This is a genomic window from Paenibacillus sp. FSL L8-0663 (assembly GCF_038008125.1).
In the GTDB taxonomy this organism is placed as follows: domain Bacteria; phylum Bacillota; class Bacilli; order Paenibacillales; family Paenibacillaceae; genus Paenibacillus; species Paenibacillus polymyxa_D.
In genome coordinates this window covers 531,029-588,699 of sequence record NZ_JBBOYM010000001.1, presented here as the reverse complement: position 1 = coordinate 588,699, position 57,671 = coordinate 531,029, and the positions used below count along the sequence as shown (strand labels likewise).

General features: G+C 46.4%; 53 protein-coding genes, 1 tRNA gene and 3 pseudogenes (2 of these 57 running past the window's edge). 20 read left to right on the top strand and 37 right to left on the bottom strand.

Going from position 1 to position 57,671, the window contains the following annotated elements; all coding sequences use genetic code 11:
- Positions 1–41 carry the 3' end of a TetR/AcrR family transcriptional regulator gene (locus MKY75_RS02620; RefSeq protein WP_029515974.1) on the top strand. Its footprint begins 538 nt before the window's first position, so only the last 41 of its 579 coding nucleotides appear in the window; its start codon lies off the left edge, out of view; its stop codon occupies positions 39–41.
- 94 nt (positions 42–135) lie between these two features.
- Here the strand turns inward: MKY75_RS02620 and MKY75_RS02615 are convergent, their stop codons facing one another.
- A complete protein-coding gene (locus MKY75_RS02615) occupies positions 136–561 on the bottom strand; it encodes a MarR family winged helix-turn-helix transcriptional regulator (RefSeq protein WP_029515975.1) in 426 nt (141 codons plus the stop codon).
- Positions 562–725: 164 nt separating this feature from the next.
- Here MKY75_RS02615 and MKY75_RS02610 point away from each other — a divergent pair, with 164 nt between their 5' ends.
- Positions 726–2,195, top strand: a complete 1,470-nt coding sequence (locus MKY75_RS02610; protein ID WP_029515976.1) for an MFS transporter — start codon at positions 726–728, stop codon at positions 2,193–2,195.
- Between the two features lie 215 nt (positions 2,196–2,410).
- Here MKY75_RS02610 and MKY75_RS02605 read toward each other — a convergent pair whose 3' ends face one another.
- From MKY75_RS02605 to MKY75_RS02565, 9 genes are all read right to left on the bottom strand, one after another.
- On the bottom strand, positions 2,411–3,487 hold the full coding sequence (locus tag MKY75_RS02605; protein ID WP_340884216.1) for a Gfo/Idh/MocA family protein: 1,077 nt from the start codon (positions 3,485–3,487) through the stop codon (positions 2,411–2,413).
- A gap of 226 nt (positions 3,488–3,713) precedes the next feature.
- On the bottom strand, positions 3,714–4,127 hold the full coding sequence (locus MKY75_RS02600; protein WP_029515979.1) for a DUF350 domain-containing protein: 414 nt from the start codon (positions 4,125–4,127) through the stop codon (positions 3,714–3,716).
- A gap of 96 nt (positions 4,128–4,223) precedes the next feature.
- On the bottom strand, positions 4,224–5,657 hold the full coding sequence (locus MKY75_RS02595) for a glutathionylspermidine synthase family protein (RefSeq protein WP_340884214.1): 1,434 nt from the start codon (positions 5,655–5,657) through the stop codon (positions 4,224–4,226).
- Position 5,658: 1 nt separating this feature from the next.
- A complete protein-coding gene (locus MKY75_RS02590; RefSeq protein WP_069010810.1) occupies positions 5,659–5,997 on the bottom strand; it encodes a hypothetical protein in 339 nt (112 codons plus the stop codon).
- Positions 5,997–6,554, bottom strand: a complete 558-nt coding sequence (locus MKY75_RS02585; RefSeq protein WP_238794842.1) for a hypothetical protein — start codon at positions 6,552–6,554, stop codon at positions 5,997–5,999. The genes MKY75_RS02590 and MKY75_RS02585 overlap by 1 nt, the downstream gene beginning before the upstream one ends.
- A 90-nt stretch (positions 6,555–6,644) precedes the next feature.
- On the bottom strand, positions 6,645–7,550 hold the full coding sequence (locus MKY75_RS02580; protein ID WP_029515983.1) for a M15 family metallopeptidase: 906 nt from the start codon (positions 7,548–7,550) through the stop codon (positions 6,645–6,647).
- A 151-nt stretch (positions 7,551–7,701) separates the two neighbouring features.
- Positions 7,702–8,427, bottom strand: coding sequence for a hypothetical protein (locus tag MKY75_RS02575; protein ID WP_029515984.1), 726 nt, complete (start codon positions 8,425–8,427; stop codon positions 7,702–7,704).
- 20 nt (positions 8,428–8,447) lie between these two features.
- Positions 8,448–11,573 carry a DEAD/DEAH box helicase gene (locus tag MKY75_RS02570; protein WP_069010809.1) on the bottom strand — a complete coding sequence of 1,042 codons (3,126 nt, stop codon included), beginning with the start codon at positions 11,571–11,573 and terminating at the stop codon, positions 8,448–8,450.
- A 157-nt stretch (positions 11,574–11,730) separates the two neighbouring features.
- Complete coding sequence (locus MKY75_RS02565; protein WP_340884212.1) at positions 11,731–12,684, bottom strand: helix-turn-helix transcriptional regulator; 954 nt, start codon at positions 12,682–12,684, stop codon at positions 11,731–11,733.
- Between the two features lie 108 nt (positions 12,685–12,792).
- Here MKY75_RS02565 and MKY75_RS02560 point away from each other — a divergent pair, with 108 nt between their 5' ends.
- Positions 12,793–13,332 carry a dihydrofolate reductase family protein gene (locus MKY75_RS02560; RefSeq protein ID WP_340884209.1) on the top strand — a complete coding sequence of 180 codons (540 nt, stop codon included), beginning with the start codon at positions 12,793–12,795 and terminating at the stop codon, positions 13,330–13,332.
- An 82-nt stretch (positions 13,333–13,414) separates the two neighbouring features.
- On the opposite strand, the gene MKY75_RS02555 is transcribed toward MKY75_RS02560, so the two are convergent.
- The 3 genes from MKY75_RS02555 to MKY75_RS02545 all read right to left on the bottom strand — a co-directional run bounded on the left by MKY75_RS02555 (position 13,415) and on the right by MKY75_RS02545 (position 16,650).
- On the bottom strand, positions 13,415–14,710 hold the full coding sequence (locus MKY75_RS02555) for an ABC transporter substrate-binding protein (protein ID WP_165148071.1): 1,296 nt from the start codon (positions 14,708–14,710) through the stop codon (positions 13,415–13,417).
- 221 nt (positions 14,711–14,931) lie between these two features.
- Positions 14,932–15,768 (bottom strand): carbohydrate ABC transporter permease, encoded by an 837-nt coding sequence (locus MKY75_RS02550; protein ID WP_029515989.1) that lies wholly within the window; start codon positions 15,766–15,768, stop codon positions 14,932–14,934.
- Positions 15,769–16,650, bottom strand: a complete 882-nt coding sequence (locus MKY75_RS02545; RefSeq protein ID WP_029515990.1) for a carbohydrate ABC transporter permease — start codon at positions 16,648–16,650, stop codon at positions 15,769–15,771.
- Between the two features lie 207 nt (positions 16,651–16,857).
- Here MKY75_RS02545 and MKY75_RS02540 point away from each other — a divergent pair, with 207 nt between their 5' ends.
- Both MKY75_RS02540 and MKY75_RS02535 read left to right on the top strand, forming a co-directional pair.
- Complete coding sequence (locus tag MKY75_RS02540; RefSeq protein ID WP_340884208.1) at positions 16,858–18,672, top strand: sensor histidine kinase; 1,815 nt, start codon at positions 16,858–16,860, stop codon at positions 18,670–18,672.
- 7 nt (positions 18,673–18,679) lie between these two features.
- Positions 18,680–20,338, top strand: a complete 1,659-nt coding sequence (locus tag MKY75_RS02535; RefSeq protein WP_039270352.1) for a response regulator — start codon at positions 18,680–18,682, stop codon at positions 20,336–20,338.
- Here the strand turns inward: MKY75_RS02535 and MKY75_RS02530 are convergent.
- The 3 genes from MKY75_RS02530 to MKY75_RS02520 form a co-directional block, all read right to left on the bottom strand.
- The gene (locus MKY75_RS02530) at positions 20,268–20,855 is read right to left on the bottom strand and encodes a GNAT family N-acetyltransferase (RefSeq protein WP_029515993.1); all 588 of its coding nucleotides are present in this window, start codon (positions 20,853–20,855) and stop codon (positions 20,268–20,270) included. The genes MKY75_RS02535 and MKY75_RS02530 overlap by 71 nt on opposite strands.
- Positions 20,856–20,967: 112 nt before the next feature.
- Complete coding sequence (locus tag MKY75_RS02525; RefSeq protein WP_029515994.1) at positions 20,968–22,092, bottom strand: NADH-dependent flavin oxidoreductase; 1,125 nt, start codon at positions 22,090–22,092, stop codon at positions 20,968–20,970.
- A gap of 247 nt (positions 22,093–22,339) precedes the next feature.
- Positions 22,340–23,290 (bottom strand): bile acid:sodium symporter family protein, encoded by a 951-nt coding sequence (locus tag MKY75_RS02520; protein WP_029515995.1) that lies wholly within the window; start codon positions 23,288–23,290, stop codon positions 22,340–22,342.
- 242 nt (positions 23,291–23,532) lie between these two features.
- Here MKY75_RS02520 and MKY75_RS02515 point away from each other — a divergent pair, with 242 nt between their 5' ends.
- Entirely contained in the window at positions 23,533–24,288 is a 756-nt protein-coding gene (locus MKY75_RS02515; protein WP_029515996.1) for a tryptophan-rich sensory protein, read from the top strand.
- Positions 24,289–24,449: 161 nt separating this feature from the next.
- Here the strand turns inward: MKY75_RS02515 and MKY75_RS02510 are convergent, their stop codons facing one another.
- From MKY75_RS02510 to MKY75_RS02480, 7 genes are all read right to left on the bottom strand, one after another.
- Positions 24,450–24,830 carry a RidA family protein gene (locus MKY75_RS02510; RefSeq protein ID WP_013308546.1) on the bottom strand — a complete coding sequence of 127 codons (381 nt, stop codon included), beginning with the start codon at positions 24,828–24,830 and terminating at the stop codon, positions 24,450–24,452.
- 219 nt (positions 24,831–25,049) lie between these two features.
- The gene (locus MKY75_RS02505; protein ID WP_340884207.1) at positions 25,050–25,769 is read right to left on the bottom strand and encodes an NAD(P)H-binding protein; all 720 of its coding nucleotides are present in this window, start codon (positions 25,767–25,769) and stop codon (positions 25,050–25,052) included.
- A gap of 46 nt (positions 25,770–25,815) precedes the next feature.
- Positions 25,816–27,261, bottom strand: a complete 1,446-nt coding sequence (locus MKY75_RS02500) for an ATP-binding protein (RefSeq protein WP_029516000.1) — start codon at positions 27,259–27,261, stop codon at positions 25,816–25,818.
- 175 nt (positions 27,262–27,436) lie between these two features.
- Positions 27,437–28,939, bottom strand: coding sequence for an HD-GYP domain-containing protein (locus tag MKY75_RS02495; protein WP_340887054.1), 1,503 nt, complete (start codon positions 28,937–28,939; stop codon positions 27,437–27,439).
- 729 nt (positions 28,940–29,668) lie between these two features.
- A complete protein-coding gene (locus MKY75_RS02490; protein WP_029516002.1) occupies positions 29,669–29,977 on the bottom strand; it encodes a hypothetical protein in 309 nt (102 codons plus the stop codon).
- A gap of 98 nt (positions 29,978–30,075) precedes the next feature.
- Complete coding sequence (locus MKY75_RS02485; RefSeq protein ID WP_274386362.1) at positions 30,076–30,198, bottom strand: hypothetical protein; 123 nt, start codon at positions 30,196–30,198, stop codon at positions 30,076–30,078.
- 340 nt (positions 30,199–30,538) lie between these two features.
- Positions 30,539–30,844, bottom strand: coding sequence for a hypothetical protein (locus MKY75_RS02480; RefSeq protein WP_238794843.1), 306 nt, complete (start codon positions 30,842–30,844; stop codon positions 30,539–30,541).
- A 164-nt stretch (positions 30,845–31,008) separates the two neighbouring features.
- Here MKY75_RS02480 and MKY75_RS02475 point away from each other — a divergent pair, with 164 nt between their 5' ends.
- Positions 31,009–31,377 carry a VOC family protein gene (locus tag MKY75_RS02475; protein WP_029516003.1) on the top strand — a complete coding sequence of 123 codons (369 nt, stop codon included), beginning with the start codon at positions 31,009–31,011 and terminating at the stop codon, positions 31,375–31,377.
- On the opposite strand, the gene MKY75_RS02470 is transcribed toward MKY75_RS02475, so the two are convergent.
- The 3 genes from MKY75_RS02470 to MKY75_RS02460 all read right to left on the bottom strand — a co-directional run bounded on the left by MKY75_RS02470 (position 31,362) and on the right by MKY75_RS02460 (position 35,301).
- Positions 31,362–33,026 carry a CoA-disulfide reductase gene (locus MKY75_RS02470; protein ID WP_029516004.1) on the bottom strand — a complete coding sequence of 555 codons (1,665 nt, stop codon included), beginning with the start codon at positions 33,024–33,026 and terminating at the stop codon, positions 31,362–31,364. The two genes, MKY75_RS02475 and MKY75_RS02470, sit on opposite strands and share 16 nt — an antisense overlap.
- Before the next feature lie 190 nt (positions 33,027–33,216).
- Positions 33,217–34,509, bottom strand: a complete 1,293-nt coding sequence (locus MKY75_RS02465) for a homocysteine synthase (protein WP_340884206.1) — start codon at positions 34,507–34,509, stop codon at positions 33,217–33,219.
- Positions 34,510–34,662: 153 nt separating this feature from the next.
- Positions 34,663–35,301, bottom strand: coding sequence for a flavin reductase family protein (locus tag MKY75_RS02460; RefSeq protein ID WP_165148038.1), 639 nt, complete (start codon positions 35,299–35,301; stop codon positions 34,663–34,665).
- Positions 35,302–35,399: 98 nt separating this feature from the next.
- On the opposite strand from MKY75_RS02460, the gene MKY75_RS02455 reads away from it, so the two are divergent.
- Complete coding sequence (locus tag MKY75_RS02455) at positions 35,400–36,089, top strand: ArsR/SmtB family transcription factor (RefSeq protein WP_029516008.1); 690 nt, start codon at positions 35,400–35,402, stop codon at positions 36,087–36,089.
- 322 nt (positions 36,090–36,411) lie between these two features.
- On the opposite strand, the gene MKY75_RS02450 is transcribed toward MKY75_RS02455, so the two are convergent.
- Together MKY75_RS02450 and MKY75_RS02445 are read right to left on the bottom strand one after the other, a co-directional pair.
- Entirely contained in the window at positions 36,412–37,005 is a 594-nt protein-coding gene (locus tag MKY75_RS02450; RefSeq protein WP_318627639.1) for a dienelactone hydrolase family protein, read from the bottom strand.
- Complete coding sequence (locus tag MKY75_RS02445; protein WP_029516010.1) at positions 36,989–37,843, bottom strand: aminoglycoside 6-adenylyltransferase; 855 nt, start codon at positions 37,841–37,843, stop codon at positions 36,989–36,991. The genes MKY75_RS02450 and MKY75_RS02445 overlap by 17 nt, the downstream gene beginning before the upstream one ends.
- A 176-nt stretch (positions 37,844–38,019) precedes the next feature.
- On the opposite strand from MKY75_RS02445, the gene MKY75_RS02440 reads away from it, so the two are divergent.
- The 3 genes and pseudogenes from MKY75_RS02440 to MKY75_RS02430 all read left to right on the top strand — a co-directional run bounded on the left by MKY75_RS02440 (position 38,020) and on the right by MKY75_RS02430 (position 40,084).
- Complete coding sequence (locus MKY75_RS02440) at positions 38,020–38,562, top strand: GNAT family N-acetyltransferase (protein ID WP_080658582.1); 543 nt, start codon at positions 38,020–38,022, stop codon at positions 38,560–38,562.
- 109 nt (positions 38,563–38,671) lie between these two features.
- Complete coding sequence (locus MKY75_RS02435) at positions 38,672–39,037, top strand: cupin domain-containing protein (RefSeq protein ID WP_039270324.1); 366 nt, start codon at positions 38,672–38,674, stop codon at positions 39,035–39,037.
- A gap of 147 nt (positions 39,038–39,184) precedes the next feature.
- A pseudogene (locus tag MKY75_RS02430) lies at positions 39,185–40,084 on the top strand (alpha/beta hydrolase family protein).
- A 134-nt stretch (positions 40,085–40,218) separates the two neighbouring features.
- Here MKY75_RS02430 and MKY75_RS02425 read toward each other — a convergent pair.
- Complete coding sequence (locus MKY75_RS02425; RefSeq protein ID WP_039270320.1) at positions 40,219–41,034, bottom strand: DUF2935 domain-containing protein; 816 nt, start codon at positions 41,032–41,034, stop codon at positions 40,219–40,221.
- Positions 41,035–41,260: 226 nt separating this feature from the next.
- Here MKY75_RS02425 and MKY75_RS02420 point away from each other — a divergent pair, with 226 nt between their 5' ends.
- Entirely contained in the window at positions 41,261–42,262 is a 1,002-nt protein-coding gene (locus MKY75_RS02420; RefSeq protein WP_340884204.1) for an SPRY domain-containing protein, read from the top strand.
- A gap of 276 nt (positions 42,263–42,538) precedes the next feature.
- Entirely contained in the window at positions 42,539–43,180 is a 642-nt protein-coding gene (locus MKY75_RS02415) for a hypothetical protein (protein WP_069010792.1), read from the top strand.
- Positions 43,181–43,400: 220 nt separating this feature from the next.
- Here the strand turns inward: MKY75_RS02415 and MKY75_RS02410 are convergent, their stop codons facing one another.
- From MKY75_RS02410 to MKY75_RS02400, 3 genes are all read right to left on the bottom strand, one after another.
- Complete coding sequence (locus tag MKY75_RS02410; RefSeq protein ID WP_023986758.1) at positions 43,401–43,508, bottom strand: hypothetical protein; 108 nt, start codon at positions 43,506–43,508, stop codon at positions 43,401–43,403.
- A 147-nt stretch (positions 43,509–43,655) separates the two neighbouring features.
- Positions 43,656–44,537, bottom strand: coding sequence for a glycosyltransferase family 2 protein (locus tag MKY75_RS02405; protein ID WP_340884203.1), 882 nt, complete (start codon positions 44,535–44,537; stop codon positions 43,656–43,658).
- Positions 44,538–45,186: 649 nt separating this feature from the next.
- The gene (locus MKY75_RS02400) at positions 45,187–45,435 is read right to left on the bottom strand and encodes a WGxxGxxG family protein (RefSeq protein WP_029516020.1); all 249 of its coding nucleotides are present in this window, start codon (positions 45,433–45,435) and stop codon (positions 45,187–45,189) included.
- 154 nt (positions 45,436–45,589) lie between these two features.
- Here MKY75_RS02400 and MKY75_RS02395 point away from each other — a divergent pair, with 154 nt between their 5' ends.
- On the top strand, positions 45,590–46,108 hold the full coding sequence (locus tag MKY75_RS02395) for a DUF3231 family protein (RefSeq protein WP_340887053.1): 519 nt from the start codon (positions 45,590–45,592) through the stop codon (positions 46,106–46,108).
- A gap of 182 nt (positions 46,109–46,290) precedes the next feature.
- Here MKY75_RS02395 and MKY75_RS02390 read toward each other — a convergent pair.
- Positions 46,291–46,776 (bottom strand): annotated as a pseudogene (locus MKY75_RS02390) (transcriptional regulator); the annotation flags it as partial.
- Between the two features lie 262 nt (positions 46,777–47,038).
- On the opposite strand from MKY75_RS02390, the gene MKY75_RS02385 reads away from it, so the two are divergent.
- A complete protein-coding gene (locus MKY75_RS02385; protein ID WP_340884201.1) occupies positions 47,039–48,031 on the top strand; it encodes a YiiG family protein in 993 nt (330 codons plus the stop codon).
- Between the two features lie 225 nt (positions 48,032–48,256).
- Positions 48,257–48,445 (top strand): annotated as a pseudogene (locus MKY75_RS02380) (tyrosine-type recombinase/integrase); the annotation flags it as partial.
- Positions 48,446–48,538: 93 nt separating this feature from the next.
- Here the strand turns inward: MKY75_RS02380 and MKY75_RS02375 are convergent.
- Both MKY75_RS02375 and MKY75_RS02370 read right to left on the bottom strand, forming a co-directional pair.
- A tRNA-Thr gene (locus MKY75_RS02375) sits at positions 48,539–48,610 on the bottom strand.
- Between the two features lie 73 nt (positions 48,611–48,683).
- Complete coding sequence (locus tag MKY75_RS02370; protein ID WP_340884198.1) at positions 48,684–49,031, bottom strand: MTH1187 family thiamine-binding protein; 348 nt, start codon at positions 49,029–49,031, stop codon at positions 48,684–48,686.
- A 526-nt stretch (positions 49,032–49,557) separates the two neighbouring features.
- On the opposite strand from MKY75_RS02370, the gene MKY75_RS02365 reads away from it, so the two are divergent.
- The 3 genes from MKY75_RS02365 (at position 49,558) to MKY75_RS02355 (ending at position 54,839) form a co-directional block, all read left to right on the top strand.
- Entirely contained in the window at positions 49,558–51,891 is a 2,334-nt protein-coding gene (locus MKY75_RS02365) for a ribonucleoside-diphosphate reductase subunit alpha (RefSeq protein ID WP_029517884.1), read from the top strand.
- Between the two features lie 20 nt (positions 51,892–51,911).
- Positions 51,912–52,943: a ribonucleotide-diphosphate reductase subunit beta gene (locus MKY75_RS02360; RefSeq protein WP_029517885.1), complete on the top strand. Its 1,032-nt coding sequence runs from the start codon at positions 51,912–51,914 to the stop codon at positions 52,941–52,943.
- A gap of 168 nt (positions 52,944–53,111) precedes the next feature.
- Positions 53,112–54,839: a methyl-accepting chemotaxis protein gene (locus MKY75_RS02355; protein WP_445671520.1), complete on the top strand. Its 1,728-nt coding sequence runs from the start codon at positions 53,112–53,114 to the stop codon at positions 54,837–54,839.
- 184 nt (positions 54,840–55,023) lie between these two features.
- Here MKY75_RS02355 and MKY75_RS02350 read toward each other — a convergent pair whose 3' ends face one another.
- The gene (locus MKY75_RS02350; protein WP_029517887.1) at positions 55,024–55,860 is read right to left on the bottom strand and encodes an HAD hydrolase-like protein; all 837 of its coding nucleotides are present in this window, start codon (positions 55,858–55,860) and stop codon (positions 55,024–55,026) included.
- Between the two features lie 170 nt (positions 55,861–56,030).
- Here MKY75_RS02350 and MKY75_RS02345 point away from each other — a divergent pair, with 170 nt between their 5' ends.
- Complete coding sequence (locus MKY75_RS02345; RefSeq protein WP_340884195.1) at positions 56,031–56,525, top strand: hypothetical protein; 495 nt, start codon at positions 56,031–56,033, stop codon at positions 56,523–56,525.
- Here MKY75_RS02345 and MKY75_RS02340 read toward each other — a convergent pair.
- Positions 56,509–57,671, bottom strand: the 3' portion of a protein-coding gene (locus MKY75_RS02340) for an NAD(P)H-hydrate dehydratase (RefSeq protein WP_340884192.1). 556 nt of this gene lie beyond the right edge of the window; only the last 1,163 of its 1,719 coding nucleotides appear in the window; its start codon lies off the right edge, out of view — the gene reads right to left on this strand; its stop codon occupies positions 56,509–56,511. The genes MKY75_RS02345 and MKY75_RS02340 overlap by 17 nt on opposite strands.

Sequence of the window (57,671 nt, the reverse complement as noted above, 5' to 3'; positions counted from 1 at the left end):
AATTAGTCATGAATGCGTTCAAAGGAATTGGCTTGGACTGAATGACGTGGCATCAAGCAGCCCTCACAGAGTATCCTCTGTGAGGGCTGCTTTTTCTTTTACCTGCCACGATCCTCTGGCTAGTTCCTGATTTGTTTATTCGTCAGGGTCTATACTAATTTTTTGCAGCAGGTCGATCAGAAGGTCCTCTTCCTCTTCGGATAGATTGTGGACAAGGCTGACATTGGACTCATCCAATATTCCTTGTAGGACAGGGGAAAATTCTAGCGCCTTGGCTGTAGGAGACAAAAGATGGGAACGGCGGTCATTTGGGTCTGTTTTCCGTTCAATATAGCCTGATTCCTCCAATTGTTTCACAGAGCGCGCCGTGGTTGCCTTGTCAAACTTAAGTTCATTCGTCAACTGCTCTTGTGTAATGCCCGGCCGCTGCAAAATGAGCTTTAAAAAGCTGTGTTGTCCTCCACTGCCGATTCCGTAAGGAGTCAGTTTTTTGGACAATATTTTTTGATTACGACGGTACAGGTGGGAAATTAGCTTTCCAATCGGTTGTTTTTTTCTCATCAAATACACCTCATTGGCTTAAAAATGACACATCCCCAGTTGGGACCAAAGCAAAGTTTACAATAATATTGTTGCACACGCAACTAATTTGCTGTACACTAGAACCGTTCATTTAGTTGCGCGTGCAACTAAATGAAAATTGTCAACGATAACGAGGTGTAATGATGAGTTCAACTGCTACAACGGCTACAACCTATCAAGAGAATATCGAAGTCCAGAAGAAACGTTGGCTGATTTTAATTGTTTTGAATCTGTTTACATTTATGTCCACATTGGATGGAAGCATCGTCAATATCGCTCTTCCTGTGTTGTCTCGCACATTACATTTACCCGTAGCACAGATTGAATGGGTGACAACCGCCTATTTAATGGCGATATGTACCGCTATTTTATTTTTTGGCAAGCTTGGAGATATCGTCGGTAAAATCAAAATATTTAAAATCGGCACAATCGTATTCATTCTTGGCTCCCTATTGTGCGGTCTTAGCTCTTCGCTCTCTATGCTGCTGATTTCCCGCATTATTCAGGCGATTGGGGCGTCCATGACCATGGCAAACAGCCAGGGGATTGTGACAGATGTCTTCCCCTCCAATGAACGGGGCAAAGCACTTGGCCTCATTGGAACCTTCGTTTCTCTAGGTAGTATCGCCGGGCCAAGCTTGGGCGGTATTATTGTCTCCTCGCTCGGCTGGCAGTACATTTTCTGGGTCAATGTACCGATAGGATTGGTCGCTGTCTTTCTTGGCTGGAAGCTTCTGCCGAAGGATTTGATCAAGGTGAAAGATAAAATTGACGTTCCCGGTAGCTTGGTATTTGCTATTTTTATTCTCACTTTGTTCGTCGGATTGTTGCTGGGACAACAGGTCGGGTATGGCGACAAACGTATCGTTGCTTCGCTGGTGATGGCTGTAGTTGCTTTTGCCATGTTTATTCGATTGGAACTTCGTCGTCCACAGCCACTGCTACAGCTCGCGCTATTCAAAAATCCGTTATTTTCGCTCAGTATTTTGTGTGCTTTTCTGGTGTTCGTCGCTAACTTTTGCTTTAACATCATTTCACCTTTTTATGCGCAGAATATGCTGAACTTGTCGCCTTTTCATGCCGGGTTCCTGCTGATGTTGTTCCCCATCTCTATGGTTATTGTGGCCCCACTCAGCGGTGCGCTTTCCGATAAAATCGGGTCTGAACTGCTCACATTCGCGGGGCTGGTCGTTATGGTCATTGCCCAGATTGGATTGGCCCAACTGCATGCAGGCAGCTCCATCCCGCTCGTGGGTCTGTGGATTGCCATGCTGGGCATTGGCAGTGGTTTATTCCAATCGCCGAACAACTCGCTGATTATGTCCACGGTACCCCGCACACAGCTCGGCTCAGCCGGTAGCGTCAATTCGCTGGTTCGCAACGTCGGTATGGTTGTGGGGATCACCTTGGCCACATCAATCCTCTTTTATATTATGAGTAAAGAGGCTGGTTATCGGGTCACCGGCTTGGTCCCGGGTCATCCAGAAATTTTTCTGGCAGGCATGCATGTAGTCTTTATGACGTCTGCGTCCATCTGTCTTGTGGCGGCATTGTTAACAGGCTGGCGGCTGATCGGGGCTAGACGGGTAAGAACGCAGCAAGAAAAGGGATAAAGAGTAACATTTACAATTTTAAAAATGGGATACAAGGGTGGAGCTCACATGAAACATTACTATGCATGCGGAACAAAATTGATGGTAAAGGAGTGTGAAGGCGAAGGCCCTATAAGCGTTGCGATGCGAAAATGATGAAAAAGATGTCTTTACAGGTAATTGAATTGCTAAACCGCAAGATGGCTGCTCTTTCCAAGGAACCCTCTTGCGGGTCCCTACACTTCTACTAAACGTCCATTCTCTTTCCATGATTGCAGTATTTTCTCAAGTACCCACTGGTTTTTGTAGCCGTCCTCGAATAAGGGGGCACGATCCACAGACTCTCCCCTTGCCAGCTCAACAAAATCTTCATAGGCCGTATGATTATAGATTGCAGGGACAGTCCAAGTCTCGTATTCGGCATCCGGGTGTTCTAGGTCACGCAGCACAATGCGGATACTTTCCGGATTACTGAGGCTGGCGTGCAGCGTACCCAGTTCTCCATAGATATCGACTTCGATATCGTGCCGTATGCCGATGGCATTTTTATGTGTGATAAAGGTTCCCACGGTATTGTCGCCTATGATGCCATGAAAGGCAGCGAGATCTTCCACATCCACTTTTACAGGCAGGCCCGTGATCCGATCGAGCCGCTCGGGTGTAATGGTATGTAGCAGCGCTGCGACACTTTTAAATTCACCCACCAAAAAACGGGCCAGATCAATGATATGTGAGGCTGTATCCCCCACTACTCCAGAACCAGCCTTGGCTAAATTGTGACGCCAAGTATACGGATGCTGACGATACGGCGCAAATGCATCCATTAGATAACGGAATTGAATGTTATAGATTTTACCCAGCTTTTGCTCATCCAGCAGTTGCTTGGTATATTGGAAAGCCGCGCCGTAGCGATGCTTATAGTGAACCAGCAAAGGCACCGGATTCGCTGTATATAGCTTTTTCAACCGATCCGCTTCCTCCCATGTGAGAGTCAATGGTTTTTCTGCCAGTACAGCTTTGTGTTTTTCCAGCGCAATACGAATAATGTCAAAATGCACATCATTGGGTGTCAGCGACAGAATCGCATCTACCTCTGGGTCACGGATTAATGCTTCATAATGGGCGTACCGCTTGGAAGTAGGCAGTTGCAATTGTTCTCCGATGGCTTGAAGGCGATGGGGATTCACATCACTAACGGCCACAATAGATACCCCCGAGATGGTGTGCAGTGATCTCATGTGATATTCAGCGATAAGACCCAGGCCAATGATACCCATCCGAATTTGTTTGGTTGGGAAGGTGGTGGTACTCATATGTTCAGAACTCCCTTCTCTTCAATTTGGTTTGAACTCTGTAGCAAATTCCTTTTGCTATGCAGTATCACCCGTTGCTTTGTAGAATAGTCCCCACAGGAAGTGATCGTTGCAACCCTTAATTCAACAGTCTGATGCCGGTAGTGAATACAATGTCTCATAAAAAAAGGATCTGCAGCTCCGTTGTCCGGTGTTGCAGATCCTTGGTATTCCTTCTCTATATCGACTACATCAAAAATGTACCTACCACAAAAGAAACCCCGACGATGATTGAACGCAGCAGCTGTGCCAGAGCCACATTGCCCTTGGCAATTTCCTCACACACCTTGGTACGCGGCGTCACCAGATCAAAAATCACATAGACGAGACACAGCACTACAATGCCCACAGCCGACCAGGCCAGCATATCGAGCCATGAATGACTGCTGTACGACACCATCCCCACGATGATACACAGACCTAGCAGCTTTGCCCCCATATAGATGCCTGCCGCCTCATTGCCGTGTGCGATTTCTTGATTATCGTTATAACGTGTCAGTAAGCTGAACACAAAATAACCTACGATTAAGATGGCAAACAGGATAAGCAGGCCGATACCTACATTGCCCAGTGCGTTGCCCAAACTGATATGAGAGTCCAATTTTTTTCCTCCTTATGATACTTCAGGATTTTGCAAAATCCTCACTTGTGAAAATGAAACAGATATGTTCGAATATTGTATATTTTTCAATTTAGCTTATACAACCGGCGGATTAGGATGTACGGTGGCAACGGCGGCGGCGCAATAGTAGGCCATATCACCTGTTACCTTTTCACCGATTCGCGGCAGGACACCCGCAAAACGCCCCCCAATTACAAATATGCCTGTTAACACATAGCCGTGAAATAGCCCTTCCTCGGTCTGTACCTCTGCGGTCTGCATCGGCCACAGCCGCTGATAAATCTTAGGCTGTCCTTCATAATAAGCGGCAACATGTGCGGCTTCCTCCTGCTCAGGCGTTCGTGGGGCATCAGCTTGGTGAAGCAGATCAGGATGGTCGGTCTTCGCATTTTGAACCTTTCCCAAGACACCTTCTAGTCTCTCCTCGTCTTCGGTATGTTCAATCAAGTGCGTCCCTTTACCCTCCCGACCCCATATACCTTTGGCCACATAGGGCTCTTTATTTTGCATAAACACCGAGGGTTCAAAATACGTAGGCAGCAGGTAGGTTCGTATCACCTCCAGCTCGCGATCGTCAAACAAACGAAAACCACAGAACTCTGGTGTCTGCTCATTGCGCTCATACAATGACCACACGGTTGCGGTGAACCCTTTGCTCTGGGTAATGATATGCTGCGGTGGGTTGATTAATCCTATTTTCCCGTCTGCCACCATATCCATTAGCGCCTGCCCCACCTCAAGCCCCGTATTCTCCTCCCGGTCATCAATTAGATACTCCAGCGGATACAGGCGATAGAGAATACGGATCTGCTCTCCCCGGTGATACAATCCTTCATTCGGGATAATCTCCAGTTCTTCCAAAGGAGCATAAACGACTTCGAATCCGGCTTGTTCACATAAACGCATAATATATTTGGTGTTCGTCTGATCCTCGATGTGCCAGTCATAGCAAGTGAAATACACCTTTGTCCCTAATCCCTTGCGGCTATAAAAATGGATGAGCTCCGTCAAGGCAGACTGAATCGCCTCGTCCATTCCAGTTGAGGGTCCATGTAGTGCATTGTCATCCTCCGACATTCCTCCCTTACTCAGCACCTCTAGCAGCTTTCCTTCGAGATAAGCCACCTCGGGAATTCCTGTTGGGGTATCGGTGTTATTCTCAATGCACTTGATACCCGCTTCCCCCACAATCCAGTCCTGGCGGGTTATCCCATCCGGCTCGGCCTCCATACGTGCAGCACGCAGCAAGCCCGGATGAATCCCCAACCGTTCCACCAGGTATTCATCCGGCATATAGCGCTGAACGAATTGCTGAACCTTGCGATAAATACGATGTACCACCTCAGAAGCAACCTGAAGCTCTGCCAGCTCGCTTTCCCGATATACCGTTAAGGCCGGCACGCAATAGGACTTGCCATACATGCGGTGATACGGGATGATACGGCTGATTTCACCCTTAAAAAGCTCATCATGTTCATAAGGCAATTGCCGAATCGTGCGCATGCTCATCTTAACCCCCAGAGAAAAAGCCGCTGCGTGAGCCGCTGCTGCCAAAACCGCTGTGTGAGCTGGAAGATGAGGATGAGCTTTTGCGGTATGAGCTGGAAGAAGAACGACTGCTATGGTATGAGGAGCCTCCACTATAATAAGTCGATCCGCCATAGTAATACCCACTGCTGCCTGAATCCCGACACGCCGTTTGTTCCGATATAGGAAGCTCATCGCAGTCATAATACTCGTCGTCACCGCAACCCGTCAGAGCGGCCGGGACAGCCAACATCAGGGCAAAGGCCGCCATCCGTGTACGAGAGCCGGGCTTGGATTTCATTTTTTCCCAAGAATGCTCCATCACAGATCGACCTCCTTCACAAACAGATGTACCTTTTTCAGCTGAGGGTCCAGTACCGAATATATAAATTCATATGTTTTGCCACCCAGTACTGTATAGTGATCTAATAGCCGTTGGGCCAACTCCAAAGTAAATACCGAACCTTCCCGCTGATCCATACTACGGAATGCAGGTTCATGCCATATCCAGTACATTGCACTGTATGTGGAAGTGTAACCTCCCTCACTGGCAAGCACGAGGTCTGTGATAGACGCACCGTAAGGCTTTGCACGTTCCCCTGTAAATTCAGTCACATAGACGGAATGATCCGTATGTTCCTCACTTTCATTCGAGATATGCGACCATAGTTTGTCATGGAGACGCGTAGCGTCTACAAGCTTGCGTAGAAACAGCTCATCTCCCGATACGGATTCCCGTGTCAGGCTGCGCAGTTCCTTTTGAGTGTCTTCCGACCATTCGCGATACGTTAATGAATAATAAATGATGATTCCCTTCCCTTCCTGTACGCTTCTGTCATGAGGTTTGCAACAAATCAAAGCGCTTCTGTCGTTGATCACTATACGAGATTCTACCCTGAAAAGGTTCAATTTGGAAGAAAAACACGACAAAAAGCCGCAATCCCTAGGATTACGGCTTGATTTTAGCTGCTACAGCTTGATATTGTTCTCGTCGAAATATTCCTCCAGCGTCATCCCCTGCTTGGCTACATCCTCCGCAATGTCTATTCCCACATAACGGATATGCCAAGGCTCGTACACGTAGCCGGTCACATCTTCCTTACCCTTCATATAACGAATAATAAATCCGTATTCCGGTGCATGTTGTTCCAACCATTCGCCTTCCTTGGAAGCTCCGAAGGATTGCTCCAGCGCATTACCTACGCTTGGGCTGGATACATCAATGGACAATCCCGTCTGATGCTCACTCGTACCCGGTACAGCGCTGACTTTAGAGGCATATTCCTGTCCCTTTGTCTTTACATTGTTGTCGAAAATAGACACCTGACGCTTATAGGAACGGTATCCCGATACCGCACGCAGCTCGATGCCGTCCTTTTTCGCACCGTCGAACAGCTTCTCCAGTGCCTCTGCCGCTTCCTTACGCAAATGCCGCTTTTCGTGCGGTCCCTCGAAGGAAAATTGCACCTGCGGCTCCACCAGGTCGTCTGGGACATAGCCCACAGGCAAGCTGCGCTTTTTGTTCACAACGACTGTATCCGAAGTCGCATTGGTGACAATCGCGGTTCCATCCTCTTCCTTAACCGTGGCTTGCAGCGCACTCTGGCTCCGCAACGCCATCACTGGGTCGGCTTGTCCACTTTCTGTACCCGCAGAGGCTTGTCCAGCACTAGTGCTACCATTGCCCGCATCCGGCTGGGTGGAAGGCTGCACATTCTCCTGTACCGCTGTAGATGACTTTAACGGCTCGCTTTCCTGTCCACCTGATCCTCCCTGCTGGCAGGCTGCCAGTAATAGCCCTGGCAGGATCAGCCCTGGAATGAGCGCTTTGGTCCATCGCTGAGATGTGCGCGTCTGTTGTATATGTCGTTTCATGCTGGTATCTCCTCCAATATTGCAATTGATACATGACTTGCAGTGACTTTTCCGTTCCCCCATTGTAACTGAACTTTGGACACTCTTCGAAGCCGTTATCCCGTTCGATGAAGGCGAATAGACTCGAAAAAGGAAGTATATACCCGAATTGTTACGGAGTATGACGTTTTTGCGGAATTGCAGCTCGGGCCCGCTCGGCTACCCGTTCACGTATGAGTTTCAATGCCTCTTCCGCACGGGGTAAACCCGGCAGCAAAGCCGTAATATCCGCTTCCTTCTTAGGAACAAGCTTCTGCGGCAGATGAATCTCAATCGCATGAAAACCTGCACCGGGACGATGTAATGCTCCTTCTGCCGCTGACTCGGCAATCCATTCGCTAATCGCAGCCGATCCACTGCGTCCGCCTTCCGGCCGCGAGGTAGACTCAAGCGCGGGGGATGTCCCCTGCACATGAGATAACTCTCCGGCCCAAGCACTGAATACGTACTCCAGCAGCTCTTCCCGCGTCATTCCGATCAATTCCAGACAGGTCTGCGGCTCGCTTTCCATCCCGGTCTGAAGAGCCTTCTTCACATCGTCGACTACACCCACGCCATCCTCCATGCTGGAAGTGGCTGTCTCAGCTGCTAGCTGAACGATCTCATCCAGCGATAGACAGGTTTTCCCTTGCAAAAAGCGGTAGATGTCCAAAGGATCTGCTTTTAGCTGCTCCAGCCATGCCTTTCGCTGTTCGGGGTTTAGTACAGGCGCTGGACCCATCCATTGGACAGCATGTGCGGAAGGTACACCCGTTGATTCGCCTTCCAAGCCATTTCTGTCTAATTCCGCTATCCATTGACCGTCAGTTACTTTCAGCTTCACTCGCGGCCTCGTCATCGCCTTCATCCTTTCTCTGCTCACTCAATCCATACATCATTTTGCAACGCTATCAGACCGCGCAATTCATCATCAGACATTTCGGTGAGCCAATGTTCACCGGAGCCGACAACCTGCTCGGAAAGTGCCTTTTTGCTCTCGATCAGCTCGTCGATTCGCTCCTCCAGTGTACCTTGACAAATCAGCTTGTGCACTTGTACATTGCGGCTTTGACCAATACGGAATACGCGGTCTGTCGCCTGATTTTCCACTGCAGGATTCCACCAGCGGTCATAGTGAATGACATGGCTGGCACGTGTCAGGTTCAGGCCCACACCACCTGCACGCAGGGAAAGTACGAATATATTCGGCCCTTCTCCCTGCTGGAAGTTGTGAACCATTTCATCCCGTCTGGTTTTCGCCAGTCCTCCATGTAGAAAATACGGCTCTTCCCCGAAGATTTTGGCCAAACGGGAGACCAGCAATTCTCCCATCGACACATATTGGGTGAATATCAGCGCCGATTCGCCGTTCTCGCGAATCGTCTCTACCAATTCCAGCAGTCGCTCCATTTTGCCCGAGTTTTGCGTTTTACCACTATCAGCCCGACCCGGAATGATCAGACCCGGATGGTCACAAATCTGCTTCAACTTGGTCAGTGAAGACAGAACAAGCCCTTTGCGAGCTATACCGATCTGCCCATCCAGTGTTCCCAATAATTGATCCACTACGCCCCGATACAATCCGGCCTGCTCTGGTGTCAGTACACAGTAGGATTTCAACTCCAGCTTCTCCGGCAAATCCTTGCGTATATCTGGGTCGCTTTTGAGTCGACGCAGCATGAACGGGGAGACGAGGCGATGAAGCTCACGCAACGCAGACCCCCGCTCCTCTCCCGCCAGACTGTACCGTTGGCGGAATGAAGACGCCGTACCGAGGTAACCTGGGTTCAGGAATTGAAAAATAGACCACAGCTCGCTCAGCCGATTCTCTACCGGGGTACCCGTCATGGCAATCCGATGTGGAGCAGACAGCTTCATGACGCTTTGTGCTTGCTTTGTTCGTGCATTTTTTATATATTGCGCTTCATCCAACACGATGGAGGACCAGTATACCGCAGATAAATCGCTACCGTCCCGTCCCGCCAAATGATAGGTAGTGAGGACGATATCATACTCACGTACACTTTCCTGAAACAGCTCGCCGTGGAGTCGCTGGTTTCCATGGTGAATATACAGTGACAAATCCGGTGAAAAGCGTTTCAACTCGCGCTGCCAGTTGCCGAGCAAGGACGTTGGACAGATGATCAACGCCGGACGTTGATCATCTGCGCCGATGCCACCGTCGAGTAGGCAGGTGATGACCTGAATCGTTTTACCAAGCCCCATATCGTCCGCAAGGCAGACGCCAAAACCTAATCCACGCATCGCGGCCAGCCATTGAAAGCCGCGCTCTTGATAGGGCCGTAATGCGCCGTGCAGCGTCTCTGGCACAGGTCGCGGCTCTACCGAACGAAGTACGCCGCCCTCAGCCAAAGACGCAAGCAATCCGGCGGATTCCGCGCCAAAGATGGACAAGCCTTTCCATGAGGCCTCGCCTGCACTTTCATTTTCTGCGGCCAGATGCATCCATTCGGACAAGCTCATCTCACCGTTCTCACCGCGCTTGATAAAGCGCAGCACCTGACGAATTTCCTTAGGATCGACCTCGATCCATTCCCCTCCGAGACGTACATACGGCAAATTAGCGGCGACAATGCTTTCCAGTTCCTCCATCGTCAAAGTTGTATCACCCAGCACAGCCTCGGCATCAAACGAAATCATGCGGTTAATGCCGACAGTCGATGTATCGGCAATCACACCATCCGGCTTGGCACCCTGCTCTGTCGAACGCATTTTGAGCCGCAAGCCTGCACGTCTTCGGCCCTCCCGGCTCCAGCGTGAAGGCATTTGCACGGTAATACCGTTCTTTTGTAATGCGGGAACGGCTTCCGTCAGGAAGCGGAAGAACATCTCCGGCTCCAGTGTCAGCCCTTCGGGATAAGGGCGGTTCAACGCTTCTTGCAATATAGGTGCCGCTTCAGCAGCCTGTCCGAGCCTCATTAGCAGTTGCGCCTGCACTTGACGATATACAATTCCGCCGCGAACCAGATCGCGTTCAGGATGCGCCCACAGTGCCAGAGCAGGCAGTCGCAACCCCGGCTCAGCATCGCTTTCTGCCCAAAAGGTAATGCGCCATTCCTTCACACTCTCTTCCAGCGAAGGCTCCAAACGAAGGCACAACCGCAGTTGCCCTTCTATCGGCTCCTTGTCTTCCCGCTCCGTGACAGGCATTGCGCTTCCCTTAAGAGAGGACGCTTGGAGAACCAGCTCCTCCATCTCCGCGGGCGTTCCCTGAATCGCCACCGGGCGGGAACCTGTCAGCAGACTGTTCCACCATAGCTCTGTCAGCGGCGATCCTCCGCGCCGATACTCTGCACGATATCGTCCCAGCTCACGGTCTGATGCTGCCAACACCGCGGTCGTTTCCGCATGGATGACCGCACACAAGAAGGAGTACAGCACGATTCCGGCTGCATCCTCGCGTGTTTCAGGCTCCTTACCCGCGAAAACGGCAGGAGCCGCCATACAAACAGCCGGCATTGCAGCAGCCAGCTCATGAAAGCGGCGTATGTCCTCCTCTTGATACAGACGAGGAATCCACACCCCGACAGCCGCTTCCGGACCGCGACGACGCGGTCCCGATGGACGCGCCTCTGTAAGCGATGGCGTAATTTCGCCCCGCTGCATCAGCTCTAGCGCAAAATAAGCGGCTTTTTGCCAATATTGCATTTCCTCGCCCAGCGTAATGCCCGATGCCGCACAGCCCTTCTCGTCCATGCGGGTCAGCAGTGCCATCGTCTCGCGCGGTTCCAGCGCCAAGCCCTCCAATGTACGCCCCAGCATGGAACGTCTTTTGCCACCTCTGCCCGCGGTTTCCACACGAGCAGTGTTCGGTATTCGTACCTCGGCAAGGCGCAACGCAGCCTGCCGAAACGGCCGAAGGTCTCCCTTTAGCGTCAGCCTGCGAATTACACTGCTCCACGCATCGATACGTGGTTCCGACGTCTCACCAGAAAAGCAAAAAAACACATCTCCGAGCCATATCCCATAAAGCGGTTGATTCATATCTGTCTCCCGTCCAGCCTTTTGAATTATTACTCTTCATCATATACGAAAACGGGCTCTTTTCAAAACTTTATCACAAAAATAAATGGAAAGTCATAAGTCAATAACCTTAAATATTCATGTGGTTAACTATAAATAAGAGAATCAATTTACAGGATTAATTGTCTTTTTCTTCATCATCCGCTTTTGCATCCTTCAGATAAGGGTTCAGGCTGTCTTGCAACAGTTGCTTGACCTGTACACGCAGTTCTTTGGGAAATACGACCTCGGCCTCTGGCCCGTATTTTAGCAAAAGTCGGGATACATATCTAAACTCTTCGACCGGAATATATCCCTGCCATTCCTGAGCCTCCCCTTCCTGATGGGAAACATTTTGGAAGAGGGCATCTGATCCGGCCAGCCTGACACCCAATGCGGTAAATTTTATTTTGGACGGAATTCCTATACGGGAATCCTCCGAAGCCAACCATTCTTGAAGTGTAGGAAGGGTGTCCAAGGTGTCGTCCAACATCGTTATTGTGATCACCCGATCTGAACGATACAAAATGATGCGGTCTCTGCTATACGCTGGCATGTACCAATATCCGTGATCAAAATACAGTCCAATCGGATATACCTGAGTCCACTTTGCCCCGGAAGCGGAGCGGTAATGCATGTTCACCCGGCGCTTATTCAGCGCAGCCTCCAAAATGATTGAGGTGTAGGGTGACTCTGCGTGAGTAGGTAGCATACGAAAAGAAATGTACTCCTTTAATTGATCGATGCTGTCCTGCACATCCTGTGGAAGTTCGGCATAATAGTGCTCGGATAAATGCTCACGAACTGAGCCAAAAGGGATATCTGGAATGTTCTCCAACAGTTGCAGCATGAGAAAAAGACCCAAGGCCTCGTCACGAGCAAGATGAAGGGGAGGAAGAAGCCGATTGGGAAGTGCCCGATACCCGCCATGAGGACCCATTTCGGTATAAAGGGGTAATCCGGTCTGCTGCAAATAGTCGAGATCTCTCTGTATCGTCCTGACGGAGACACCAAAACGTTCAGCCAGCTCACGCGCCGTATATTTTTTTCGGGAATCCAGTATCCTCATAAGAGCAATTCTGCGTTCGTTCATAAGGTACCCCTCTAATCAAAAATTAATTTAAAATGACCGTTTAACTACGACATACGATGTCATAAATACATTGTAACATTAGGATATAGAAAGGAGTGAATGAACACTATGAAGGATTTGAAATCAAACGCAGTTGTGCTGTATATTGCCATGAGTCTCGACGGGTATATCGCTTTGCCGGACGGTTCGGTGGACTGGCTGTATGATGTTAAAGGGGATGGTGGGGCCAATGAATATGCCGACTTTTACGATACCGTTGGTACGGTGCTGATGGGCAGACTGACGTATGAGGAAGTATTGAAGCTCTCAGATGATTTCCCTTATGCTGGAAAGCCATGCTATGTGCTCACACGAGCATTAACGGAGCAACAGCAGGCGCCACATATTACATTTACGGACGAAGCTCTGACTGAACTGGTTCCACGTCTACAAGGACAATCGGAAGGTGCGGTATGGCTAGTCGGTGGAGGCCAGTTAGTCCAGGCCTTCTTACAAGCTGGACTGCTGGAGAAAGCTATCATTGCGATCATTCCCAAAGTGCTTGGACAAGGAATACCGTTATTTCCAGAGGGAACACTACCAAGTACGTTTGAACTCCAAGAAATAGAACGCCGCGGGGATATTGTTCTTCTCCATTACCATATATAATTAATTTTGCAAAAAAGCCTTCGTATGTTCAGGATCATGCAATTTCCCTGACATACGAAGGCTTTATCGCGTGCTTTTGTTCTTATTTAGTCTTCAAATTTTCCCATGTTTTCTGGAAATCATCGAATAGCTTCCCAGCATCCGATTTACCTGCCACATAGGCTTGCATCTGACTTCCGAATTCTTGCTGTGCTCCTTCAGGATAGCGGCTAAAGAACCAGCCCAGCAGTTTGTTTTCCTTACTGTACTTCACCACTTCAGCACCCAATTGGCCCATATCAGCCTCTGCCCCTTCGATGCTCTTGAACGCTGGAATAAACTTGAATTCCTTGGTGATATACTTTTTACCCTGCTCGGATGTTACCATCCAGTTTAAGAACTCTTTCGCCTCGGGTTTGACAGACGAATTTTTATTAACCACCCAGTTGTTGGCGACACCTACAAACAGCTTATCTCCGGCTGTTGCGTCTTCACCAATCGGCATAGGCAAAATACCCAGATTCAGCTTCGGATTAATTCCATCAATTTGGACTTGAGTCCAGTTCCCCTGCTGCATCATGGCAGCCTTTCCAGTGGCGAAGTTCGTTACCTGCGTGTTGTAATCAGTCGTGAGCGGCTTCGTATTCCCATACTTCAGTGTCAGATCGAACAACTTAACCCACTCGGCAAATACAGCGTTGCCCGGAATCTTTGCAGTTCCATCATTCAGTCCCTTAACGAAGGCCGAAGGGTCTGGCTGATTGGCAAATGCCACGTTCAGCAAATGATTGCCCAGCACCCAAAACTCCTGATATCCATTAGAAAATGGAGTAATCCCAGCGGCTTGGAGCTTTTGTGCAGCTCCCTCCAGTTCGGACAATGTTTTAGGGGTCTCCGTAATCCCCGCCTTCTTGAACAGATCCTTGTTATAAATAAAGCCGTACCCTTCCAGATTCATCGGCTGGCCATACAGCTTGCCGTCTTTGGTCATCGGCTCTTTGGCGACATCGACCACATCCCCAACCCAAGGCTGGTCAGACAGGTCCTCCAAATATTCCAGCCACGTATCCAGCTCGCGGTAACCGCCGACGTTAAAAATATCCGGCTGCTCCCCGGAAGCAAACTTCGCCTTTAACGCAGCTCCGTAATCACTGCCCCCGCCCACGGTCTGAATATCGAGCTTGATCCCTGGGTGAGACGCTTCGTATTCCGCCTTCATGCGGTTCAGCGCTTCTGCAATCTCTACCTTGAACTGAAAAATGTGAATGGTTTTTTCCTTCACTTCCTCTTTGCCTGCGTTTTGTCCGCCACTGCTGTTACAACCTGCCAAAACCAGGGCAAAGGCCGCGAGAAGCAAGATTAATGCTTGAGCTTTCTTTTTAAAGGTATGCGTTTTCATTTTGATGTTCCTTTCTATTCTAAATTCATACCAGATGAACTCGAAAAATTCATGTGGAAACGGAGCTAACGGAATGGTGCTGAACAAGCGATAGCGCTCGCCTTTGTCTCTAGATTCCCACCTTTATTCGTTTATTCAGGGAAATCTGGAGGCTAACAGCGATGGTAAGCACCCTCGTTTGCGGAGTGGCACACCGTGTACATTTTCAGCTCATCCCACACTCAACCCTTGACCGAACCCGCCATAATACCTTGTATAATATATTTTTGCATAGCCAGAAAGAATGCGATGACTGGCAAGATGCCCAGCACCAGAGCAGGCAAAGCCAAATCCCACTGCTTTGTGTATTGTCCGAAAAAGGCATAGGTCGCAATCGGAATCGTGCGCAGCTCAGCCTTTTGCAGTACCAGAGAAGGCAGGAGATAATCATTCCAAATCCAGAGCGTATTTAAAATAATAACAGTTACCATCATCGGCAGCATCAACGGATACACAATTCGGAAAAACACTCCGTAAGGCGTACAGCCGTCCACCGTAGCTGCTTCTTCCACCTCGACTGGCACACCTTTGACGAATCCATGAAAGAGAAAGATCGACATTGGAGCTCCGAATCCCAGATAACAGATGACCAGACCACTTATACTGTTCATTAAATCCAGTGTACTTACAACCTTGACCAAAGGAATCATCACCGATTGAAAAGGAATAACCATAGCAGCTACGAACAGGCTGAACAACACTCGATTATAACGCGTCGGACGCCGGACCATTCGGTAAGCTGCCATTGAGCTGATCAGTACGAGCAGCAGATTACTAACTACCGTAACCACGAATGAATTCCATAAAGCTTCGGGAAAACGTGTGATGCTCCACGCTCTAGCGTAGTTGCTCCATACAAAGGTTTGTGGCCAGGCCGCAGAATCGGTGAGCAGGTCACCAAAGCTTTTGACCGAATTCACGAATAAAAAGTAAAACGGGACGAGGAATAACAATGCGACGAGGATCATCACTATCTCGGTCGCCCATGTTCCAAAGCGGTAGCGCTTGCTTGTTTCCATTTACGCTTCCACCTCCCGACTTTTCGTCAGTCGTACCTGAAGGCTCGTAACCAGAGCAACAATGATAAAGAAAATGAGTGCTTTAGCTGTTCCCAGCCCATAACGATTATTCACAAACGCTTCATTGTAAATATTGAGTGCAACCGACTCTGTGGACCCGAAGGGACCGCCTTTGGTCAGTGACAAATTAAGATCGAACATTTTGAATGACCATGATATCGCCAGGAAAAGACAAACCGTAACGGCAGGCATGATTAAAGGAAGTATAATCGACCGCAAAATTTGCATCCGACTAGCTCCGTCAATTTCGGCTGCTTCTAGCATATCGCGGGGCACATTGGTTAGGGAAGAGATATAAATCACCATCAAATACCCGGCAGTTTGCCAGATAAACACGATTACAATGCCCCAGAAGGCCGTGATCTCATCTCCCAACCAGGACAGATTGAAGAAGGACAAGTTCGTGCTCTCTCCGATTGCTGCAAATCCCTTGACGAAAATAAACTGCCAGATAAAGCCCAGCAACAGACCTCCGATCACATTGGGCATAAAAAAGATGGTCCTTAGTACATTTTTTGTTTTCAACGGTTTGGTTAGAAAATACGCCAGCAGAAAGCCAAAAATATTCGCAGCCACCACTCCTACCACCGTAAAACGGACCGTAAACCAGAACGCTGTCCCAAATTTGTCATCATTCCATAAAATGTGACTGAAATTATCCAGCCCGACCCACTTTGCCTGATTGGCTACTCCATTCCACTCTGTAAAAGAATAGTACATTCCGAGCATGAAAGGGATTACAATAATGATAACGAAAAATAACGTCGACGGCCCTACAAAAATCCATTGCTGTAGCCATTGCGACGACTTGGCGCGATTCAAACCGATCCCCCCTTATGTTGTCTATTGGTGTCTGGAACGCTCCTTTACGGCTTTCTTTCAGCAGTATGATGTTTGGGCCGTAAGGATATGCGATTCACATGTTCATTATGTCGAATAAGCGCTCTCGAGAACACGTAGGATCGTGAACCATTAAGGGGGAAAATATTGACCTCTGGCTCGCCTTGAATTGTGAAAGGAGCTCACTGCATGAAATTTTACAGTATTCGTTCTCGCCTAATCTGGTTTTTGCTCATTGCGGTCACCCTGCCGCTGCTGCTGTCGATGACCATGACCTTCGTTCTCACCAAGCAATCCTTGCGGGAGCAGGCCACACAAGAAAATGAACGGCTTATTTTTCAGGGAATTACGAATTTGGATAACTATTTACAGGGTTTGAATCGCGCGTCCATCGGAGTCTATAATGACCCTCATTTTCTGCGTAATCTGGCCAAAATCCCGGATGATTACCGGGCCGTCGCTGAAATATACACCACTCTGCAAACGATGATGAATGCTACGTCAGGCATTGACCAGGTGTATTTGCATTCTTTTGAGGCCGGGCAATCTACGCTGATTACCAGCACGGTTCCTCTACGGGAATTCCGGCTGGAGCCCTTTACCGGTTTTATTCATTACGGCCCTTCCGGACTGTTCATACAGCCCACGCATATGAAGCATTTGTACGGCTTTTCGGCGGTTTCCTATGCGGAGCACAGCACAGAGCAGCAGGTATTTACACTTCATCGGGCGATTCGGAACATTCCAGCCTCAGAGACGCTTGGGGTACTGGCTATAGATGTTGATCTGGAGCCGCTGCGCAGTATTTGCCGTCAATTGTATGATGCGGATACAGAGGAGCTGTTTTTGATCGATCGAAACGGAACGATCATATATAGCGGAAAAGAAGCATCAATTGGAACACACTGGAAGGAATCTGACCTGCTCAATCGAATTTCTAAAGAAGGCGAGCACGGAGTGATTGAGGATGATACAGCACTGCACGTGTACGGCAAGCTGGATGCCAACTTGTCAGGCTGGACACTCGTCAAGAAAATTCCACATCGTACGCTGTATTTACGGGCTACCCGCCTGACTCAGATCAATGCGGTCATTACAGGCGCAGCATTGCTACTTGCCATTGTTGCCACGTTATGGATTTCGATAAAAATCACGGCACCTATTAAGCGACTGACTCGTTACATAAACCAGATTCAGTCCGGTCAACTGGATGTAGACATTCGGGCCATGAGTAACGATGAAATCGGAGTACTGTCGCGCCGTTTCAGACAGATGATGGATACCATCAATAACCTCATTTTGCGGGAATACAAGCTGGAGCTGGCTAACAAGACACATCAATTGAAAGCGCTTCAGGCACAGATTAATCCTCACTTTTTATATAATACGCTACAGTCTATTGGAACCCTGGCTCTACAGCATGAGGTGCCGCGAATTTATTCGTTGCTCTCTTCCCTTGCCAAAATGCTGCGCTATAATATGAGGGACCATACGGTCGTTACTCTTAAGGAAGAAGCCGAACATGTAAAACAATATCTTGATTTACAAAAGGAACGCTTCGGTGAGCAATTAGAGGTCACTTACCAGTGGGAAGATGAAGTCCTGAATGATCGGGTGCCTAAAATGATTCTCCAACCGCTGGTGGAAAACTACTTTAAACACGGTGCCGATCCCCGGCTGGGTCCCGGTGAAATTCGCATTACAGGCAGCCGAATCCGGGAAGGTATTGTGAAAATAACAGTGGAAAATAATGGTATCAACATTCCACAAGCCGAGTTGGAGCAACTCCAGCATATGTTAAAACGTCCGCTAAAAGCCTACGAGGAGCCAGACACTAGCGAGCAGGACTCCATTGGCCTTCGTAATGTTCTATTGCGTATTCAGCTTCACTCGGAGGATGGTTCTAACACCCTGTGCGTAGACAACATTCTGCCTCATGGTGTCCGGTACACACTCGAAATTCGCACGGAAGCCCATACGGAGATTCATATTAAGGGAGAGTGATCTGTCAATGAAAGTCCTGATTGTGGATGATGAGAAGCATGTGCGCCATGCCATACGGATGCTCGTACATTGGGAAGCTTGCGGTGTGAGCGAGGTGATTGAAGCCGAGTCGGGCGATCAGGCGATTGAGGTCATTACCGCCCTATCCCCACCCGTTGTACTCACGGATATGCGGATGCCCGGCAAGGATGGGATAGCACTGATGGAGTGGATTCAAGTCAATTCCCCAGCAACCAGAGTCGTGGTGGTCAGTGGCTATGATGATTTTGACTTGGTTCGACAGGTCATCCGCCGGGGAGGCATGGACTATATTCTTAAGCCCGTGGATCCAGTGGAGATTAACGAGGCTGTAAAAAAAGCCACTCAAGCCTGGCGGACAGCAGAGCAAGACCGGAACAGGCAGACGATGCAGGCCATGGAGGTCAATCGGATGAGGCCACACTATGCTGATAAGCTCCTGACTGAAATCGTTTCCGGGATAGCGAATACCCCTCTTTCCATTACGCCCTTACGCGAGGAGCTACGTCTTCCCGCAGCTATTCAGATATGTAATGCAGCTGTGATGAGTACTACTCAGCTGGATGCCGATATACTGGACAAATATAAAACGCGGCGTGCGCTTTTGAGCTTTTCCCTCACTAACATCTGCAACGAATTTCTCGGAACTTCTCAAACCGGAGTTGCATTCCGTCATCTGGAGCGTATGGACGAAATTATTCTGCTATATTGGGGCGATCCATCTCGTTGGTCAAAGCTCTTGCAGGATATTCATACAGGAATCAAAACCGCTTTGCGGTGCTACATGCACATCGGGGTTGGCTCTTTTGGTGCCTTTCCCATAGCGGCAGCCACTGCCTACCAAGAGGCAAGGCAAGCGTTGTGGAAACGGGATGTGTTGCAAGCCGACTGGATGCACCAGAGTACCCAGACACGGCAGAGCATTCGTCTTCCCCAGTTACCTGACATGGAAGAGGAACTACGGCTTAGTGCGCTCAGCTGTAATGCCAGTCGTGTGTCTATAGCGGTAGGCCGCTGGATAGCAGCCGTAGCCGAGTTGCCTTCGGTTACAGCAGAGCAGCTAGCCAGTTGGAATCAAGAGCTGGACTGGATGCTGGCCCGCTGGTTGAATGACAGACCTGGAGATACCGATGGCGAGGAGATGGCAGATGAGTCCGGCTCCATTCATGCCTTGCCGGTCGACAACCGCGGCATGCTTTCGTTGCCCTTATGGCAAAGACAGGTCGAAAACCGACTGCTGGCAGCCGGTCAGGCACTTACACCAAGCCATAGTCCAAACAACCCGACCATCCGTGATATTGCCCGCTATCTGGATGCACACTACGACGAGGACATTTCTCTACAGGATATGGCGAGCCGCTTTTACCTCAGTCGGGAATATATTTCTCGTAAATTCAAGCAGGAGTACGGGGTTAATCTGTCGGACTATTTGTGCCAGATCAGGATGGGCAAGGCAAAGCTATTACTGCTGAATGACAAGCTGCGCCTTCATCATATTGCCGGTATGGTCGGTTATCAGGATGAAAAATATTTTGGCAAGGTGTTCAAAAAACTGGAGGGTGTCACGCCTGGCGAGTTCAGAAGACGCCATTCTGCAAATCCTCAGCCGTTATCGCATACAGCACGTGATCTTCCCACACACCATTAATCTTCAAGTAGTTGAGAGCTAGCCCTTCGCGGCGAAATCCTGCCTTTTCCATCACTCGATTGGAAGGCGTATTTCTTGGCATCACTCCAGCTTGAATACGGTGTAATTCCAACTCATTCAGGGCGTAGCGTACAATATCCTTCACTGCGGAAGTAGCATAGCCTTGTCCGTGGTAAGCAGGATCTACAAAGTAGCCCAGATTGGCGTTTTGAAAGGGGCCTCTAGCGACACCCGACAGCTCTATTCTGCCAATCAGCTTATTATTTTCCGGCAAAAAAAGTCCAAACGTATATCCCTGTCCGGCTTGTGCCGCTTCCAAACCGTTGGAAATCAGACGCGCCTGTTCTTCCAGGGTAAAGTAAACTTCAGGCCGTTCTGGCTCGAACGGTTTGAAAAAATCAAAATTTTCACGTCTGATCTCTAATAAACGTTCTGCATCATTTACTTGCAACAGTCGAATCTGTAGCCCCGGATGGGTTGACTCCATCAAAATCGCGCCATTAGCTCCATGTAACATTGTCAGTTTCCTTCTTTCTCAGTTATTCCTATATTATTGTGTTCACGGTCACAAGACAGGAAAATACCCCAGGTGCATGAGAGCAGCCTAGGGTATCTCCGTCATTCAAAATTTAGTCCGTAACAGGCATCCAGCCTGGAAGGGTCGTCAACGCACCCCACAGGTAGTCAGGAATGACTAGCTCCTGCTGGGCTTGCTTGGATAAGGTCGTGCGAATGGTATCTTCTGTGCCGTTTTGCACCTTCTGAACCCATTGCGGCTCCATCAAAAGTGGACGTCCCAGCGATACAAGCGGTACACCTGTCTCCAGTGCTGCAAGCGCCTCGTCCGGTGTATTCAGCGATCCGACTCCCATAATCGGCACACGGTTACCTACCTTCTCATGGATGAGAACGGTACGTGACCGTTCGTCACTACGGTCACGGAACGAACCACCGAAGAAATGATTTACGGAAATGTGCAGGTAATCCAGCCCTTGATCCGCCAGACGGTCTACAAGCACCATCGTATCATCCAGCGTGATGCCTGGCGTGTGTCCTTCCTCAGGAGACAAGCGGTATCCGAAAATGAATGGCCCCTTTGCATGTTCTGCGATCACTTTCTTCACTTCGTGAACAATCGCCAGCGGGAAGGTCATTCGTTTTTCAACACTTCCTCCCCATTCATCGGTACGAAGGTTGGAGTGCGGGGAGAAGAACTGCTGCACCAGGTAACCATTCGCTCCGTGCAGCTCCACACCATCATAGCCTGCTTCAATCGCGCGGCGAGTTGCTTCGCCATAGGCGCGAATGACGCGATGGATATCGTCGGATGTCATTTCACGCGGCACAGGTGCGCCTTCTTTTTCCTCAGCTACTGCGCTTGCACTAATCGGTTGTCCGTCTGGAATCTGATCCGGTGGACACAGGCGGCCACCATGATAAATTTGCAGGATCGCTTTCGCGCCCTCCTGATGAATCGTATCCGCCAGACGGCGCAGGCTAGGAATCATTTCATCCTTGTCCGCACCAAACTCATTAACAAATCCTTTACCATCTGGAGTTACATACACACAAGCGGTAATAACTGCGCCCACACCCCCTGAGCGTTCACGGTAGTATGCCAGTTCCTCGTCACTCACTTCACCATTTTCGTGGGAAGCAAAGTTAGTCATAGGTGCCATGGTAATACGGTTCTTCAACGTAACACCGGATGGCAGGGTAAAAGCTTCAAATAGAGAATTATATTTTGGGTTCATTCTTTCTCTCTCCTTCAGTTAAATCAGATCAGATAATATAAGGCTGTTGAGCATGAAGCCAAATACGAATTCGATGTAGTTTTCCTCCATAACGACTCAAACTACTGTTGCTTACTTAAATACAGTGGTTATAATAACCACAGTATAATGATCCGCAACTATAAAGTCAAATCTATCCTTTCTGACCATCCCTAAACTGTTCGAAAAAGCTGAACCGTAGCCACTTGGCACAAGCCACTAACAAAGCTTAATGCTTCCCGGTTGTGCTTTTCTTCTCCTCCCGGCGGGAAAACCAAGTCGCGAGCAACGAGCCGGAAATATTATGCCACACGCTAAAAATCGCACTCGGTACAGCAGCAATCGGGTTAAAATGAGCTGCTGCCAGCGCAGCACCCAGTCCGGAATTCTGCATTCCCGTTTCCAGCGTAACAGCTTTACGCTTGGAAAGATCCATGCCGAACAGCTTGGCAAACCAATATCCAAGCAGGAACCCGATTCCGTTATGCAAAATAACCACACCAAAAATAATCGGACCTGTCTCCAAAATCTTGCCTTTACTGCCTGCAATCACAATAGCCACGATGAGCATAATCACCAGTGTTGATATGAGCGGCAGCGCCTGGACACTGGCTTCTGCCTGCTTGCGAAATAGCGATTTGACGATAACACCCAGCACAATCGGGACAATAACCACGATCAGAATATCCATGATCAGCGACTTCGCATCAATATTCATCCAACGTCCCGCAAGCAGGTTAATCATGGCTGGGGTAGCCAGTGGAGCAATCAGCGTCGACACCGAAGCAATCGATACCCCCAACGCCACGTCGCCTTTGGATAAAAGCGTCATTACGTTGGACGCAGTTCCACTCGGGCAACAGCCTACCAAAATGACACCTACCGCAATATCCGGTGGCAGCTGCAATACTAATGCCAATCCAAAGGCCAGAAACGGCATAATCAGATAATGCCCGACCACACCAATAGCCACATCCACTGGACGCCGGAATACTTCGCGAAAGTCAGCCGCAGATAAAGTTAGCCCCATCCCGAACATGACAATGCCCAGAAATAACTGTATGTATCCTTTCAACCCTGTAAACGCCGCAGGAAAGAAAAATCCCAAGCATGCAAATAAAAGTACCCAGATGGAAAAGGTCCCTCCTACAAATTTCCCTACTTTCTCCAATCTATTCATTCAACTTATCTCCTTACTTCTATATAAGTTGAATTTGAGGAAATACAGCTTATATAGTGCTTAAAATTTTTATCATTGTACTACATATGACTGCATATACATACCACTTTTTATGATTATGCCGGGATCAAGAAACTTTTACCGTTCCGACATATTCGAAAGTAAAGTGGGTATATTCATAGTAGAAGATTGTGACCAGTCAGTCATTTTGGATCATCATTCGTTGAGGAGGAGATATCCCAATGTCACGAAGCCATCCGTATAAATGGTGGAATATTATTGTATTTATTGCTGTCGTTTTCATTAACTTTCTGGCTTCTACACTTCCTATCGGTGGCAGAAGTACTGCTGCTGTATCCAACATGTACCCTACCTTGATCACCCCAGCGGGTTACGCTTTTTCCATCTGGTCGGTCATCTACGTGCTGCTCGCCTGCTTTGTTGTGTATCAAGCTACACCTACAGGGCAAGCCAAGACAAGCGTTCAATCCATCGGTATTTTTTTTATTCTAGGCTGTCTTTTCAATATCATCTGGATTTTCCTCTGGCAGTATGTATACGTAGAACTGTGCGTCATCGTTATTATTTTATACTTGCTTTCCTTGGGCGTCGTGTATGTACGTACCCGCACACCTCAGCCAACCCGCGGAGAAATGTGGTTCGTCAAGCTACCGTTCAGCCTCAACCTCGGTTGGGTATCCGTTGCTACTATTATCAATATTGCAGTGGCACTGGAAAAGAATGAATGGAGTGGCTGGGGACTCAGCGATACGACATGGGCGATCATTATCCTGCTCATCGGCACCATATTGGCGATCATGGTCAGCTTTCCTTATCGTGACAGCATTTATCCTCTCGTATTTGTATGGGCCTATGTCGCCATCGCCGTCGAGCATCCGAACCATGAAAATGTACGGCTGGCTGCATTGATCTTGGCAGCAATCATTCTGGTGTACGCCCTATGGCTATTCTTTGCCCGTAATCGAGACCGGGATTAAAGAAACTATTGATATCTACTAGCAAAAACAAGCGAGTTCGGGTCTGAATCATCTAGCCCAAGCTCGCTTGCTTTGTTTATTCATTTTATCCAATATGATTAGGTATAGACTTTGATCAAATCTATAAGCTTGCTTGTTGAGTGATCTACACCGGGTACAGACTATTCGCCCTTCAATGCAATGACTTCAATCTCCACCAGTGCATCCTTAGGCAGACGGGCTACCTCCACCGCACTGCGTGCTGGATAGGGTTGCTCAAAGAAAGAACTGTACACCTCATTGACGCTGACAAAATCGTTCATGTCCTTCAGGAATACAGTCGCTTTCACAACCTGGTTCATGTTGCTGCCTGCCGCTTCCAGAATGGCTTGTACGTTGCTCAAGGACAGGCGTGCCTGCTCCTGTACATCCTTACCAAACTCACCTGTTGCCGGATTCAGTCCAAGCTGTCCCGAAGTGTAAATAAACCCGCCTGCCTCTACCGCTTGGCTATAAGGGCCGATAGCACCGGGTGCTTTTTCAGTAGCAATTGTTTTTTTCATATGGGTTGGATTCTCCTTCCTGATACTGGTTCACCGTATTATAGCATGTGAAGTCCAAAGCCACTATTCCGTGCGACGGATTAACGCACTTGATGAATTAGAGATTACGATCGATGTGCCGCAAAACATAAACTACCCATAAAACACAAATAACGCCGCTGCTGCCCGAATCATCGGGCAACAGCGGCGTTATTATCATTTTTAATCCTAGACGTGGTTTTACACGTTTACATCCGTACCCGTTCCTGAACCAGTTTCCTCAACATCGGATGTTAGTTCCGCACCGATGACCCGAATAATGTCGTTCGGATAAATATGTACACCGCTCGCCTGCGCAAGAGCGATCCGTACCATGGCTCGTGCGATGACCGAAGCCGGGATGGCACGGTAGGAAGCCAGCTTGCCTGTCATCAAGCCGTCCAGCGCCTTCATGACAACAGCGGCAGCGGCTTCGCCCAAACGTCGTTCAGGTCTCGCGCCCAAGATCAGCGACGGACGGAACAAATGCAGCGCAGACAGCCCGATAGCGGCAAGTGCCTCTTCAGCCTCACCCTTGGTGCGATTATAAAACACGCGTGAATCCGGATCGGCGCCCATCGCAGAGACCGCAAGCATCTGTACCGCTCCAGCTTCTTTGCCCAACTGAGCTGTCAGCACCGGGTAGTCCAGATCCACCTGACGGAACTGCTCCTTGGAGCCTGCCTTTTTCATCGTTGTCCCAAGGCAGCAAAAAACATCATCCACCCCTTCGAAGGCGAACGCCGCTTTCTGCGGCTGTTCCCAATCGATGAGCACCTGCTCCAGCTTGGGATGCTTGATGTCCAACGGACGTCTGCCCATAACCATGACGCGGTTGTATTCCTTTTGCACCAGCAGCTCTCGTACAACATAACCCCCGACAAGCCCTGTTGCACCCACAACGACCGCTTTACGTTCCATGATAGACCTCCTTTGTGCCATAACGCTCCTGCTCCTACAATTGCGATTAGGTTAATTTAAAGGGTTGTTCGTCCGCCTCCTTGCTTTTGGACGGACACATCGGTAGGTACAGGGAAAATGTACTTCCATTGCCCTCCTCACTCTCCAGACGGATAAACCCGCCCAACAAGCGGGAAAAATCACGGCTGATGGACAATCCCAACCCAGTTCCTCCATATTTACGATTAATGGAACCGTTCGCCTGCTGGAATGCCTCAAAAATAACGTGTTGCTGAAGCTTGGAAATGCCGATGCCCGTATCTTTTACAGCAAATACAACCCAATCTCCCTCCTGTCCCTTTCGATCCAGATGTTGTGTACTGATTTCCAGCAATACACGTCCTTCATGAGTGAACTTAAAGGCATTGGACAACAGATTACGCAAAATTTGCTGTACTCGTTTGGAATCGGACCGAATTTCATTCGGTATAGGCTCATGCTCCTTTAAGCTGAATTCCAGGTTTTTATCCTTCGCAGTGACTTCAAACTGCATCATCATCACCTGCGCAATTTCACGCACATTGACCGGCTCACTTACGATTTCCATGTGTCCAGCCTCGACCTTGGACAAGTCTAGAATGTCGTTGATCAGTTGGAGCAAATCATGCCCCGAGGCATAGATGAGATCGCTGTACTGGTATAACTCGTCCTCATCCAGTTCCTTTCCCTGCTCGTTGATAATCTGCGCCAGGTTAATAATGCTGTTAAGAGGTGTACGTAACTCATGCGACATCGTTGCCATAAAATCCGATTTATATTGGGAAGCCATCATCAGTTGCTTGGCACGTTCCTCTAGAATGACCTTTGTCTTCTGCAACTCATCTCGCTGCTCTGATAACAACTCATTCGCCTGCTTAATCTGATGATTCCGCTGTTGCTCCATCTGAAAGTCCCGTAAAATCAGAGCAAATAGAAAACTGAGGACGATGCCGATTGGCAGTGTCAGAGGAACAACCTCCGCTACATAATAGCGCCAGGGAATGACGCCCAGGCAGGCTATATTTAACGTATTTACGATATTAACCGCTAAAATGGTCACCGATGCCTTGATAATCAGACGCCAGGTGGAACGCCGCATCCAGTAGTTCAATCCGGCGCACAGGACGCCCAGAATGCTCATATTCAAAAAGCCGACCCACGCCGCCATATGCAAACCGAAGGTAAATCTCGTAAGTCCGATTGCGACCCCAATAATAATAAGCGTATAGGAGCGGGGATACACCAATGCCGCGATAATCAGCGGTACAAAACGCAGATCAAAAATAACCGTTTCACTAAAGTTAAAACCAAAGCAAGAGCTGACCCATCCGCCAAATATCACTAGCAGCACGGAGCTGACATATTTGAACCGCGAAGAGGTACGACTCAAACCATATTTATAAATCACGTTCGCCACATAGGCAACGGCAATCAGCATCCCTAAATTCATTAAAAACATCATTGAAAATTGCATGGACTCACACTCCCATAGCGCAAAAAATTGGATGCCAGGCCTATGTTAACCGCGTTTGCCTTTCTTGTACATCATAACATGAAGCCCCATCTTTCGACATGTCAAAAGATGCTTAGCTCCCTATATAAAAAAGCGAACCTCAATGGCTCGCTCTAATGTGCTGATACCTATAGAATCAGCTTGTGATGCCTTTGTTCCGGCGCCACTCCTTGACAAATAATTCGGCAAAATAAGGGTCCCATTGGGTTCCCTTTCCCTCCTCCAATATCATAACCGCCTTCTCTTCCTTCATACCTTGCCGATAGGGGCGATTAGACGTCATTGCATCATAAGCATCCGCTACAGCAATGATTCGCCCAAATAGGGGGATATCTTCCCCAGCGAGCTGATCAGGATATCCCTTGCCATCATAACGTTCATGGTGCGAGCGCACGCCAGGCAAATAAGGGGCCATAGCATAAGCCGGTTCAACTTGCCGAAGAATGCTCTCTCCCATAACCGGGTGCATTTTAATCTGATCAAACTCCTCGTCCGTCAACTTGCCGTCCTTGAGCAGCACAGCGTCAGCCACGCCGATTTTACCGATATCATGCAGCAAGGCTGTTTTGCGCAGCAAATCGAGGTCCGCCTCATTCAAACCTCCCTTGCGCCCAATGAGTACAGAGTATTCAGCTACACGCAAAGAATGTCCTGCGGTATAGGCATCTCGTGCATCCAGTGCTGCCGCCAAGGTGGCGAAGTAACTGTCCAATAGCTGACCGTTCTTTTCTTCCCGTTCCTTTAGGCCCTCAATCATCATGTTAAATCCTTCGACCAGCTCCGCAAATTCGTCCGAATACAAATCGCTGGCATTACTGTTCAGGCGGCCTTCCTTCACTTCATTCATTTTTTCCAGCAGGTGGTGGATCGGCTGTTCGATCTCACGGGTCAGCAACCTGCCTCCCAGATAAGCAAAGGCTACACCAAAGATTAAAATCGCACCCGCCCATGCCCAATAGGAACTAGAATTCGCCGCCTCCAAACGTTCCAAGCGAATCTGTGTAGCTAAACAAAATAAAAATAAAGGAAAAGCACCAATGAGCGTCGCACTTAACTGAAATTTATGCCGAAGCGATAGCAGGACTCGTCCTCGCAGGGACAGGCTCAATCCATATTGCTGGTAGGTTCGATCCCGAATTTCCTCCAGCAGTGGTTTGATTGCTCTCATGGTCAGGAAAAATTCAACCAGTGCGTGCATGGAAGCAACCAGACAAGCTCCTATACAGGCGATTCCTACATAATAAAAGGGAAAAGTAAGTTGTCCAGTATGTATCATCCATAACGCAATGACGGTTGCCGGGATAGAGAAGCCTAACAAATGCGGTCCTACAATACGTAAAACTGACAAATTAGGCAGATGATGAACCCGGATATACACCGCTTCTACATCCTTGAGTGTTTCCTGGTTACCTAGAAAAAAACGATGAACTGGTCTCAAATGGATTCGAAACACTATGGTTTCACAAGCAATCATAATGACGCTGGAAAATGCAATAATTTTAACAAGACCCCAAATTTCATAGTGGGCTACATTTAACGTGGAAAATACAAAAATCATACCTACCAACAATACAGTGATAAACGAACCTATAATATAGTTCAGGATAACATGCTGAATAAAGCGCTTATAGGTCGGCAAATTACTACCCCTCTTTTCATCCGTACACTCTAAAATATCTTGTGTATTCAATATCGGAGTCCAACCATCAAAAGTTTACCTTCTTGCTTGAGCATTTTACAATACGAAGACGACTTTTAGTCTGCAATTTATAGATGGGAAATCATACTATTCTTAATTAAGAAACCAAATACACCTTGTGTTTTAGATATATTCCTGCTATACTATTAAAGTATGTATTAACCCCATAAGATTCCACGCAACAAGCTATTACTCCTAATCACCGTATGGAGCTTCTCCAAATTTTATGTATAACCCTAATGTAGAATTTTGAGCTTTTGCCGAAGATTTTCACATTCACACTGGCGCGGTCATCGGAGCCGCAAGGACGAAAGAGAGGTAGGGCTTTTGTCGTTTGGAAAATGAACAGTGGAATCACACTGCCCCTTATGAACATGCTGACCATATATTGCAAGGTAGCAGGGGTTGAATATATATTATGCCATCAAACGATGAAGTTTGGGCAAGCTGTGCAGTACATGCAAACTGCACCCATCCTCCGGATGATCCCCGGGGGATTTTTCATTTTACGGAAACCGTATCATGAACAAAAAAATGACCCCGTCGATACATCGACAGGGCCTATAGCTTGATCAAAAAGGGGTTAATAGGGTCATTATAGTCTCGCTTTCTTAAAACTAAATGATATGCACCTTAAAAACTCATTAATTCTCCAGTTTTATATACCTTTTAATAATTCGTCCAATATTCTGTACCATCGGTCGGCATCGTTTGCGTAGTGGAACGTCTTGTTTCGGCTTGAGTGCGCCTTTGGGTCGAGGGACGCTCCCATCCTTCCAGTAAAACAACATGTTGGGTACCCGAATTGTTTTCCCAAGTGATGTAGCGCTCCTGTTCCATATGTCGCAAGGCGACTGTAATTTCAGCGTCTCGCTTGCCCGTTTTTACGGTCAATTCCGCCATTGTAGGCATGTGGCGATGCTGGGCGAAATAATTATACAAAATACGTAGCAGCTTTCGTTCCAAATCTGGCAACATCGTCTTCCCTCCTACAAAGAACATATGTTCCCATTATAACACATAAAAATGCACCCTCCTACTGGAAGATGCACTGGGCTTGTATTCCCATGTTGAATTCAGCTTTTTTCCTTCTCTTGACGACCGACAGAGCGCAGCCACCAAGCGACTCCACCAACACTTCCAAGTGCCAGAACCGTTAAGAAAATAATATAGAACAAATGAAATGCACGATCACTCATGGCAATCGCCTCCCTTACTTTATGTATACACTTTCCAGCTAAGCCTGTAAACCTCTTTTTGATCCCACATTCTAAATTTCCCCAAGAACTCGACAATAGATACTTGCTTGAGATCCATCGGTGCATACTAACTAAAAATGGTTAATACCAAATATGAGACAGACCAAGGAGGTTATCGAATATGAAATTCCTATTGATCGTGATCATCGTCGTGCTGATCGTTGTGTTGCTTATGAGAAGACGCAGATAAGCGGAGACATCCTGCATGGTTAAGAAGGAATACAAAAAGGGCTTTCGGCACATCACCGAAAGCCTTTATTCATATGAGGTTAGGGCTAAATTACGCCTTGTTCTTCTTGCTATATTTAATAAAAGCAATTACAAGCGCTACAGCAAACAATATTCCGCTGACTACCCATGTTGTCAGAAATGCCATACCCAAACCCACATTAGACCCCATCGTCGGGTGCTGCATGGCAGTAAACACCGAGCCCTGCATCATAAATATGGTACAGAATAAAACAACGGGCGCCAAAATAATCGTGCTTGCCGTCTTCCGACTACCAGATACTGCGATCACGCACAGAGCGGAAATCACCAAGATTACCCAATATATAACTGCTTCCCAAATCACTGAAGTGCCCACTGTTCAACCTCTTTTCTATCCATTCGTATATGCCTCTTCTATTGTAACAGACGTCACACAGTGAACCAAGCCATAATTTGATCAGAAAAGGGGTAAACTCTGCGAATAACGTAAATAATGTACAGTAGCAATCCTACATTAAAGACAGGAAAGGAAATGATTCCATGAGAAGTGCAAGCCCTTTTGTCATTGTAAACGACGTGCAGCAGTCAATTGACTATTACCAATCGGTTTTAGGCGGAAAAATCAAAGTGCTAAACAAGCAGGAAGGCAGACTCTTGCACGCTGAACTTCACCTGGGTAGCAGTCATATCCATTTTTCGGATTCCTACGGTAAGCCGCTGAAAGCACAGCATGTACAAATCATTCTCGACTGTGAAAGTGAGGACGAGCTTAAGCAGGCTTACCACGCACTAGCAGAAAAAGGTACCGTTACCGTGGAGCTACAAGATACTTTCTTTGGTGCGCTGCACGGCGAAGTAACAGATCACCTCAACCAGATTGGATGGGTGATGAACTATTTTAAGAGATGATCACGTTCAGCCATAACCGAATACGTCTTATAGCCACCATCAACGTTCCTCACCCGATAACCGTATTGGATCAAAATTCGGGCCGCAATATAGCCTCGCAGACCAACTTGGCAGGATACCGCGATCTCCAGATCACTAGGGATTTCCGCCATCCGCTCTCTAATCTCGGCCAGAGGAATATGAATCGAACCTGGAATGGCTCCTGCCTGTAGCTCCACTGCATCCCTAACATCAATAATAAGACCACCCTTTCGGTGAAAATCATCAACTTCATGCCACTGTATCGTTTGGACCAGCCCATCCATGATATTCGAAGCCACGTAGCCAGCCATATTCACAGGGTCTTTTGCTGAAGAATAGGGAGGTGCGTAAGCAAGTTCAATATCAGCCAGTTCTCGGACGTTCAAATGACCACGAATAGCCGTCGCAATGACATCAATTCTTTTGTCTGCTCCATCAGCTCCAACAGCCTGCGCCCCATAGATCATCCCATTCTCGGGATTAAAGAGCAGCTTCATAGCGATGGGTGATGCGCCAGGATAATAACCAGCATGCGAACCGGGATGAATATGAACAGCCTGATAAGGAACACCCAGCCGCTGTAATGTTTTTTCATTATTACCTGTAGATGCTGAAGTCAATGCAAAGGTCTTAATGACGGATGTTCCGAGCGCCCCATCATAAGAAATTGTCTGACCGTTAATATGATCTGCTGCCAAGCGCCCCTGACGATTGGCTCCCCAAGCTAGCGATACCATCGTTGCAAACCCATGATTGCGGTCCTTGACCTGGATGGCATCCCCCACCGCATAAATGGCCGGATCGCTGGTTTGCAGTTGGGCGTTAACCTGGATGGCGCCGCGAAAACCAAGTTCCAATCCGCTTTGCTTGGCCAACTCATTTTCAGGAACAACACCGATCGCCAGAATAACCATGTCCGTCTGAAGCACACCCCCGGAGGTCAAACGAAGTTGTGCACCCTGCTCTTCAAAAGCCGTGACTCCTTCCTCTAAACGCACCTCCACCCCGTTCAGTCTCATATGCTGTTCTACCAATTTAGCCATTTCAGGGTCCAGCGGATTCAATAATTGTTGTCCCATATCAATAATAGTTACTGCAAGTCCACGCTCTCGCAAATTCTCGGCCATCTCCAGCCCAATAAATCCGGCCCCGATCACCGTGACATGCTTTGGATGTCTTTCATCTACATATGCCTTAATAACGTCCGTATCATGAATATTTCTTAATGTAAATAGATTCATAGCTTCATGTAATCCGGGAATGTCCGGTATCATCGGTTTGGCTCCCGGCGACAATACCACAATATCATATGGCTGCTCATCTGTTTCCCCTGTAACCATATCGCGGAAATGGACGAGCTTCTGCTCCCGGTCTATTTGTATCACTTCTTTCAGTACCCGCACATCTATATTAAAACGGTCTCTTATCCCTTGAGGTGTTTGGAGAAACAGCTTCTCTCGCGCAGGGATTACCCCGCCAATATAGTAGGGAAGGCCACAGTTCGCAAAAGAAACATGCTCTCCGCGTTCAAACAGAGTAATCTCGTCTTCCTCATTCCATCTACGCAATCTCGCAGCAGCAGAAGCTCCACCTGCTACCCCGCCAATAATAACTATTTTTCTACCCACTTCTTCCCCTCCTTATATACCCTATGGGGTATAATATATACCTATGGGGGTATGTTGTCAACACGCAAAAAAAGACGGAGGTTGCCCCCCGCCTGATCAACCCTGAACGAATACCGATCTGGGTCGAAAAATCACTTGCGATGCTACACGAATGCTCTGTCACACTTAGTCTAAGAAGAGTCTACTGCTACTACTGCTGGCTGGCCGCGATCGCCTGCTCCAGATCATACAATATATCGTCTATTGCTTCTGTCCCGACAGATAGGCGTAACAGCTCCGGTTTGACTCCGGCAGCAACCTGTTCTTCCTCATTCAACTGCTGGTGCGTTGTGCTTGCCGGATGAATAATCAAAGACTTGGAATCACCTACATTCGCCAAATGAGAAAATAGCTTTACATTCGCAATTAGCTTGCTTCCCGCCTGGCTTCCACCTTTAATACCAAAGGTCAGGATTGCTCCTTGTCCTTTCGGCAAATACTTTTGAGCTAATGCGTAGGACGGGTGGCTCGGCAACCCGGTGTAGCTTACCCACTCCACATCCTTGTGGCCTTCGAGATATTGCGCTACCTTCAAGGCATTTTGACTATGTCTTTCCAGCCGCAGATGAAGTGTCTCCAAGCCTTGAAGCAGCAGCCATGAATTGAACGGAGAAATGGCAGCTCCCAAGTCCCGTAGCAATTGCACCCGTGCCTTGATAATATATGCGATAGGTCCCACCGCCTCGGTGTAAACAACTCCGTGGTAGCTCGGGTCCGGCTCAGTCAGCCCCGAGAAACGACCATTCGCTTTCCAGTCAAACTTGCCGCTGTCCACGATCACCCCACCAATAGACGTACCATGTCCGCCAATAAACTTCGTTGCCGAATGCACGACAATGTCCGCTCCGTATTCAATAGGACGCAATAAGTAAGGACTTGGGAACGTGTTATCCACAATCAGCGGAATACCATATTCGTGCGCAATCGCCGCTACTGCTTCCACATCCAGCACATTGCCCTGTGGATTGCCAATCGTTTCGGCAAAGATGGCCTTCGTTTTATCCGTAATGGCATGGCGGAAATTCTCTGGATCATCCGAATCGACAAAATGCACCTTAATACCCAATTTGGGCAGTGTGGTAGAAAACAGATTATATGTACCGCCATACAGGCTGGAGGCTGATACAATTTCATCTCCAGCTCCCGCAATGTTCAGAATGGAGAAGGAAATCGCCGCCATTCCCGAAGCTGTGGCCAACGCGCCAGCCCCGCCTTCCAGTGCGGCAATCCGTTGCTCGAACACATCCGTGGTCGGATTCATCAGACGCGTATAAATGTTGCCGAATTCTTTCAGCGAGAACAAATCAGCCGCATGCTCGGCATCCCGAAATCCATATGAAGTGGTTTGGTACAACGGAACGGCGCGGGAAAAGGTAGTAGGATCAATCTCTTGTCCGGCATGGACAGCGAGAGTTTCGAATGACAGCTTGCGTTCTTCTGACATGATTATTTCCTCCCTTGTTATACGTGCTGTATGAATCGTCTCTTCCTGTATGCGTAGTCATGGATGATTTTTCAATTATTCTCGCACAAAAAGAACGATTTGGGAAGATAATTCTCATTATTCAGGTAGGATATTATCATTTTATTTAAAGCATCAGGTTTCGGATCGAAAGGTTTTGCCCAAATGCTCACCCAGACCAAAATAATGGCGGAAATTATAGATGAGCGGACTCCACTTTGTCGGATCAATATGGTTCTCGCCGAGGATGATATCCTGATGAACATGCACCTGTATGGCTTGAGTTTCGACGATAGCAAAATAAGGAGAATGGTCAGGAATTCTTACATCCCTCACCTTGGCTTCAATTTGAATAGGGCACTCCCTAATTCGGGCAGGCTTGACCCTATTCGACTCAATCGAAGTGAGTCCGCTGATCTCATACTTATCTTTATGGTACATAAATCCATGTTCCTTTTTTTCCGCTGGAACAGGATTCTTACCTGTATAAGGAGCCAAACGTTCTACATTTTCCCACATGGAAGGTCCCGGAACATTGATTACACATTCGGGATGCCGCTCCATATTTTCTAATGCTTTGCCACCTGTTCCAATGCCTAGTACCACACAATCTCCTAATGCCCACGAGGAGGAAATCGGGCTAATATTGGTCGTTCCATCCTCATTCACCGTATTGAGTAAAATCACAGGGGTTCCGTAATATAAAATGCTAGGGTTAATCGTTTTAACGTTTGGGGTATGATTCATCTCATTCATCTGATTTGTTGGGTTCATTATCTCTTCTCCTTCTATTCAGATCTACCTCCCTATTGTAAAATATAAATATTTCAACCTTCATCGAAGTATGGATTACAAAGGGGGATAACCGTGCCATGAGTACCAAGTCAAATGTAGCTATGATTGCTTCTCTTGTTAGCGAGCCTTCTCGTGCAGCTATACTCACCGCTTTATTAGACGGCAGATTCCACACGGCAAGTGAATTGGCCCATATGGCAGGCATCAAACCGCAAACGGCCAGCTTCCATCTGGCTAAAATGACCGAGGCACACGTCGTTACTGTGGAAAAACAAGGGCGTCACCGTTACTATGGCATTCAAGACCCCGAAGTTGCCCGGGTGATGGAGTCATTTTTATCCATAGCTCCACCTGTTCCAATCAAGTCATTCAAACAAGCCTCCGAAAACGAGGCCATACGGTTGGCAAGAACTTGCTACGATCATGTTGCGGGTCAATTAGGCGTACAGCTCATGAATTTTTTCATGCAAAAGGGGATTCTTTCCGAGGATCAGGACGGGCTTCATATTACGGACCAAGGAGAGACTTTCTTCACTGACTTTCAGATTGACCTTACAAAAACAAGACAAAAGCGCCGCTCTTTCTCACATAAATGCCTGGATTGGAGTGAACGACGCCATCACCTTGCCGGTGCTTTAGGAAGTGCTATTCTGGACAGATTATTCGAATTACATTGGATCGAGCGTCTGCCTACAACCCGAGCGATACGTATTACAGCCGAGGGTAAAAGAGGTTTTAAAGAGATATTTTCGATAGAGGTCGACTAGATCATCAGAGTCCTTTTATTTTTCGCATTACCTCAAATCAAGCAGACTGTTTGAATTGGGCAATAGCAATGGCGGAGTCCTGAAAGTTAACTCCTGTCGTAGTAAGCAGGATAAATTAAGAAGCTTTCCCGCTCTGATCCGCCGCTTTTGCCCCATCTGCCGGAGAAGGTTGAATGGTATTATGAAAAAAAGGTAGCCACAGCCACATACGTCTCCTTTTCATAGTCAATGATGTGTATACATATGACTAATCCGCATATCAAGACTGTGCGTTTCCCCAGAGTAATGAAACAGGTGTGGGCTGGATGAAGCTGTTCATTGATCAACCTCTCTTGAAGAACTCTACCGTTTCGTTAAATGATTGCTGAGCCGAATGTACGTTATATCGGGGAGAGTACGGATCACTGAATCCGTGCTGTCCGCTGAATTTATGTACCCGGATATTACGGTTATCTAAAATTGAAATGAGCTCATCCACATTAAATGATGGTTCTTCCTGTGGGAAAAAAAGCAGTGTTGGACAATGTGGAGCTATTTCTAAATAATTCCTAATACGAGAGCCATAGTATCCTACAATTCCATCAACATACTTTTCTTTACTACACAGCCAGGCAACCGTTGCCCCTATGCTAAAGCCGACGATAAATACCTTTTTATAGCGAGCTCGAATACTTAATAATAAACTTTCGATATGATAGAAAGAGCGTTCAAATCCTATATTTTCTATAAAATTGGTATAGGCACTTTCCTCTTGCGAATAGTCATAAGGCGTTTCTTTGCCTAGTAAATTTGGACAAATGACATCATAACCCTGATCTGATAATAGGCTACAAAAATTTTGTATATGCTTGTTAATCCCATAAATCTCATGCAGTACAACAATTAGGGTGCTCGACTTTTTATCTATGCTTATCATATTGTCCCCCTAACCAGTTTTGAATATGGGAAAATAATTCATCCGGATACGCGTATTTATACTTAGCTGCCACTTCCGAGGATAATCGTTTGAACAACTTTAAGGATACGACCAATGCTTCCCAACTATGATTGGGATCGTATTTCCCAAAAGATTTCTTCAAATCAGTAACAACATCTTGATCAGCCCATTCATTCATGAATTTCCCTGCATGCCAAGTATCATATTCCGATCCATGTACAGCTTTTGCATGCCACTCTATCATTTGCAGCAATAATTGTTTACAGTCCATATCTCTTTGCTTAGCTACCCACAGATCATTACGCAAAATTTGTTTAGCCACATATAGAGAGGCGAAGCAATACATGTTAACAACCTGTAGATAAGCACCTTCAGATATTAGAGGAGTATCCGGGATCGTTGTGGTTTGAGAAATGATTTGATTTCCATTCCCCGTCTTATCGAGCAGCATCCTGACCCCCCGCTGAAATCCTTCAGGAATACGTCCATTTTTGATTATATGATCCAGATCAGAAATATGACGGAATAGAAAATCAACCTCAGCCCCTTGGTCAAAGAGAACGAGTTTTTCCGGATCCCCTTTTGCCGTTCGAAACATAAAGCTGGTCCAAACTTTGCCGATGTTTAGTAACCATTGATCATTTTGAAGATAGTAATCTGGATTCGTTGAAAAGACGACTACATCCAAGTCAGAAAACTCATCAAAAGGCTTGTCCTCTCTTGCCCGGGACCCAACGATATAAACCGCAATAATTTCCTCATTAGAGATTCCCCATTCGGATATACGCTCCTCAAGCACTTCGTAAGCATTATTCATTACAATATATCCTCCTTTTTTAGAAAACATTATATCCAATCCAATAATTACGGTATATATTTTTAGTTAACATTCAAAGGAATGCTGCCTGATATACACCATTCATCAAATCAATTTCCCAATCTTCATCCTGTGATATAATTCTTTCAATATTACAGTTTGGAAGGATGGTGCAGATGTCGGAGCAGCGAGTATACATCCGGTTCTCTGAGGAGACGGACGCCGCAGAGTTGGCAGCAATGTACAAGCGCAATCGAGAATTCTTTGAGAAGTTTTCGCCAAACAACCAAGAGAAGTACTATACGGAGGAGCACCAGCTCCAGACGATTATTAAAAGCAAGGCCGACATGATGGAAGACCGGAAATATTCCTTCGTGGTATGCCACAAGGAGGACGACCGGATTATAGGCAGCATAAGCCTATCTTTTGTGGTGAGAGGACCGCTTCAGAGCTGTATGATCGGATACAGTCTAGACCAAGCATATAACGGAAAGGGTTATACGACGGAGGCGGTGAAGCAAGTGGTTCACTATGCCTTCGATGAGCTAAAGTTTCACCGGATCTTCGGGGAAGCCTCTCCCCAGAATCCAGGATCCATACGTGTGCTTGAGAAGGCTGGCTTTCACAAAGAAGGCATCTCTCGAAGCAACGTAAAGATCAACGGAAAATGGGAGGATCACCAGGTTTTGGCGATTATAAATCCATCTGAGGATATCTAGTTTTTCAGAGTGAACAATCATTTAACCATTGTAGGTGGTAGATAAAAGTACCAAATTTCAATATTCTTATTATTGTAATTGAATTTCGGGAAATTCCAAGGAGGTTATTATGAAGTATCAATCCATCAAACTGAATGAAAAGTTATCTAAGTTTAGTGATCATTGGTCTCCGAAAGTTATTGGTGAAATGAATGACTATCAATTTAAATTGGTGAAAATAGTTGGGGATTTTGTATGGCATGATCATCAGGATACCGACGAGGTCTTTATTGTACTTGAAGGTGAGATGTTCATTGATTTTAGAGATGGACGGGTACAAGTTTCTCAGGGAGAGATGTTTATTGTACCTAAGGGGGTCGAACATAAACCTTTCGCCCATGAGGAGTGCCATATCATGCTAGTAGAGCCGAGGGGAGTGGTAAATACTGGAGGAGCAGAGTCAGAATTAACGGCAGCCAATGATACTTGGATTTGAATATATAGCAATAATTAGAAGTGAACAAGAAAAATTGAAGCTGATCGGAGATGGGGCGTATGCACTCCGTAGCTGTCTATTATTGCATTAAGCAACGGGCAGGGGGGATAGTTAAACAAAAATTTCGAGAAAGGAAGAGTATAGTGGATGATAAGAAACGCAGAATTTAAGAATAGTTATGCAGGATGGCGAGAAGTAGAAATAAAGGATTCCTCTCTAGGCATTATATTTCCCATGATGGTAATGTATCCAACGAACGAACCCGAACAAATAGAGCGATTGGGTCCATACCAGTTAGAGTTGGCGAGAGAGGCAGGGCCATCGGAAGGAAGGTTCCCTTTGGTTATCATCTCTCACGGTACTGGCAGTACACCGCTTGTGTATCGGATTTTGGCGCAGTATTTAGCACGTAATGGTTTTATTGTCGGCATTCCAGAGCATCCATTTAACAATCGAAATGATAATAGTCTGGAAGGGACTGCCCAGAATCTTATCTATAGACCTAGACATCTTAATATGGCCACCGATTGGTTTTTCGATAGTATGCTTTTCAAGGACAATTTGATAAGGAATGCTGTGTCGCTCATTGGACATTCCATGGGTGGTTATACGGTATTAGCAGCGGCAGGTGGCGTGCCGACTTCTTTTCCTCACGAGACCTAGGACGGAAAGCCCCAGCTTATAGAGGTTACACCAGATTACCGAGTAAAATGCCTCGTTTTACTAGCGCCAGCGTCGGTCTGGTTTCGAGCTGAAGATAGCTTGCGTACGGTTAATCTACCTATCTTAATGATGGATGCAGAGAAGGATCAGTACACTCCTTCTTTACACGCGCGTATAATATTGGATGGCGTGCTGGACCCTAAGAAGGTACAATACAAAACAGTAAAAAACGCCGGACATTTCTCCTTTCTGAGTCCCTTCCCGAAATCGATGAGGACTCCAGCCTTTCTCCCATCGCAAGACCCTCCCGGCTTTGATCGCGAACATTTCCATAGGGGACTTAATGCTGACATATTGGATTTTCTATATGCTCATACACGTTAGTTGGATGACAACAGCGGCTGTCTAAGACTTTATCTTTCAAGTCTTGGTCCGCCGCTGTTTGATTTTTTGTTCAATCTAAAGCTTTATTTCCACTGGATATTTTACAGAAACTGTGTTCTTTTGGCTGGGCTCTCTCAGTGCATGATTTCTCTCTTATTCACCTTAACACCTGATAAGGATTGATCAAACATATCGAGAATAAAAAGGAACCTCTCAGCTTCACGAAATACATGATCGGCTAATAAAGGATGGATAATGCTTTTTATTCGGCACTCGTCGATTAAATCACGCGCTGTTTTCTTAAAATCACGCAAGGACTTCACAGAGACACGGTTCTCATCAACAAATTGACTCAGGAGTGGAACGGTTTGTGACTGTGGTCGCATATGACTTAGGTCAATCGCTTGAAACATTAGCATATCAAAATCATTACTAAACTCCCTAGCTTGTTCAACCAGTTTACGTTCGGATGGATCAAGTAAATGGCCTATAAATTTTGCGTGATCGGCCATGATTTTTAAGAAAAATACATTTTCGTCAATAATAGCATCAGGTAAGGGTTCAAGTGTTCCTGAATTCAGTTCTCCTAAACGGTTTCTGAAATAATTTGCTTCCCGACTTACGTGATCTACCAGTAAAGGAAAATTGGTTTGTCCAGGAAGCTTGCATTGTAATATAAGGCCCAGTACCATCCTCTTAAATGCCCAAATATTCGTCGCCGCATTCTGAACTTCCGTATTAAACTCTTTGATTGTATAAGGATCTGTCTTGTTATTAAATTCATGCGACCTTTTCTCGATATCCTCGAAAATAGCGTAAAACTGATTGGCTTCTGTTTTAAGTTGAGTATCTTCCGCTCTAAAACCTAACCCCAGAAAAAAGGAATGCTCCTTCATAATCCTCGACCAAAATCGTATTTCATCTAATGAGCGCGCTACGAATGCATCCAATCATATCCCTCCTCTATGTGAGCAAAAAGCACTTACTTAGTCATATGGGATATGCCAGGTTATTATGATTATCGAATCCCACGCCTCATATTAGTCTAATTCTGAAGTTAACAAATTAAATTCCATAATAATACTCATATTTGAATATATATCATTTAATGTTTGGACAATTCTCCCAATCCAGTTCTATAATTCACTTGTTATTACATATATTTAGGAGGAAGTCATGAAAAATATTATATTCAAAAAACTAGGAACAATAGTGTTAGCCCTTCTCATTGGGGTTTCGGTGTTCTCATTGTTCCCTACTGTTACAAAAGCTGAGACTAGTAACGTGACTTGGTCGAATGGTTCTTTATTAGCAAAACTAGGGAATGGAGGTCAAGGAGATAAAGCAACTGTAGGAAAAACCAGTGGGAAGTGGTACTGGGAAGTAAATGTAGTTGATGGAAATCCAGATATACCAAGTATATCATTAATTGGTATAACAAGTGAATCAGGTACTAATACATCAGATAAATGGAAGTATCATAGTTACTATGGGTATGACGGTCAAATTTTAACTAAAATATCTTCTGATATAACAAGAACTAAATATGGTAAAACTTTTGCGCAGAAGGATACTATTGGTTTAGCGTTGGACATGGATAACGACACAATTTCTTGGTACAAAAATGGAGTTTGGCAAGGTTCTAATACTGCAAAACCATCTCAACTCGGTGGATCACAAGTATTCCCGATGGTTATGGCTGGGGAAAATGGATATAAATCCTTTCAAGCTAATTTCGGTGCTAGCCAATTTAAATATCCAGTCCCTGAAGGATTTTTGCCTTACCAAGACTCAGGTAAATCTACAACACCGGATCCGTCCACAAAGCCTGATCCATCTACTACACCGGATCCGTCCACAAAGCCTGACCCGTCTACTACACCGGATCCGTCCACTAAGCCCGATCCGTCGGATACAGATGGGGCCTCCCAACCAACTGGTGACCGCGCCATTCTGACTGTAACGATGGACAATGGATTTGATAAAGAATTCGATTTGAGTAAAAAAGAACTGAATGCCTTCATCGCTTGGTATGACGCTAAAGATGCTGGTAGAGGTGCTTCTTTCTTTGCCATTGACAAGCACAATAACAACAAAGGTCCATTCAGCAATCGCAAAGACTACGTAATCTTCAACAAAATTCTCACATTTGAAGTAAGCGAATATTCAACTAAATAAGCATGATGAAGGGCTTCATGTCGGCTAACTTGCCGATGAAGTCCTTCTTTATATTTACTTAATCTCAAAATCACGCCTAAATTGCTATACTGGACGATACATTTTTTCTAGACTAAAAGTTTGCAAATCGTTTTTTAAACAAAAAAAGCACGGCTTCCAAAAAGCCTGGAAGCTGTGCTTTGCTTATGTATTCAACATTAATATTCGATAATAAAGGTAACAAGATAAAATGAGCAACTACCTCAACCGATGAGGATACTCACAGGAGAATTCGTCATGTTAAAAAAAGCTCTATTCATTGCTCTACTTTCTGTAGCTCTAACAGCTTGTGGAAGCAATTTCAAAGAAGCAACGACAAGGTCTGGGTCTTCAAGTACATCCTTTGCTACTGAACAAACAGCAAGCAATGAAAATACTGCTCAGCAAGCTTCTACAAATCAGGTCACAGATAAACAATATTTATTTGCTGAATTCATGAAAGATGGAACCCCCATGTTAACAGAAGATCAAGCTTCTATGGAACAAACGTCTTATGACTTCATTGCTAAAAACAGTGACTTATTTCCTTCCACAGATAAAAGCAAAGTCATTAATCTAGTAGACAAATCCGTAACAACAAAACACTTAAATAAAAATTTGAACTTATACTTAAACAAATTTGTAAAAATAAGCGGCGATGTAATAGATATAGAAGAAGATAACATTCCTATAGGAACAACGGCTATCGTTTATATTAGTGATGAAAATGATAATACAGTAATGGCAGTTTATCCGGGAGCAAGTGGGGAAATTTTTGAAGGAGACGTTGCTACAGTTATTGGAGTTCCTATCGCTAATTTTTCATATGAAAATATTTCAGGTGGCTATACGAATACTACACTGTTAGCAGCTTCTTTTCTCACGAAAGAAAATCAATAAATTTTAATCATGCAAGCCCTTAAGCGAGTATTCAACTAAATACACAACGAGAGGGACTCTATCCGGCTAGATAAAGTGATTAGAAAATTGTTCAAATGCAAAAAGCACTGCCGACCCATAAGGTTAGCAGTGCTTTTTATCTAATCTAATTTCGGACAGAATGAAAGAAGGTCGTTCAACTTGATTGATGGGTCATTATCATACAATTCTTTTCGCAAAATTAAACCCAACATGATTTAAGGATGATAACCAAGAGGATATAGAGCACCAAAATAGCCGCTGTAGAAGTCCACACACCGCAAACAGCTGCACCTGCACATCCGCTCATAGCTTTAGCCCTCCTTTATTTGTCTTCATCTTAATATATGTGTAAATATGTTTTATGACCGGGCATTCAGGTAAACATAAAAAACACTCCATTTACGCATGCCAGCGGAATATTAGGATACTTTCCGATCGCGTGCTGATATCTTTGTTAATATGGAAGATGAGATATACACCGCGAAAAAGCCATGCTTAATAGTTCCTGATTGTAAATCTGATACTTACGGTTTTGATCCAACACCCAATTTGCAAATCCCACAGCTTTAGTGTAGCAATTATAATCATAGGGATTAATTTTAAACTCAAGAATATTCAGCATCATCTGGTTCTCTTCATCTGATAATTCCAAGCCCAACTGGCTAAACTGTCTTTGTCGAATTCTCCGAGCGGTGTCGTCTTGTATGGCTCTGTGCTGAATGGACACTTGTCCTTTATGTTGACGATAATACAATAAGCTTATAGGGAGGTTTGCTATTTGTACCTGAGAGGCTAATCGGTTCCACAGTTCGTAGTCTTCGGCATGAGGATAACTACTATCATATTGAATGTTTAGCCGATGTATCATGCTATTGCGTATTATTGTAGCAGGATGGCAGATACAGCAATGAAATAACAACCATGTTCTAATTTCTTCATGACTAGCCGGATTCACCTTAAGTGCCCCTCCACTAGAAGTAGTAAAAGCAGCACCACATACATCAATTAAGGGATTTTGATCCATGAATGATATTTGCACATCCAATCGATCTGGCGTAGAAATATCATCGCTATCCATACGAACGATATATTCACCAGTTGCCCTATTGAATCCCTCATTTAAAGTAGCAACCAAACCTCGATTGGTACTATGGAATATTTTAACCACTCTAGGATCTGTTACCTGTGAAATAAGAAAAGCGGATCCATCTGTTGAGCCATCATCAATAATAATCAATTCAAAATCGGAATAGGTTTGAGCTAATATACTGTGGATTGCTTCCCAAACAAAGGACACAGTGTTATAAACTGGCAGTATAACTGAAGCTCGTGGCACAAGAAGTTCCCTCCATTCTACATTTTAAAATTAGAAAATATTATTTTGCATAAAAGCCAACTTCCCTATTTTTCTCGAAAACTATTTCTTCGAATGTTCATGCTCCAAGTATATGTATTGAAATATATTTTGAGGCGGCTTCTCGGTAAAAAAAGCTTTCCATAGCCACCCTTTGGGGTATTTATAGAAAGCTAATCTGCTTTGCAGCGTCTATAGCGCTCACTTGAAATTTTTCAGGAAACTGTTTGACAATGCCTTCTGTCAGAATGTCCGCTAAATGATTCATATGGATCTCGTTTTTGTCGGTTGGAATGGAATATATGATAGAAGTATTCATGGGGTTGTACTTAGTAATTGATCTTCAAAAAAATAATGAAGAGAAGGAAACTGCATTACCCACTACTCCATAAAACAGTAAAGATACCCTGAGGCTTTAAGTAAGTGAGTAATCAAATAAAGACTCTTATGGCAATACATTAGCGGAGTCCTTTCATTTACTCTAAATTCACATTGATCACGGAAAAATAAGATTAGTTAATCTTAATAGCTATTTGGTGATCGGTGTGGTGAATCCTAAAAGTAAACAATCCCCGCCGACCAAGTATGGTTAGCGGGGATTGTTTAGTTGTTTTTGAGTTGTTGTTTACGATTATCTTTTACTGTGGTTTTCAGGCTCGCGACGTTTTAAACCTGCCAATCCAATTAACCCCAACAGACCAAGCCACCCCCAATTATTATTATTATCGTTATCATTATTATTAGTAGTAGTTAGCATTTGTGTTCTACCATTGTCGTTTGTGCCCATATTGTTTTGACTGTTTTCAGCAAATGCTACTGCCGCTCCAAAGCTTGAAATCATTAATGCAACAACAGCCATTATCTTCATTTTTTTCAACATGCCTAAACCACTCCCTTAAATTTGTGTTTGCAATCAATTTTTTAATGTATATAGCATGCCAATTGAACTTATTTCTTATACACACATTAAATCTTCACTACTGGGAATCATAAATTTGTACATCATTAAAATTAAAAAAGGAGTGGTTTTTATAATGGGTATCCTAAGCGGGAATCCAAAAGACGAGCCCATGCATTACGGAGAAGTTTATAGTGTGTGGCAGTTTTCAGCGTTAGCGAAAGGCAGCGTTTCATTTTACCAAGCATGTTTAAACCACGCAGGAGACAAAGAGCTCAAAAAAATACTGGATGATCTTATTGATCAAGCTAAACTGGAAATCCAAGAATGCGACGCAATGCTTACTGATAATGGGATTGCCCCAGCTCCTATTTTGCCTGAAAGACCTCCTGTCAAACTTGAGGATATCCCAGTTGGTGCAAGGTTTACTGATCCCGAAATCGCAGCTAAAATCGCATTAGATACCTCTGTAGGATTGACATCTTGCAGCCAAGCTATGGGTCAATCCATTAGAGAAGACATCGGGACCTTATTTGCGAAATATCATCTAACTAAGACTGCTTTGGGAGTCCGTATTCTAAAAATGAACAAAGAAAAGGGTTGGCTAATACCTCCCCCTCTTCAATTAAAAAGACCTGAACCAGTTAAAGCCTAAATTTCCAGTACGATTCCTCAACACACTGTTCCCCTTAGATTGTTCAACAAAAATCCCCGCCGACCAAGTATGGTTAGCGGGGATTGGTTTTGTTACGTTAAGCACCTCCGATGGTAACGTAAGGCTGAATACTATTGTGGTGGTTAAGGGCTTGATCCGGCACAGTAACAATAAACAAAAAGCTAGCCGCGATGATTAGCAGTACCATTTTTTTCAACATTGGTCATCCACACCTTTTCCATAAAATTTAAAAATGCTGCTTTGGTTTCAGGAGCCGCATAATCCCGAAAATGTAAAAACAAACCCAAACAGTTTATAAAACAAGTCTCATTATTTAGTGTATGATAACTTACTAATGAATACATCAAATGTTTAAAACCATCAATGTAAGAACCTCGATGTAAATAATAATAAGATAACTCGTAACCAAACCACGCGATATAATCCGGTATCACTTGTTGGGTATACATATCATCTGATGATAGTTGCTGTTGTGCAAAAGCATTTATTTCGGCTTCAAATTGCTGAAGTATACCTTCTACATCTTTTGCTGAAATTATAACATTCAACAGTTTTGAGATTTTCTCATTCTCGTTAGTGGCGGATGTTGCTGCAATATATTCAACATAATCTTGAAGCACACTTATATCTCCTGACAACAGTTTATAACTGAGACCAGAGGAATATAAGCATTTAGAAAGTTGGCAGAGCAATCGTCAACAACAAAGAACTTTATAAAATTATGCTACTCAAGTCTCAAGACCTATTCACCAAATAAATTTAAAATTGAATAGATTGTTTTACAATTAACATTGGTATGCGGCGAAGAGGGACTTTAATCGCCCGGAAAAGGTCAGTTGTTCTCTCTCCTATTCAGACATCTTACAAAAGAAGAGCACGTTAAATTACTCAGTCGGGGGAATCACTATTTTGAGAAAGCTATCATTCTTTATTTCCATTATTATGTTGGGTGCAATGTTGTCCGCTTGTTCTGCCATTACATCCACCGTGGATCAAGCGACTGCAGGCGTTACGTCCGGCGAGAGCAAAGAAATCGAAAAATACAATGCGTATGTGAGGCTGAATAACTTGATGACAGGCAGAATCAATGAGGTTCTGGTTCATTATTTCGAGAAGTTCGGAGTGGATACACAGCCTGTAATCGAGAAGAACTTCAGCTTCATCATGCTCGGCGTTGCTGAAACTGAGCGGGAAGTTATTGATAAAGCGAACGGCTATACCGCAAGCCAACCTGCTTTTGCGAACGCAGATCCCGTAGTGATCAAACTGACACCGGTCATCAATGATCTGTTGTCCGTCCTGGACGAGATGAAAGCCTACTATGATACAAAAGGCTACGTGGATGATGACTTCGCAAAAGGAAAACAGCTGCATACCAAGCTGGTAAGTGCCAATCTCGCTTACGAGACTGTCTCCAAACAATACTTCACGGCTATGCAAAAATTGGGTAACGAGCAGCGTCTGGCTGAACTGCAAAAACTCAAAGATTCAGACCAGCAGATCAGGTATGATGCCTTGAAGTTCATGATAGATGCCGAGGCTACGGCCATTGAAATGGATGAGCAGGGTATCACCGCCGACAATGTGCTGCAGCTTGATATGACGAAGTTTAAAGCCAAATACGACATTATGACCGCAGATCTAAGTGCGCTCATGACAATCTCAAAAGATAAGAATCGAGTTCAAAAAGAAGGGATTAACAGCTTCAGTATCAGGAACTATGTTGATTCAGCCACTGAGGCAAAAGCGGCTGCTTCGAAAATTATTGAACGCATCAATAAGAAGGAACCTGTATCTGATTCTGACCTGAACGGCCAGTTCCTGAACACTACGGATGGCACACCTGAGAATTTCAATTATAAGCTAAGCAAGGCAATCGAACGATATAATGAAATAAATTAAGCGTATCTAACGATAGGGGCTGCGAAAACAAATACGGAGTTCCGGTAACGAACAAGCTCTGCCAACCATAAGGTTAGCAGAGCTTTTGCTTTAAAATCCTCCAATGGTAACTTGAGGGTGAATGCTATGATGGTGGTTAAAAGCTTATCCGGCACATTAACAATAAGATTTAAATGCTGCTTTAATTTCTGAAACCGCATAATCCTGAAAGTGTAAAAATAACCAACCTTACTTCTCAAAGCTGGTAATCATCCGAAGATCGTTCAAGAGCGACTTGGACATTCGTCTATCAATGTAACTCTGGATACCTATTCACATGTTCTTCCGAATCTCCAAGAAGCGGTGTTAAAAAACATTGGCGATTCAATCACAGGAGAGAGCATTAGCACCGAAGAACCCACTTTATTAGACTAAAGGGTAGAAAAATGGTAGAAGAATCCTCAGTTCAATAAAAAAGCGCGACCTCCAAAAAGCTTGGAAGCCGCGCTGTGCTTGAGTTTTATAGAATGCTGGTGAAGGGAATTGAACCCCCGGCCTACGCATTACGAGTGCGTTGCTCTACCCCTGAGCTACACCAGCAGGTCAGTGTAACTGACAACAAAAACTATTATACTCTTAGTTACATAAAAATCAATCACTTACATCAACTTTTTCAACTAGGATTTGGATTTAGTTCGGTAACATTTCCTGTCGCGGTGCCAGATAGTTTCTCTGCGACGGAACGGAGCTTTTGGTGACTGGAGGAAGGTTTGTCACGGCGATCATCAATTTTGACCGAGGTGGAAACACGCTTCGCTCCTGACAGGAATGGTGCTTCGTGCAGCGCAGCAATGGCGGTGAATACATCGTCCAACGAACCTTCAAGTATCGTACTCATGGAGGTAAGCTCATAGGTAATTCCTTTTTGCGTCTTCAACACTTTTTGCATCTGAGCAACGTAGTCGCTCAGGCTTGTACTCCCCGTTCCAATCGGGATCACTGTCACTTCTGCAATAGCCATCGCCAGGTTCCTCCCTAAAATTAAAATCGTCGCTTCTTTAAAAATCTAAAATTTCAGTCCGATAGAGCGAGCAGCCTTATTTCACAAAAAAAGTTCATATGTATGCTGCTTGTTTCTGTAGGAAACATCTTTATCATTCATTGTACCGTTCAAACTGTCTCAATTCAAATACAGCCCGCGACTTCTCTGTATATTTTGATTTTCCATTCCTTTTCCTTTACGTATGGCTTCGAATGTTGCTATAATACTCCTTGCACTTATTTGAAATTTTAAGTTTTTACACACAATATGTTGGGTTAAATATTCATAACACGTCTAAATATAGTGATGTAGCCGATAAATCGTACGGGAACCATCTTTTCCCCCTTCATTGGCAGGTACATCGCTATTTCTATGTTATTGGATTACATACAGCCCCCAAATGCTGTCTGACCATCGCTTTTTTCGCCATTATCTTCTCATCATGATCATTTTCATGCCTATTCCCAAGTATGATTCCAAATCAGGAAAGCGAGGAATTAATCCTATGCCACAACTCGTAACCAAACCAAACAATCGCCAGTTGGCTTTTGACGAAATACGCATCTCCGTATATGCCGACCGTGTACTCAGCGGACTGGACAAGCTGGATAAGGATCGACTCATTCGCGGTGTAACTAGCAAGCTGCGCCGGGACGAAGTCACGGGGGATGACATTAGCAACGCGTTTGCAATGGCTGCCCTTGAATTGGTTAGTAAGGAAGAACCGGACTGGAAATTTGCCGCTGCACGTGCTTTGCTCACTTCCTTGTATAAAAAAGCGGCTACTCACCGCCGTTACAAATCCTATGCGGACGAGCCTTACGGCGCTTTTTATCCACTGATCACTGATTTGGTCCAAAAAGGAATTTACCGTCAAGAACTGCTCGACTACTATACCAAGGAGCAGATTGATGAGTTGGGCGATTCCATTTTGCCGAAAAATGACCTGTTGTTCGATTATATCGGGCTGTTAACACTGTCTGAGCGCTATTTGGCCAACGATTTTGACGGACGCGTAATGGAACTGCCTCAAGAACGCTACATGATCATCGCGATGTACCTGATGCACCAAGAGCCTGCCGACAAGCGGATGGAGCTGGTCAAAGAAGCGTACTGGGCGATGAGCAACATGTACATGACAGCAGCTACACCAACTATGTCCAATGCCGGAAAAAAGGTGGCCGGACAGCTCTCCAGCTGCTTTATCGACACCGTAGACGACTCGTTGGAAGGTATTTTCGACTCCAATACGGATGTAGCCCGTCTTAGCAAAATGGGCGGCGGCATCGGCGTATACCTTGGTAAAGTACGGGCGCGTGGCTCCGATATCCGTGGACATAAAAATACAAGTTCCGGCGTCATTCCGTGGATTCGCCAGTTGAACAATACAGCTGTTAGCGTAGACCAATTGGGTACTCGCAAAGGTGCAATTGCCGTATATCTGGACGTATTCCATAAGGATATCCTCGCATTCCTTGACCTGAAGCTGAACAACGGTGACGAGCGGATGCGTGCACATGACGTGTTCCATGGCGTATGTCTGCCCGATCTGTTCATGGAGCGGGTCGAAGCACGGGGCGAATGGAATCTGTTCTGTCCGCATGAAGTGAAGAAAGTAATGGGCTGGAAAGATGACAACGGTCGTCCACTGGGACTGGAAGATTTTTATGATGAAACCTTCGGTTCAGGTACCTTCCGCGAGAAATACGAAGAGGCGTCGCAGCATCCGATTCTCTCTCGTATTACGGTGCCTGCTATCGACATCATGAAGCGCCTGATGAAGTCACAACTGGAAACAGGTACACCTTACATGTTCTACCGTGATACGGTAAACCGCGCCAACCCGAACCGTGCCCATGGTATGGTGTATTCCTCCAACCTGTGTACGGAAATTATGCAAAACCAATCTGCAACTGTAGTGGAAAAAGAAGAATTGGTCACAAAGGACGGACAAACACGCATCGTTATTTCCAAAATTCCTGGCGACTTTGTGGTGTGCAACCTGAACTCCATCCATCTGGCTCGTGCGGTTCCGGCAGGTGTGCTGGATCGCCTCGTGCCGATTCAGGTACGTATGCTGGATAATGTTATTGATATCAACAACATTGAAGTACTGCAAGCACAATATACGAACAGCCAATATCGCGCTGTCGGTCTGGGTACATTCGGACTGCATCATCTACTCGCACTGGAAGGTATCCGTTGGGAATCCGATGAAGCGGTAACCTATAACGATCATTTGTATGAAAAGATTAACTACCTGGCCGTCAAATCCAGCATGGAGCTAGCGAAAGAAAAAGGCCGTTATGCCAAATTCGAGGGCTCTGACTGGTCTACCGGGCACTATTTCACTTCCCGTGGCTATACAGACGGTACACGCGAAGGCAAATTTGTCACTACCTCCGAGTGGAGTGAGCTTGCAGAAGAAGTCCAACAAAACGGTGTCCGCAACGCATGGCTGTTCGCCATCGCGCCTAACGGTTCCACGTCTATTATTGCAGGCTCTACCGCCAGCATTGATCCATTGTATGAGCTGCTTTCCTATGAAGAGAAAACAACTTACAAGATTGCTAACCCTGCACCGGACTTGAACGAAAAAACCATCTGGTACTACAAGACGGCTTTCTTGCTGGATCAACACGCTTCGATCAACATGGCTTCTGCACGTCAGCGTCATATTGACCAGGGCCAAAGCTTTAACCTGTATGTACGGCCTGATATTAAAGCAACTGAATTTTTAGAGCTGCACATCCATGCCTGGAAATCAGGTATGAAATCGACCTATTATGTACGCAGCCGCGCACTGACGATTGAAGAATGTGATAGCTGCGCATCCTAAACTAAAGGAGAGAAGCTCTCATGCAGTTACAGAAGATTTTTAACACGGAAGCGCCAAATCGCTCTACCCGTATTATTGAAGGCGAAAGCTCCGGTATTTTGAATTGGAACGATATTCGGATGCCGCATATGTACAAATTGTATAAAGTGCTGCTGCTGAACCACTGGATTCCAGATGAAATTCCGATGTCCAAGGACGCGTCCCAGTTCCCTGTGCTGGATGCCGAAGAACAGCGCACCTTCAAAATTAACATCGGCCTGCTGGCTGTACTGGATTCGATGCAAACGATGTTTGTCGGGGATGTAAAACGCTATTTTACCGACTCGTCACTGGAAGCTATTTCAGCGATTATCGGGCAGCAGGAAGTGGTGCATAACCAGTCCTACTCCTACGTTCTGTCTTCTTTGGTGTCAGATCAGGAACAGAAGGAAATTTTTGAATACTGGAAAAACGATCCTGTCCTGCTGGAGCGTAACACATTCATCTCGGACATTTACCAGGAGTTCCGCGATGAGCAGAACCCGCAAACCTTTTTCCAAGCGATGGTAGCCGATTTGATTCTGGAAGGCATTTTCTTTTATAGTACGTTTGCTTTCTTCTACAATTTGGCCCGTGATCAGAAAATGATGGCAACCAGCCAAATGATCTCGTATATTCAGCGTGATGAAAATCAGCATTGCTACTTCTTTGCCGAAGTGTTTAAGCAGCTGTTGTCTGATTTCCCTGAGCTGAATACCAAGGAAAATACGGACTATGTCTATCGTATGATTGACCGCGCTGTGGAGCTGGAAACGAATTGGGCGCATTATACGCTCAAAGAGGTTCGCGGCATCGACCTGAACGAGCTGAGCGATTACATCAAATACATGGCAAATATGCGCCTGAGATTGCTTGGTATGGACAAAGCGTACGAAGGCGTAGATGTAAACTGTATGCCTTGGATCAAACCATTCTCAGATGAAGCGCTGAATGCGACAAAAACGGACTTCTTTGAAGCAAAATCACGCAATTATGGCAAGGTCGGAGATGACAACGGATTTGACGATTTGTAAGTCATAAGATACAGCCTTAGCTCGGTACTTACCGGGCTAAGGCTTTTTTCATGAGAATTTACGCAAATACGCAAAAAAATCATGAAACATCTGAATAACTATTCATATTTTCCTATTTGTAAAAAAACATAGTAAGGAGCATATTATGAAAAGAATCGTTAAAAAAGAATGGGATTACAATCCAAACTCTACTTCATCTTGCTCATTCCTTTAATAGTGATTGGCGTCATTGTTCTGTGGACGACCAATCAATCTATCCAGAATGCTTCTCTATCAACCATGCAGCTAAATAATGAAACGCTGGCAAAGAACACGGCCCAGTTATTGGACAAATCCGCAGTCAAGAGCTTAAATACGGATTCATCGGAGCAAAGTAGCGAGTATAAACAACTTCGTAACGAGTTAAATACGCTCAGGCTGCAAACTGGAATCCTGTACATCTATATGTACAACCGTGTGGGCAATGAGTGGAAAATTACGGTAGATGGAGCCGCATGGGACGACAAAGACTACAGTCCATTCGGAACTCCTGTAAGTTTTACCCTTAAAGAAACGGAAGAGAAAATGAAACAAGGGGAAACAGTGACTACAGATATTACAACGGACCCTGAGTGGGGGACGATGTTTTCCTCCTTTACTCCCATTAAGGATACAGATGGAACCATCATTAGTTATTTGGGAATCGATAGATCCCTGTCCTCTGTGACTGAAGTATACGAACATACCCTGCCCGAGGCCTACCGATTAGTTATTCCTGTTATCTCCATCATTCTGATCATCTCCATTACGGCTATGATGCTGGTAACCCGGCGGATACTGCGTCAGGTGAGATTTATTAAAAATACACTGGAGCAAGTAGCCGACGGCAACCTTACGGTTACATCGTCGCAAGTAACATATGATCAGTTAGGCGAAATCAGCGGATTGACGAACAAAATGGTGGAAGCCATGTCGAATATGATTGTGGATATTCAAAGCAGTTCAAGTACACTCCAGCATGCTTCGAAGAATATCGTCGTGACAACGGAGGGGACACTCCATCAGACTGAGGAACTGTCCCGTACGCTCCAGCAAATTGCCGATGTCTCTATTAACCAAGCAGAACAAGCGGTGGAATCAGTTCAACAATCTGACCGATTAGGACAAACGCTGGATGAAGTCGGAAGCCATGTGCAGCAATTCACGGATACAGCCCATCATCTCAATGAGGTTCGCAATCAGGTAGCCAGTGAGCATGAACTGTTATTAGAAAAAGGACGAGAAAGCGCCCTGCGTATCAAGCAGATGCAACGCATGTCCCACGCGTTAACCGAAAAATCCCGCGAGGCAGCTAACATCGGTCAACAGGTACAGGGCATCGTAAAGCAGACGCAGATTTTGTCCTTCAATGCATCTATTGAAGCCTCACGTGCAGGCGAAGCTGGCAAGGGTTTTTCTGTGGTCGCTCATGAAATGGGGCAACTTGCCCAACAATCCGCCATATCGATTCGTGAAATCGACGAAATCTTAAGCAGCTTTGTTGAGCAAATTGAGCAAATGGGTGATCAATTTGATGAAAACATAAAGACCGTCAATGAACAAGAAACCCAAATTTCAGCATGTCTACAGTCTGTTGACAAAGTCACCCAGGTTTCACGGGAAGTTGAGGAGTTAGCTGCACATCTGGCTCAGTTGACGGCAGAGATGCAAGAGGTACGTCACAGCGTAGATCAACATTTAAATCACACAGCCAGCGCGGCACAGCAGACTGCCGGAATGACAGAAGATGTATCAGCAAGCGCTCAGAAACAGGCCCTAGCGGTAAAAGAACTATCCGAAGTAGCCCGCAATCTCACCACACTATCAAACAATCTGCAGCGTCATGCCGACCAGTTCCGGGTAAAAAACGCTGAATAGTAAATATGATGTTGGATTCGATTCAACTAAACAAAAAGAAGTAAACTAAAATGGAGCATTCGCTAACGTAGCGAATGCTCCATTATTATGTTTTGAAAGCCGAGCAGAGTTCACCTTTATCCGAGTAGGTGCATACATATAACCTAGAAGTGTGTATTCAAGCAACCCAGAATCATACCCGTTCTTATGATGGAGGTAGCGCCGCTGTTTTCACCTGTTTTGTATAAGAAGGATAGCCTCCCGTATGCTGGAGCATTTCGATTTCACGCAAAATACGCGGCAAGTCAGCGACTGAGTTCATCACGATGTGGGCTCCTGCTCTTTTCAAACCATATACACTCTGTCTGCGCCGTTCCTCAGCCACTCTGTCTTCCGCTTCATGGCTGGTCGTTTGAGCTACGGTCGTTACGCTTTCGTTATGGTTCAAGACACCAATCGTCCATACACCGGCGTTCCGTCCTTCTTGCATATCGGCTGCTGTATCTCCTACTTTCACAATATCGCTCAGCGGAAATACCTGCAAGCGATGTGCAATTTCATAGATCATCCACGGATAAGGTCTCCCCTGCGAAACTTCACAAGGGGCAACCATACAATCCAGCGTATAGGGTGACTGCGCAGGCGTAAATACGTGACTGAGCATCTCCATTGGACAGGATGCAGTGGCACCTGACTGAATGCGACGATCCTGCAACTCCTGCAGCGCCCTATCTATACCGATAGCAGGCTCAGCCCCTTGGATCAAGGAGCGGAGAACAGGGACAAGCTCAAGATAAATATGCTCAATATCCACTCTGCCAGGATGCGCACCAAAGCACTCCAACCATTTTTTCCGAACCTCTGAAAGTCCCAGCACATTCGCAATATGATCCCGGATCGGCATTCCTCGCCCATGAGATACCTGTTCTTCAGTTACCTGTATACCTTTCCATCTGAAAATATCACGCATTCCCTGGGTTAAGCCTCGTCCTCCGGGGTCTAACAATGTACTTTCGAGATTAAAAATAACCGCCTGTATCATGCAATCCCCGCCTTTCCGTACCGCGGCTATCCGCAATCTTTATTTTGCTTAGGAACATGATACACAGCTAACGTAAACTGAAATGTCGTAAACGGTAAGCGGATTGTAATTGAAAATAAATTCCTTGATTGGTTGTGAATACCGAGTGTGATCAGAGGAGGAGTCGCAACATGAGACAGCCTTGGAATGAATTTAATTCCAAAATGCCTTGGCGGATGGAGCTTGGTTGTTATGCGCTGAATAAACTGGCCTGTGGAGGATTGGTTTTTGGTCTCTTATGGGTCTACTGCTATCTGACAGAGGAAGTAATAGGGGTTCCTCTGACTATAGCAGGCAATAGTGGTGAACTGACCGCGCAGCTGTGGGCCTATGGTTTTGCCCTTCCTGCCGCTCTTGCCGCTGATGCGCTATGCGATCTTTTACCCTGGCTTCGCAAGCCCGAGCAGCTCACCCTATACCTCGCTGCAGGATTCAGTGTCTTTCTCCTGCTAGGTTCTTTGATGTCGCCTGCCGGAACGGGCATTTCATGGAGCAACGGCATAGCAGGTGCAGGGATTACACTGCTGTATTATGGAGGAAGGCACTGGCTGAACCGTGAATATGGATTACAGATCATGCTGGCCTTCCTCCTGCCACTGCTGCTATGGCCTATAGGGCTTCAATAATGTCGCCAGCGATCACAGAGGCAGGATGCTGGCGATGACGTGCGGCTGTTTCTCCAGCCGCACCATGCAAATACACGCCAAAAGCTGCTGCCTGCGAAGCACTCAGGCCCTGAGCCAGCAAACCTGCGATGATGCCTGTTAGCACATCGCCCGCACCGCCTGTCGCCATCCCAGCATGGCCTGTGGTATTGACGTAGGCCGTTCCATCGGGACAAGCGATGACCGTGCGCGCTCCTTTGAGCACCAGCGTGACCCCACGTGTTCGGGCGTACTCCCGGGCATGGGTGATACGGTCACGCTGCACCTCTGCTGTCGGTATGCCCAGCAGACGAGCCATTTCACCGGGGTGCGGCCTCAGTACGACCGCCGCACTTCTCGGCTTCCAAGCCTCCAGCTCAGGCCCCGCCGAGGCGAGGATGTTCAAGGCGTCCGCATCAAGCACAAGCGGACCGCCGTATTCCTCCCACAGGCGGCGCAGCCAGCCGGTGTCCCCTGCAAAGCGGCCGAGGCCGGGGCCGACGGCCAGCACATCACGTGCCTGCGCGAGCTGTAGCAGCTCGTCTGCGGAGTCGGCGTTCCATTCGCCGTCTCCGCCTGCTACTGCGGCAGCGAGCATCAGTTCCGGCGCGGCGCCAATGACGCGCGGCAACAACGCCTCGGGCACCGCCCACGTGACAAGGCCGCTGCCGATGCGCAGGGCGGCACGTGCGGCCAGCAAGCCCGCGCCGCTCATGCGCAGGCTTCCAGCCGCGACAAGAACGTGGCCGTAGGTGCCCTTGTGTCCGTCCGGCACGCGGCTGCGGCTTACATCCACGTCCAGCGCAGCGCGCAGCGTGTCACGGGTCAAGAGCCGCAGCTGCACGCCGCACTCACGGGCAAGGTCGGGTGGAATACCGATGTAGCGTACCACCACATCGCCTGCGGTCCCGGCACCCGGATATTGGACGAGCCCACGCTTCAAGTAAGCGAGGCATACGGTGACGCGCGCACGAATGCACGGCTCGTGCAGCGCACCCGTGTCGGCGTCGAGGCCGCTAGGCACATCTACCGACACGAGCGGCGCGCCGCTGGCATTGGCCTCGCGGATCAGCGAGGCGTAGGGTTCGCGCGGCGGGCCTTGCGTGCCCGTGCCCAGCAGGGCATCGA

Excerpts from the sequence above, each read along its gene's own strand:
- MKY75_RS02570 (WP_069010809.1), bottom strand. The coding sequence starts at position 11,573 with ATGAATCAACCGCTTTATGGGATATGGCTCGGAGATGTGTTTTTTTGC.
- MKY75_RS02415 (WP_069010792.1), top strand. The coding sequence starts at position 42,539 with ATGTTAAAAAAAGCTCTATTCATTGCTCTACTTTCTGTAGCTCTAACA.
- MKY75_RS02400 (WP_029516020.1), bottom strand. The coding sequence starts at position 45,435 with ATGTTGAAAAAAATGAAGATAATGGCTGTTGTTGCATTAATGATTTCA.
- MKY75_RS02410 (WP_023986758.1), bottom strand. The coding sequence starts at position 43,508 with ATGAGCGGATGTGCAGGTGCAGCTGTTTGCGGTGTGTGGACTTCTACA.
- MKY75_RS02565 (WP_340884212.1), bottom strand. The coding sequence starts at position 12,684 with ATGAACGAACGCAGAATTGCTCTTATGAGGATACTGGATTCCCGAAAA.
- MKY75_RS02455 (WP_029516008.1), top strand. The coding sequence starts at position 35,400 with ATGAGTACCAAGTCAAATGTAGCTATGATTGCTTCTCTTGTTAGCGAG.
- MKY75_RS02500 (WP_029516000.1), bottom strand. The coding sequence starts at position 27,261 with ATGCAATTTTCAATGATGTTTTTAATGAATTTAGGGATGCTGATTGCC.
- MKY75_RS02485 (WP_274386362.1), bottom strand. The coding sequence starts at position 30,198 with ATGAGTGATCGTGCATTTCATTTGTTCTATATTATTTTCTTAACGGTT.
- MKY75_RS02465 (WP_340884206.1), bottom strand. The coding sequence starts at position 34,509 with ATGTCAGAAGAACGCAAGCTGTCATTCGAAACTCTCGCTGTCCATGCC.
- MKY75_RS02420 (WP_340884204.1), top strand. The coding sequence starts at position 41,261 with ATGAAAAATATTATATTCAAAAAACTAGGAACAATAGTGTTAGCCCTT.
- MKY75_RS02610 (WP_029515976.1), top strand. The coding sequence starts at position 726 with ATGAGTTCAACTGCTACAACGGCTACAACCTATCAAGAGAATATCGAA.
- MKY75_RS02615 (WP_029515975.1), bottom strand. The coding sequence starts at position 561 with ATGAGAAAAAAACAACCGATTGGAAAGCTAATTTCCCACCTGTACCGT.
- MKY75_RS02450 (WP_318627639.1), bottom strand. The coding sequence starts at position 37,005 with ATGATAAGCATAGATAAAAAGTCGAGCACCCTAATTGTTGTACTGCAT.
- MKY75_RS02530 (WP_029515993.1), bottom strand. The coding sequence starts at position 20,855 with ATGTTACATGGAGCTAATGGCGCGATTTTGATGGAGTCAACCCATCCG.
- MKY75_RS02370 (WP_340884198.1), bottom strand. The coding sequence starts at position 49,031 with ATGGCTATTGCAGAAGTGACAGTGATCCCGATTGGAACGGGGAGTACA.
- MKY75_RS02525 (WP_029515994.1), bottom strand. The coding sequence starts at position 22,092 with ATGAACCCAAAATATAATTCTCTATTTGAAGCTTTTACCCTGCCATCC.
- MKY75_RS02535 (WP_039270352.1), top strand. The coding sequence starts at position 18,680 with ATGAAAGTCCTGATTGTGGATGATGAGAAGCATGTGCGCCATGCCATA.
- MKY75_RS02580 (WP_029515983.1), bottom strand. The coding sequence starts at position 7,550 with ATGAAACGACATATACAACAGACGCGCACATCTCAGCGATGGACCAAA.
- MKY75_RS02605 (WP_340884216.1), bottom strand. The coding sequence starts at position 3,487 with ATGAGTACCACCACCTTCCCAACCAAACAAATTCGGATGGGTATCATT.
- MKY75_RS02540 (WP_340884208.1), top strand. The coding sequence starts at position 16,858 with ATGAAATTTTACAGTATTCGTTCTCGCCTAATCTGGTTTTTGCTCATT.
- MKY75_RS02345 (WP_340884195.1), top strand. The coding sequence starts at position 56,031 with ATGAGACAGCCTTGGAATGAATTTAATTCCAAAATGCCTTGGCGGATG.
- MKY75_RS02520 (WP_029515995.1), bottom strand. The coding sequence starts at position 23,290 with ATGAATAGATTGGAGAAAGTAGGGAAATTTGTAGGAGGGACCTTTTCC.
- MKY75_RS02560 (WP_340884209.1), top strand. The coding sequence starts at position 12,793 with ATGAAGGATTTGAAATCAAACGCAGTTGTGCTGTATATTGCCATGAGT.
- MKY75_RS02440 (WP_080658582.1), top strand. The coding sequence starts at position 38,020 with ATGTCGGAGCAGCGAGTATACATCCGGTTCTCTGAGGAGACGGACGCC.
- MKY75_RS02360 (WP_029517885.1), top strand. The coding sequence starts at position 51,912 with ATGCAGTTACAGAAGATTTTTAACACGGAAGCGCCAAATCGCTCTACC.
- MKY75_RS02355 (WP_445671520.1), top strand. The coding sequence starts at position 53,112 with ATGGGATTACAATCCAAACTCTACTTCATCTTGCTCATTCCTTTAATA.
- MKY75_RS02460 (WP_165148038.1), bottom strand. The coding sequence starts at position 35,301 with ATGAACCCAACAAATCAGATGAATGAGATGAATCATACCCCAAACGTT.
- MKY75_RS02445 (WP_029516010.1), bottom strand. The coding sequence starts at position 37,843 with ATGAATAATGCTTACGAAGTGCTTGAGGAGCGTATATCCGAATGGGGA.
- MKY75_RS02550 (WP_029515989.1), bottom strand. The coding sequence starts at position 15,768 with ATGGAAACAAGCAAGCGCTACCGCTTTGGAACATGGGCGACCGAGATA.
- MKY75_RS02505 (WP_340884207.1), bottom strand. The coding sequence starts at position 25,769 with ATGGAACGTAAAGCGGTCGTTGTGGGTGCAACAGGGCTTGTCGGGGGT.
- MKY75_RS02395 (WP_340887053.1), top strand. The coding sequence starts at position 45,590 with ATGGGTATCCTAAGCGGGAATCCAAAAGACGAGCCCATGCATTACGGA.
- MKY75_RS02490 (WP_029516002.1), bottom strand. The coding sequence starts at position 29,977 with ATGTTGCCAGATTTGGAACGAAAGCTGCTACGTATTTTGTATAATTAT.
- MKY75_RS02475 (WP_029516003.1), top strand. The coding sequence starts at position 31,009 with ATGAGAAGTGCAAGCCCTTTTGTCATTGTAAACGACGTGCAGCAGTCA.
- MKY75_RS02595 (WP_340884214.1), bottom strand. The coding sequence starts at position 5,657 with ATGAGCATGCGCACGATTCGGCAATTGCCTTATGAACATGATGAGCTT.
- MKY75_RS02515 (WP_029515996.1), top strand. The coding sequence starts at position 23,533 with ATGTCACGAAGCCATCCGTATAAATGGTGGAATATTATTGTATTTATT.
- MKY75_RS02510 (WP_013308546.1), bottom strand. The coding sequence starts at position 24,830 with ATGAAAAAAACAATTGCTACTGAAAAAGCACCCGGTGCTATCGGCCCT.
- MKY75_RS02590 (WP_069010810.1), bottom strand. The coding sequence starts at position 5,997 with ATGGAGCATTCTTGGGAAAAAATGAAATCCAAGCCCGGCTCTCGTACA.
- MKY75_RS02365 (WP_029517884.1), top strand. The coding sequence starts at position 49,558 with ATGCCACAACTCGTAACCAAACCAAACAATCGCCAGTTGGCTTTTGAC.
- MKY75_RS02435 (WP_039270324.1), top strand. The coding sequence starts at position 38,672 with ATGAAGTATCAATCCATCAAACTGAATGAAAAGTTATCTAAGTTTAGT.
- MKY75_RS02555 (WP_165148071.1), bottom strand. The coding sequence starts at position 14,710 with ATGAAAACGCATACCTTTAAAAAGAAAGCTCAAGCATTAATCTTGCTT.
- MKY75_RS02350 (WP_029517887.1), bottom strand. The coding sequence starts at position 55,860 with ATGATACAGGCGGTTATTTTTAATCTCGAAAGTACATTGTTAGACCCC.
- MKY75_RS02575 (WP_029515984.1), bottom strand. The coding sequence starts at position 8,427 with ATGACGAGGCCGCGAGTGAAGCTGAAAGTAACTGACGGTCAATGGATA.